The organism is Mesobacillus selenatarsenatis SF-1, from assembly GCF_000813125.1.
Classification (GTDB): domain Bacteria; phylum Bacillota; class Bacilli; order Bacillales; family Cytobacillaceae; genus Mesobacillus; species Mesobacillus selenatarsenatis.
This window is the reverse complement of record NZ_BASE01000136.1, coordinates 1-56,627: the sequence shown is the minus strand read 5'-3', so window position 1 is coordinate 56,627 and position 56,627 is coordinate 1. Positions and strand designations below refer to the sequence as shown.

Genomic DNA, 56,627 nt, shown 5'->3' with positions numbered 1-56,627 from the left:
CTGAATGAAGCTAACTTGAAAAAATTACGCTTAACAGTTGATATGCTTGAGGTCCGCCTCAGGCAGCAAAACATTAAAAAGTTCAGTGATTTGCAATGGGCAACCATTGAATCGAATGGCCAATTAGGATTTATGCTGAAGCCTGAAAAACAATATGCCACTAAAGAGGATATTCAAATGCTTAAATCGCTGATTGAAGGCAGCCAACCGTCGCCGCCGAACATGAACAATAAGTCCACACCAGCAAGCGGTTCGGACGATATTTTTAAGGAAGTAAAGAATCAAGGCCATAGTAAAGGCCATCCAGAAAAGTTGGAATGAGGTGATTGCGGGTGAATGCCAGGCAGAAGTACAGGAAATTTTTTTGGATTCTTAGTCAATGGATATTTTTCGGCGCTCTGATAGGGTTAGTAGTAGGTTCGGTAACAACATTCCTCCTGGAAACAAACGATTATCTCGGAACTGTCCGGGAAAAAAACAGCTGGCTTATAGCTCTCCTCCCAATCGGCGGCATTATCATAGGCTACATATATATGAAATACGGCAAGGTCTATATAAATGATACTTTAAACGATGCAGGTGAACTAAACAACTTAGTAATCGACGCTGTTCACGGAAAGAAACATGTGCTGCGGAGAATGGGGCCGATCGTCTACCTGGGTACCTTTATTACTGTCTTTTTTGGGGGGTCCACGGGGAGGGAAGGAGCTGCTGTCCAAATGGGGGCTAGTGTAGCAGAAGCAGTCAACAAACTCTTCAAGGTAGCCGCAATCGATAAAAAAATGATCATTATGAGCGGTATTAGTGCTGGTTTCGGCGCAGCATTCGGAACACCAATAACCGGTGCTGTGTTTGGGATGGAAATGGCTGTACTCGGTAAGTTGAAATTCGAAGCGCTGGTTCCCTGCCTTGTCGCCAGCTTTGTTGGTCACTACACAACGACAGCAGTCTGGGAACATAAACATGAAGAATTCATTATCACTTCCGTGCCAGAAATTTCGGTTATCACATTTCTAAAAGTCCTCCTTATGTCTCTTATATTCAGCTTGTTGAGCATTTCTTACAGTCAATTAAGGCACTGGATTGAAAATACCACTAATCGGATCTTTAAGAAAAACCATATGAAAAGAGCATTTTTGGGCGGAATTCTCATTGTGATTTTAACTTTAATCGCCGGCTCGCAGGATTACAACGGCCGCAGCCTGGGCATGTTGGAACAAGCTTTTACAGAAGACGTCCCTCCCTTTGCCTTTCTGGCTAAGCTAATTTTCACTGCGATTACCTTAGGGACAGGCTTCGTTGGCGGAGAAGCGATTCCAATTTTTTTCATGGGAGCGACACTAGGCAATGCTTTGCACTCGTTCATAGAATTGCCAATGTCCTTCCTCGCCGCTTTAGGATTGGTCGCTGCTTTCAGCGGTGCCGCCAACACCCCAATAGCAGCGTTCCTGCTGGCCCTGGAAATGTTTCATGGAAAGGGGATAGAATTCTTTTTTGTCGCCTGCCTGGTCAGTTATATCTTTTCAGGACACCATGGATTATGGCCATCCCAGCAAATACATGAGCCAAAAAGCAGACTATACAGCCTCACTAATGGGGATACCATCAAAAATGCTGAAAAGAAAAAAAAACAATAATAATACAAGACGGGACGGGAACAAGCCGATAACTTTCCGCCTCATAATTATGTTTTTCTATTAATGATGCGCTGGTACTCCTGGGCGCCAATCCTCCCATGATTTCACTAGAAAACACAAAGAAGACCAAATCAAGGGTGATTTGGTCTCTTAAACATTAGTTTTATTTCCCTGCAGGGTGTGCATATTCCTGGCGTGCAGCTTCGGCGATCAGCTTGATTACTTCTGTGTTGTCAAGAACACCTTCGAAGCGCTCGGATCCAGTTCCTGTTGCAAATACTGGTACCATGTTTCCTGTATGTCCGCCAGTTGTGCTTTCTTCGCGTACTGCTCTGTCCACTACGCCTACTTTATTGTACTTGGCAATGACAGATCCTATTTCCCAGCCGGTTCTGTATGCAGCGTACACTTTTCCTTCAGCATCTTTAATATTATCTTGGAATTCTGCTACTTCTTCATTAGTCAATTCGATGTTTGCATACTCCTTGAACACACTCTTGACGCTTTCGGCTGTAGCTGTACCGTCTTCGATGACTAGTTTTCCAGCCATGAATTCAGGTGAAACATCGATTGCTTTCAGTCCTTCGATATCCATAGTTTCTGTTGCAGAAACGCCCATCGTTTCGTGGTCGGCTAATACTACAACAAGTGTATCGTTGCGATTTTTAGCCCATTGTACTACATCTTTTACCGTGTTATCGAACTCGATTGTTTCCTTCCAAATTCCCGTGAAGTCAGCGGCGTGGGAAGCGTGGTCAATACGCGCGCCCTCTACCATCAGGAAGAAGCCATCCTTGCCGTTGGAAAGAACATCGATTGCTTTTTTCGTCATTTCATTTAAAGTTGGCTCATTGCTATTAACATCATCTTTATCTGTTTTATAGTTCATATATGACGAATGGAATAGACCCAGCAATTTGTCAGGAGTACCTGCTTTGTTCAGTTCGTCCCGATCCGTAACATATGTGTAGCCCTTTTCCTCAAATTTCTCAACCAAATCTACACCATCATGGCGCTTTGGTTCAAAATATGTTGCGCCTCCGCCAAGAAGGACATCATATTCGTTTTCCAGCATCTGCTTTGCGACCTCAGCTTGTCCGCTCCAGCGGTTCGGCACGCTCGCAGTAAAAGCAGCAGGTGTTGCGTCTGTTACTGTATTGTTGGAAATGACCCCGACTTTCTTGCCGCGAGCCTGGAAAGCGTCCAGCATGCTCTTTACTTCATTTCCGTTTTCATCCACACCAATTGACTCATTATTTGTTTTTGATCCTGTCGCAATCGCTGTACCAGCAGCACCAGAATCTGTAACAGTATTATCTGCAGAATATGTATGCATCAAAGCAACATTCTCCAGTGATTCCATATTAAGACGGCCTTCCTTGCCGTATTCCATCAAACGTGCAACCTCAAGCTGACCGATTCCCATTCCGTCTCCGACCATCACGATGACGTTTTTAGGCGGCTTTTGTGAAACGTTCTCCTTCGATACATCAGCCTTCGCAGCTACCTGGCTGTTATTTTCTGTTAAACTATTGATTCCTGCAAAGCCCCCCGCTGCTAAAGTCCCGGTCAATGTAACCGCTAACAATTTTGTTTTCAATGACATTTCGGTTCCTCCTTCAATAGATGATTGCTCTATTACTCTACTTTTTTCACATTAACGGGTCAATCAGACATGAGTCGCAGGTAATACGGCCCATCCTCCTGGGACGGGACACAGGGACGGTTCTCGTGTCCCGTTGGTGAATAAAATTAAAGAAGTGTTAGTTGACCCATGTCCCCTTTATATGAAAAAGAACTTGTCCCCAACTCCATATACAGGAATGGTGACCAGTCCTTTTTTACCCTTTTTATCCCTGACCGCCATACTCTTCTTACGGCATCGGCTCATTGACAGCCATTTCTAGAGTCTGGATATCTTTCAAGCTTTGTATTTCCTCAAGGTAAAGCCCTTCATTCCCCTTTTATCAGCTTTTCCCGATCCACAAACATCGGAGGCTGCTCTAGCCAGCCTCTTTCAATAATCATCTGGGCCCCGTCTTCGGAATAAGTTAATGCTCTTAGAATAAAACCGCTGTACAAAGCTCCAACATCCCTTCTCATACTCAAGGACAATGCGAACCCGTAAGCAGCTACGCCCAACTGGGATAGGATGCTTACCACGAAGAGCATCAGCTGGTCAGAATAAGGAGGATCGTTCGAATCACTGACGATTGAATCCCAAGTCATCGAATTGGGAACATTGCTTTCCATCAAAACATGATGGGTCTCCCTTAAGATTTTGTCGCATAGCTGGACACCTGAATAAAAATAAGTTTTCAAATCATGATCCTGGGCTACCTGGGCAAAACCTAATAGCGTGGACTTCCCTAGCTCATTATGGAGGGAGGTCAAATAGAGATGATTTACTTCATTCCCCAGAAGCGGGCGTTTTTTTCCGAACCATCCTGTCAGGAAATACTGCTTATCTACGAAATCTACTTTCTTGGGATAGTTCATGTATGGGGGCCGGATGTAAACTCCCTTCCTCTTCATAAGTGTAGTGATTTCACGGTTAAGTTCCGTTGCCTGGCTGTGGAATTTTTCAAAAAGAGCACGGATATCATCCCTGGATGAAGTGGCAATCGCACTAGAGTGGCTAGTCAGTCCGAACTTGCTCATATGCTGCATGTACTCCATGTAAAAAATATCCGAAAAGAGACGTGGAGCAGACAGATTCACATGCTTTTCGACCGGAAATCCCTCCGGCCTGGCGATGCCCTCCTGCTCATAGATCATGCCAATCTCCTTCAGATGAGAGTCCGCTACTTCAATCGTAAATTCAAGAAGTGGTTTGACTTCTAAATCATCGACCCTTTCAAGAAAGTGAGTCAAAATAGAAATGACGACACTGTCGTTAATATATGTATCCCATAAATTCGATATCTCCGCGCAGGTTAAATGAACCTTTTGATTTGATGCGTCCATACATACCCCTCCAGAAAAACAACAAGATGTTATCGGTAGTATTTCCTGTTTCATCCAAATGATGTATTTGAATTCTTGAGGCGCGGAATCTTTGCAAAAACACCGAGGGTAAAACAAACGAGTAAACAAGTTTCAAAAATTCCTATTACCTATAAACTAAACTGAAGATTTATTGAAATCGGGGAGTGAAAAAAATGAATGATGAACTTCAAAGCTTGTTTAATGATTTAATTCAACTCGAGCATGTTTCTTCCACTTTATATCTCGCGATGTCTGCTTATATGGCTAAAAAGAATTTTACAGGTATAGCTCATTGGTTAAGGCTGCAATCTGAGGAAGAGCGTACACATATGCTTACTTTAGTTGATTTTGTTGTGGATCGGGATGGTACTGTCCAAATTAATAGCATGCCTGCACAGCCAAAAGACTTTGGCACTCCGTTAGAGACCTTTCAAAAAGTAATGGCCCATGAACAGTATGTTACGAATACTTACCGTCAGGCCTATAACTATGTGAATTCAGTTGACCCTCAAGCCGCTTTGATCATCCAGGATTTTTTAAGGGAACAAATAGATGAAGAAGCACAGGCCAAAACCATTATTGATCGTCTCAAACTTGCGGAAAATAACCCTTCAGCTCTTTTGCTGATCGACCAGGAATTAGGTGCTAGAACAAATGCCGCAACTCCTCAGGCGGCTGGTTGAATCGGTGACCGATTGAAAGACAAACATAATGTAATATCGTGGTAACTTCGCTGTTTTTTTTATAAGCACCTCACAAAAACCGCAAATTTGGAAAAGAAATCGTCTTCCTCCCTCTCTATAATCTGGTTAGGGGGAGATGAAATTGACATTTATTAAGCAAATGGATTCCTATCGTGTCTATATATATACACGTTTTTGGTCTCAGTTCTTTTTTACATTTATCTTTACGGTTAACTTGCTATATCATGTGAAGGTCGTAGGACTTGATCCGCTGCAGCTGGTCCTGGTTGGGACTGTTCTTGAGGCGGTTGTGTTCCTGTTTGAGATTCCGACTGGGTTTATGGCGGATTTAAAAAGTCGCAGGCTTTCTGTGATTATCGGGTATTTTTTGATTGGGGCTGGGTTCCTCATCGAGGGCAGTTTTCCTTATTTCGCAGCCGTGTTATTGTCTCAAGTCCTTTGGGGAATTGGATACACGTTTACAAGCGGTGCTCATCAAGCCTGGATTGCCGATGAAATCGGAGAAGATCGTGCTTCCCAGGCGTTTGTGAATGGTGCAAAAGCTGGCACACTCGGAGAAGTGATCGCGATTCCTTTAAGTATATTGATCGGTTACTTTTTCATGATCAATCTGCCGATCATCATTGGCGGATTATCGATGGTGGGCTTAGCTGTTTTCCTGCTTCTATTTATGAAAGAAGAGAACTTCAAACCTGCTCAACCTGAAAATATATCAACCTGGTCGACGCTGAAAAGTAATATGAACCAGATGGTCCATTATACAAAGGCTAGCTATATAATGCGGATTCTCTTCCTTATTGCTCTGTTTTTCGGGTTATATAGCGAAGGCTTTGACCGGCTATGGATTTCTCACTTCCTTGAAGAAACCCGTCTCGCATACATGACAGAAGGGAACTTGGTCATCCTAATCGGCAGCATTCAATTTGTCGTTATGCTCCTTTCATATATTGGCCTTCATTTTATCAGCCGGAGTTCTCTCCATCATCAGTTAAACACCATCTATATATCCTTGCTGATCGGATGTGTTCTGATTATCACTTCGCTGACCGGTTTTGCGCTTTCGAATGGAATCATGAGTTTGCTGTGCTTTTACCTGATCATCCAAGGAACAAGGTCTGTCATGGCACCGCTTGAGGATACATGGTTGAATAAAATCATTCCAGATTCCTCGACACGCGCGACATTCTTTTCGGTAAAAGGTCAGGTTGATGCGATTGGTCAAATTAGCGGAGGACCAGCAATAGGATTAATTGCCGCCAATTTTTCGATAAAAATCGCCATGATTGCAAGTGCCCTTCTTTTAACACCAGTGATTTATCTATATCAATTGGTCATAAAAAAATCTCGAGGATGATGTCATTCTCGAGATTTTTCTTTGATTGGGATATGAATTTCCATATAGACTTTTTTAAAATCCCAGTAATGGCAATGCTCGTCATAAAACTCAAAATCAAAGCCCGCTTCATCCACTTCATAGGCTGAGTGCGGAAACCAATCCTCCAGTATGTACCTCCACGTCCCTTTGATTGCCGAAGCGAATTGTCCAACCTCTACCAAAGGCGTCCGGAAAATAGCATAGACAGCCTCGGGGATTTCTGTCGCGGTCACTCCATCCGGTAAGCCTTTTTCATCATCATAGTCTACAGCAAACATATAACTACACCTGTCTTCATCAAGACTGCGGCTCAAATTGATACAATACTCACCATGCTTTTTCGGCGACAGCTCTTTGTATAAGTAAGTTTCAATCGAACCGTCTGTCAAACCTTCCTGCTCCCAGAAGGCTGGCACATTTCTGTCAGAAGGGAAATTCTCAATACTGAAGATTTTCCCGGCCACATTAAAAGCGCTTCGCCGGACAATTTGCGGCTGCAGGACAATGCCACCCGTGTTCTTTTCATGAAGGCTCATCAGATCCAGTTTTTGAGGCAGCGATGTCGGACAATGCTCCTTATACAGACTCGGAGGACTTCCAAAACACTTCTTGAACGCTTTCGTGAAGCCAGCATGTGTTTCAAACCCATAATCCATGGCAATTTCGATGATCTTTTTCCCATTCACTAACTCATACAATGCAAACTGGAGCTTCCTTTTCACGACGTAATCCATTAATGTATAACCCGTCTGCTTCTGAAAAATCCGCGAAAAATGATAAGGAGAATACCCAACCATTCTTGCCAGCTTATCAGCACTAAGCTCCTCTTTTATATGATCCTCTATATAATCAATGATACGTTGAAATAAAAGTAACTGTTGAATCATCCTCACCACTTTACGGTTGATCTTGGTCCTTGTCTTCTCCATTCCAATTTTACAAGACTTTTGGGATATGTGGAATAAAGACGTCAGAACTCTCTCAGTGTCTCATCACAGCATCAAATATGACACACTGTCACATTCGACATTGACATGTGACAGTGTGTCATATATTATAAAACTATAATATGACACGGTGTCATATCTCTAAACTGAGGTGATCACTATGCCAAAGCAAACGTTTTTTAATTTGTCAGAGCAAAAACGGAAAAATCTGCTGGAATCAGCAGAAATGGAGTTTACAAGGGCTCCTTTATTTGAAGCTTCAATAGCAAATATCATTAAAACAGCTGGTATATCTCGAGGCAGCTTTTATCAATATTTCGAGGACAAGGATGATTTATATTTCTATTTATTAGAAGATAAATTAAAAAAGGGCAAAATCTATTTCAGCGGCCTACTGGCCAAACATCAGGGTGACTTAATTGAAGCTGTGATTGAGCTTCAAAATTACTTTTTACTTGCGTTATCAGACGAGGAAGAGAAGCAATTTTTAAAGAATGCCCTGCTCTACACAACACATAGAGTAGAAAGCTCCTTTACAAGTATCTGGGATACCTATTTGGATAACCAGGAATTCAAGAAGGTTGGGAAATTGATTAATAGAGACTACCTGAATTCAACTGCCGAAAAAGAGCTGTTACATATCTTTAAAATGGTCTCTGCACTGGCCTTTAACAACCTGATTGAAAAAACAGTAAAGGGCTTATCTGATGATGAGGCAATGGAATCCTTTAAACTTAGCATGAGCTTACTAAAACAAGGTATCTACAAGCAAAATAACTGATCAGTACGGAGGTGTAGGTTAATGACTGTAATGATATATGGATTAGGATGCAGGTCAACCAAGAAAGCTAGAAAATGGATGGTAAACAACCAGATTCCTTTCGTGGAAAGGGATATGATGGAGGAACCTTTAACGGTTCATGAGCTTCAGGAACTATTACAATTGACCACTGATGGTACCGATGACATTCTCTCTAAGAGATCCCTTCCTTATAGAACCATGAATATAGACTTTGATAACCTTTCTTTGCTTGAATTACTGGAATTGATCCATCAACACCCCCGGTTACTGAAAAGTCCTTTAATCGTGGAAAACAAGAAGCTTCAAGTTGGTTATAACGACGAGGAAATCCGGCAATTCCTTCCGAGAAAAGTTCGTAAGTTTCAGTGGCTGCAATGGAAAATGCAACACTTACGACCGATGGAGAGTTGACTTTTTCAATCACCATTTTGCACAGAGAAGTTTTTAAGCAGAAATGGCAGCCTCCCCTATGTTACACTCCCACCCAATATTGAATGGGCTGTGATACGGAGAGACCCAACCAACCACAAGGAGAAGCCCACAAATGGAAGAATTGACTCAGCAGTACAGAATCAATCCCAAAGAAATGAGAAACGACCTAAAAAGGTTTTCTTTGATTTATAAATTTGCACTGGATGAAATGAATACTAAGATCAATATTTTAAAAGAAGAATTTATTCATATCCACGATTACAATCCAATAGAACATTGTAATTCAAGGCTAAAATCTCCCGAGAGTATCGTAAAAAAAATGATCAGGAAGAACCTTGGCCTATCGATAGAATCCATCAGGGACAATATAAAAGACATTGCGGGCATCCGAATCATTTGTCCATTCATCACGGATGTTTATAAAATAAGCCAGATGATTGAAAAGCAAAGAGATATAGAATTGGTTGAACGGAAGGATTACATCAAACAGCCAAAACCCAACGGTTATCAGAGTCTCCATCTTATTATCAAAATCCCGGTTTTCATGTCCGACCGAGTAGAAATGGTGTTTGTCGAACTGCAGATACGAACCATCGCCATGGATTTCTGGGCGAGTCTAGAGCATAAAATATACTATAAATATGATAAGGAAATACCTGAAAGGATCAAAAAAGATTTGAAGGACGCAGCCATTTCAGCTGCTGAGTTGGATTTGAAAATGGAGAGGATTAATAACGAAGTGGCAGATTTGAAAGTGAAAGACGATTTGGATGCAGACCTTCTTCCTTTCAATGACACTCCTAAAACAAATTTTCAATCATTCCTAAATGGCTTTTTTGTGGATGTTCCCAAAGAGGTAAAAAAATAGAGATATCCTAAAGTGATTAAAGTTAGATTAGAGGGTTTCCCAAGCTTGGCACCCTCATTATTTTTGGATAACTTGTGAGACACAGAGACGTGAAGTGTCTCATTCAGGAACCGAAATAGTCAAACGAGAAGCCTCGTGCCTGCGTGATTCCTTGTCGTAAAAGTTAGTGAGATATGTCTCTGTCTCTATGTCTTTTATTTACTTTTGAAAAAATAGGAATGAAGGATCAGTGCGACAATGTATTCTGGTTTTTCTTCTTGTACTTCTAATACTTGTACATTGCTGATGATATGATTCCGTTTCATTGTGCCGAGCAACACTTCGTCTTGGATTAGTGAAATGGTTGATGTGATCGTTATGGCAGAAGATACAAAAGTAGTTTCAAAGATACTATACTCAATCGCTTCATTTAATTTCAGTGTATTTTTCAGATTTAATTGTGTTTGAGCTTTACCAATGAGTTTTCCATTTTTATAGATTCTCCATTGATCCTGCTGGGTGAACCATTTTTCTCGATACCATTGAACATCGTATAAATCATTGTCTATTTTAATTTCTAATGAAAGGTTCCAGTTAAAACCGAGAAGATCCCCAAAAATATATTTCCATTTCTGCTGAAAGTACCGTTTTATGTATCCTCTTTGAGCGTTCCCTTTAAAAAGAGGTTTCTGAATGGGTAATGATTTTTGGATATTGTAAAATGACCAGCCCTCGATATTATTCGGCTGATAAGCACGCTCTTTTTCTGCGAATCTTTTACTGATCAGATAAATAGCAAGTGAGCCTACTGGTAGCAACATAATTACCGCAAACATCAAAGGCTCGAATGCACCAAACACGATATATCGAGCAAGTACTGTAAGTAATAACAAAACGAAGAATACTAATAGTTCAATCATTAAAAGTCACCTCTAATGTTTTACGATACATTCTTATAAAAGTTTCAACCTTTTAAGACACAGAGCGGTTCTGCCCCCTAATAAATATGACTTTTTTACAGTTGCCGAGACGCCGGAACCACCCTATCTCTCGATACTTGCTAATCGTACCCTTATGTGACCTTCTCCCTTCTCATAAGGGTACCTTTTCGCGCTTATCGTATCCTTATGCGATCACTTCCCTCACCATAAGAGTACTAATCTTACCTTTTCATCACTTTCCTACATCAAAAGAAGGCCCTCCCCATCACTATCGATAAGGAAAGCCTTCTTCTCTTCTATATAAATAGCAAATGAATTATCTAACCAATCCATCCCCAACCATAACATACTTGCGAGTAGTCAATGCTGGCAGTCCCATTGGCCCTCTGGCGTGCAGCTTCTGCGTAGAAATCCCAATCTCTGCCCCAAATCCTAACGCTCCGCCATCTGTGAATCTAGTGGATGCGTTATGGTAGACCGCTGCTGCATCTACTAGCTGCAGGAACTTCCTGGCGTTGTTTTCGTTCTCCGTAATAATAGCTTCTGAATGTTTTGTGCCATACTGGTCGATGTGCTCGATGGCTTCATCGATATCACTAACTACCTTTACGGCGATGTCTAGGCTCAGGTATTCGTCGGCCCAGTCGGGTTCCGTTGCAGGTACTACGTTTGGCAGTGAAGCGGCTGCCAACTCATCACCATGTACAGTAATCCCACTCTCCTGGAATGCTACAGCAAGCTGTTCTTTGTTCTTCTCAAGCCATGCCTGATGGACAACAAGTGTTTCGGCTGCGTTGCAGACTGCCGGACGGTCTGTTTTGGCGTTGATCATGATGTTGACTGCTTTTTCGGTGTCAGCTTCCTCGTCCACATACAGGTGGCAGTTGCCTACTCCCGTTTCTAACACTGGTACAGTGGCGTTTTCGACGACTGCCTTAATCAAAGCTCCGCCTCCGCGTGGAATCAGGACGTCGATGTGCTCTTTCATCGTGAACAGCTGCTGTGTTGCTTCGCGGTCTGCTGTGGCGATGAACTGGATTGCCTCCTTCGGCACCTTTGTGTTTTCAAGTGCCTGATGCATGATGTCGACGATGGCTTTGTTAGAGGACAGTGCGGAGGACCCGCCTTTTAAAATAATAGCGTTTCCTGATTTGAGTGCCAATCCTGCTGCATCGACAGTTACATTCGGGCGTGCCTCGTAAATCATCCCGATAACGCCGAGCGGAACGCGGATTTCTTTTACATTGAGTCCATTTTCCAGCGTCCAATCTGAAAGGACGTCGCCGACTGGATCTGCATGCTCTGCCACTTGGCGCAACCCTTGTGCAAAGTCTGCGATTCGCTCGCGGCTAAGTGCCAGGCGATCCATGAATGCATCCTCGAAGCCCTTTTCCCTTCCGTTCATCAAATCCTTTTCGTTCTCTGCTAAAATTGCTTCATAATTGTTATCCAATGCGTCAGCCAGGATAAGTAGTGCCTCATTTTTTTCTTCAGTTGATAGAATGCTTAGCTTTTTCGCTGCCTTTTTCGCTGCAATCGCTTGTTCCTCTACTGTCGTTGTTTGAGTCATTGTCAATGTCATCAAAACGCCTCCTGTATATTTTTAGACTGATACCGGCATTGCAAAATCACGTGAACATACAAATGTGTCCTGTTCGATCGCTTCTTTTGTTTCACATTCTTCTTCAATAAGTGTCTCTTCCAATTTTCCGCTAGAATAGTTGATTCTTCCGAGTCCGATTTCTTCTCCGTTTTCATCCATCACTCGGACAACCGCTCCCTCGCTGAACCTTCCTTTTACATGAAGGATGTCAGATGGAAGGATATTTTTCCGATCCTCGATAACTGCCTTCTTTGATTCTGGACTGATAATGACTTCACCCTCAGGTCCGGAATGGAAGGCGATCCATTGCTGATTGTTGTCGAGGTTGAAGCCTTCAGGATCCTGGTTGAAATATGTTCCTTTTGCTGATCCGCTCACTGCTTTTACCAGAATGTCCTTGCTGTCGGCCTTCCCTAAAAACGAATCGATACCGGATGCCATCGCAATTTTTACAGCGGAGATTTTCGATTTCATCCCACCGGTACCGACTGCGCTTCCGGAGCCGCCTGCTGCTGCTTCGATTTCAGGAGTGATTTCATGGACCTTATCAAGCAACTTAGCGTCTGGGTTGTTGTTCGGATTATCGTCATACAATCCGTCGATATCGGAAAGAATGATCAGCTGGTCTGCCTCAATCAACGCGGCCACTTTCGCTGACAATGTATCATTGTCGCCAAAACGTAGGCGATCAACCGTCACTGTGTCATTTTCATTGATGATCGGGATGATTCCTCTCTCCAACAAGACGTTCAATGTATTTTTCATGTTGTTGTAGCGATTTTCATTTGCGAAATCGCTTCTCGTGATCAAGATTTGAGAAGCCACATACCCGTGAGATAAAAACAGTTCTGAATAAGATTCCATCAACAGGCCCTGGCCGATTGAGGCGGCTGCCTGCTTTTCAGGCAATGAAGTCGGCCGCTGAATGCAGCCAAGCTTGCGGTACCCAGCAGCCACAGCGCCAGATGAAACTACCGCTGTTTCATAGCCCGCATCCTTCAAGGCAACAATCTGGTTCGCCAGGTTCTCAAGCTTCCGGCGGCTGATTTCCCCGTGCATACTTGTCAGCGAACTGCTGCCAATCTTAATTACAACTCTTTTTATCTTCTTGTCTTGCTCTAACATCCAATACCTCCTTGTAAATCCGTCTGCATTAGAAGGAACTAGCACCTCATTCAAAAAGTGTTCGTATACCGTTCGTCTTTTGCCAACGTTATTAATGGTAACATCCTCAAAATCAGTTTCAAGGGATATCCTGCCATTCGTGAGCATATGGCCGAGATAGTGAATGGAAGCGGTAACATTTTAAAGATAAGGCCCATTATATGAGGCTAATCATGGATGAGGATGTCTCAGGGGGAAATATGGAGGTATATCGGGATTGTCGGGACAAGCAAGAAATTTTCCAAAATAAACCTTACAATACCTTAACATTCAATTTACATAGTCTCTGTATACTGAATTTAATAGGTCGATAGTATCATAATTGGAGGTAATGATTTTGAAGTTTACAACCAGGCTTTCATCTTTCACCCTGGGCACTCGCCTGCTGCTCTTATTTATCTCTCTTTTGATGGTTTCGGTTGTCACCGTGGGTGTCAGCTCGTATATGAAAGCGAGGAATATGGCTGTGGAAACGGTCGAGCACCGCCTTGAAAGAGAAGCACAATTAATAGGATACATAGCCGAGAATTTGAAATTTGTTTATGTCAGTGACGAAGAATACTTCAGGCAGCAGCTGGAAGCTAATGTCCGCTCACAGCAGAATAAGCTTAAGGATGAAGGAATTGCATCTGACTTCTTTTATATTAGTGATGAAAAAGCTGTTCCCTTCAATGTAAGCAAGAAATCAGAGTATAATTTTTCTGCCAACCAGATTAAATCCATCCAACAGTCCAAGAACGGAGTGATCCATTCTGGATTCAATGGACAAGACTATACGATTGCTTTTAATGAAATGAAAGAAATCAACGGAATTTATGTTATCGTGATACCGACCAGTACATATATGGGGCCTGTTAATGAAATGGCCTATTTTACAATCATTGTCATCTTGATCAGTCTATTAGCTTCAACGATTATGATCAGCCTGTTTGTCAAAAAACTGACGAAACCTTTGAACGAGCTTAGAAACACAATGAAAAAGGTACGTGATGGTCATCTGCAAAGTGCTCCTGACATAGATACCTCTATTCCGGAAATCAACTCCTTGCAAAAAAGCTACAACAGCATGATTGAGCAGATGATGAAAATGGTTACGGAACTGACTGCAACGACAAAAGAGTTAGGCAATACAGGCAATGAACTGAAGGATTCATCTCAAAGCTCACTGGCAAGCAGTCAGCAGCTCGTAGCCGCAATCCATCTCGTGAAAACAGGAGCACAACAAACCGCAGCCAGCTCAGAGACAAGTGTTCGAAGTTTTACAGATATGAAAGATATGATTGAAGCCATGGTAAAGAATATGGACAGTGTGTTCAGCAGTTCGGCAACAATGAATGCATCAGCCGTGAATGGCGAAGAAACCCTACGCGAATTAATCACAATGATTCACTCTTTTGAAAGAGATTTCAAACAATTAGCCAATACAGTCTATCAGGTAAAAGAATATTCGCATTCGATCACGAAGCTGGTTGGCATGGTAAAAGCGATTGCCGACCAGACAAAACTGCTTGCGCTCAATGCCTCGATTGAAGCAGCACGCGCCGGGGAAGCTGGTAAAGGCTTTGCTGTTGTCGCTAATGAAGTCGGCAGCCTCGCTGAACAATCTGCGAAAACGGCCGAGGAAATCACCAAGGCCATTGGTAAAATGGAGAAAATTACAGTTGGTGCAACAGCAGAATTTGATGAGATGCATTCGAAAATCAAAACAAATCTTTCAATGGCCAGCAGCTCACAAACTTCCTTCGACGAATTGATGAACGGGATTTCCGTCGTGAGCACCAAGCTCCACTCTATGCAAGGTGAACTGGAAAACCTTGAAAACACGCTCCCGCAATTAGCTGAGGGAGCCGACAGCTTCCTGTCCGTTTCACAGGAAACCCTCGCAAGCGCAGAAGAAATGCTTTTAGCAAGCGAGGTTCAAGTCGAACAAATGGGAGCCACCGATGAAATCGGTATGAAGCTGAATAGCCTCGCTGAGTCATTATCCGGAATTACCAAACAGTTCAGCCTAGAAGGAAAAGCCTGATTCATCGAGTTCAGGCTTTTCTTTATGCGTATGGAATAGTTTACACAATGAAATATTATCTTAAATCAATCGCAACCTGTTAATTCTTCTTAAAAAAGCCTTAATATATCACCTGCATCTTCTTAATATTCTCCATTTATTCTAGTATTAATATTTTTAATCTAAAGGAGGATTCACGAATGCAAAGCAATCTTTCTACAGAAGAACAAGTGAAATTAAAACATTTGAAGTTACAATTAATGAATGCCCAAAACCAAAACGAACGCCATTCCATTCTGAAAGATATTGAACAACTGCTCAACAAAGCGAAGTATCGTAAGAGATTCATGTCAACAATAGTGGATAACGAGATGTAAAAGGGGATAGACAAATGTCTATCCCCTCTTTCTTGCACTTTAATTTATCCGCCGTGCGAACTCTTCCTATGCCTCAATGATTTTAATTTTATCTTCATTATCTTTGCGGAGGTCTTCTACCAGCTTGCTGATTTTCTCATTTTCTTTTTCTGAGAGAACTTGTTGCTCGAGCTGTGGTTTTACCTTCTCAAGATCTTCCGGCTTTTGTTCTTGCATTTCGGCCATCTGTTTATATTGATCATACATGGCCTGGATTTCTTCGTCGGTTGCTTCTAGCTTTCCGATCTTGCCGTCCAGATATTTATTGACCGTCATTTGCTTTTTAAGCTGGGCCTTAAGCTCTTTTTCAGTCATTTCGTTCTTCTTTAGTGTGTCTTCGAACTGTTTTTCATCTTCAAAGTTGGTTTTGATCTTTTCCAACTCTGTATCGACTTCTTTATCTTCAATCGAGATGCCGTCCTTCTCAGCTTTCTGGAGAAGCAGCTCTGCATTGATCATTTGATCCAGAACCGACTTTTCCAGTCCTTCCTTCTGCTTATCGTCCATCTGATCCACCGGCATGCCCTGTTGTTCGTAAGTTGCTTTCAGGACGTCCAGCTCTTTCTCATAATCCTTTTTTGAAATCCCTTTTCCATCTACTGTAGCAACCATATCTTCTTTATTTTCTTTCTCAGTATTCCCTTTTGAGCTATCATTGCTGCATGCGCCAAGCACAAGGACAGCCACGCTCAATAAAAGAATTCCTGTTAAAATGCGCTTTATCATAAAAAAATAATCCCCTTTCACTTAACTTGTCCGTCATATTATCACATTCTTCGGATTAAAAGGGAAGTTTTTAAGGAATTGTTATCAGATTGAAATATAATAAGTAAAAAATCAATATTTATTGGTCGCCCACTAACCTACTTCTTCTTTCCAACAGAATCGTATCACGCCATACCCCATCCATTTTTCCTATACGCTCCCTCCGTCCCATTTCTCTGAAGCCATGCTTTTTATGTAATCTAATACTGCCTGTGTTTTCTGGAAAAATGCTAGATTGTAATGTCCAAAAGCCATTCTGCTCACTTAATTCAATCAAGGATTTTAAAAGCAAGCTGCCAATCCCTTTTCCATTATGTTTTGGACTGACATACACACTGACTTCTCCAACACCCGCATATACACTCCTGGTTGATACAGGACTTAACGCAGCCCAGCCCACAACTTCCTCTTCTATACGCGCGACAATCCTACATTCTGCATTATGACCGGAATCCCATTCTTCCCAGGAGGGAGCTTCTTTTTGGAAAGTTGCATGTCCGGTAGCGATCCCTTCGAGGTAGATTGCTCGTACCGCTTCCCAATCATCTGAGTGCATTTTCTCTATTTTAATAGAACCTTCCATCTTGTCCACCTTGTCTTTCTTGTTAAAAGTAAGAATAAATTGTAAGACTTATAGAATCACTCCAGAAAACTCCCCAGTCAGCACTTCTTTTTTATTCTGATTGGTGCAAATAAAGGTCGCCCTAATGGCCGTTCGATTCTTTTCCTGTTTTTCGTATTTTTCAATTTTTACCTCACAAATGATGGTATCACCTGTAAAAACAGGTCGCAGGAACTCGTAGGTCATATTCCGGGCGAGCACATTGTGGTCTCCGCCTACTTTAGTCGGCAGCGTGGCTGTCAACAACCCCTGGACAACAAGCCTGCCCTGTTCATCCGGCGTTAAATGATGGATTCCCTCGTCACCGGATATCTCTGTAAATATTTCTACATCCCTGACTGTAAAAGTCCGTTCAAACGTTATGATATCTCCAGCATGTAATGGCATTGTCCTCTCCTCCTGTATGTTCAATTCCTTACTTGATTAGATACAACAAAAAAGGCGCAAATCCTCCCAGGATCACGCCGGTTTACTGATCTCTATCATCAGTGAATATTTTGAGTCCCCCGAAGATAAACACGATTGGAATGACCACTAATACTAATCGAAGGACATAGATTTCCAAGATGAGACTCACGACAGCAAAAGGGATGGCAATCATCGAAGCAATCGATACGAACCTTGTATAACGGACAGCTTTGCTTGATATTTCCGGTTCCTCTTTATACATCCAGCGGCTCCCAAACAAGATACTTTCTTCAGGTTCATAATAAGTCCAAATCAACAAGGCATAGATCGGAACCATAATAACCATGGTAAAAAAAATCGTTGCAGCCACAATGCACCTCCCAGAGAATTCAGCGTTGGACCCTATCTAATGTTACGCTTTTACTCTGAAAAGGTTTCATTTTAAGAAGCAACGTCCCCGCTTCATTTCAAATATGCTTTATAAAATCCGGATATTGTATCGATGATCAAAACAATCGTAAACACAATGACGACCCATGCTTTGGATTGCATCCATATGGTTTTTATCAACTCGTACGTATCCTGGTTTAAATTGGCTTGGCTCACCTGGTTCAACTCTTGCATAAAGTTGGGGTTCCAAATGGCCTGGTCTTTAAATAAGTATGCTACAAGTATCAAGGTGACTGCATTCAAAATCAAATTATACAATGCTAGTTTTTTCGTCCATTTTCCGGTGATCAGCTTTAGTCCTTCTTTTAAAATCCCAATCACCGTGATGACATAAATGATGTTGATGAATTGTTCTATGCGCTCTCTATTTAGAAACGGAATAACGTTTACTAGTTCGCCATCATCAAACATCATGACTCCAAATACGTGGTTGGAAGAGTAGAGGAAGACAAGGAATAGGATTGAAAAAACAATTCCAGTGATTGCTTCGCCACGTTTAATCTGTTTTTTCTGATCAGGAACCGGTGGAAGATCTGACAGTGACCATTTTTCACTTTCTTCAGCGATTCCTGCTTTTGGTGCGACCCCTTTATATTGAGCAATCGCAAATCCGACTGTTATCCAAACGAACGCCTGCATGCTGGCGCTGACGACTGACGTAACATATCCGAAAATATGTTCAACTACTGAGCGTGGTTCAATCATGGATTCAATCATGAACACGACACTCATGGCGACCAGTAAAGCAAAGAAGACAATCTTCAGTACAGTTATATAGGGATGAAAGAGTTCTGGTCCGATCAAATACCTTTTTGACCCGCGGTACTTTTCAGCTAAGTCCTTCGGGTTTCCCAGCTCAAGCAGGACACTTTCCACATCCTCTTGGGAAGTAGGACGGCCATTTGTCCTTTCCCCAAGCATATCTTCAATCAAGCCCCTCAATTCCAACGCGATATCGGCTCTTTGAGACTGCGGAAGCCTGTGGGTTACAGCATAAATATACTTTTCAATCATCTCCATGTTCAGTTCCTCCCCCATTAATCAGCCCCTCCATACTTGAGGCCATCTTCTTCCATTCATCCAGCAGCTTTATATAAACGTCTTTTCCAAGAGCACTCAGCAAGTAAAATTTCCGGGGACGCGCTTCATTTGTATCCCATTCACTAATCAGCAATCCCTGCTTTTCCAGCCTTCTAAGCAATGGATATAAAGTTCCTGCCTCCACTTGAACCCCTTTTTCCGCCAGTATTGTTACGAGTGAATATCCATACTGAGGTTTTTCAAGTTGGCTCAATACAGCAATCGTAATCGTACCCCTGCGCAATTCCTGTAGCAATTTATCGACCATTTCATTCACATTGCTCATTGTATCAACTCCTATCTTCAGTATAGTGTATGACGTACAGTATTGTAAATGATACATTATTATTTTTAAAAATATAACCAGTAGATTTTTCTTAATCAAACGTTTGATTAAAAAGGATTGAGACCTTACCAATCCTGACTTTTATAAAAAAAACGCCCAGAGCCCGAAAGCCCTGAACGTTAATATTTATTCGTTGTCTCGCCAGAACAAATCAAATAAAAAAGCCGCTAATAACTGTATAAGTAATAATCCCCAGGAAAAGTATTGGCGGCAATGCACTGATGATCAACCCAAACTTCGCACCCTTTTTGGTGAAAGAAAGAACAGCACCAACTAGCCATATTAAAATAAACACAAGGAATCCAGGGTCAACAAAATAGGCATCAACAAAGTTTTCCCCAATTGCCCCTGCTGCCATGAAAATACTGATTGGTATCGTGATAATCCCCATCATAACTATATGTATGATTCTAAATACCTTAAATCGCAACATTATCCCTCCTCACATAAATTTTACCATAAAAATCCAAAACAATGACAAAGGGACGGATCCGCAGTCACATAATTCTTTACGAATTATGAAACGCTGACCGTCCCTTTTAAGCAATTTATTTTTCCGTTTTAAATGTTACTTCGCCCACACCTAAGTCTGCATCTAAGTCAATTTTCACTTTTGCATCTTCGTAGGCTTCATTTACATACACGCCGTCTCCTTTTGAAATTAAGTTTTCAAAGGATGAGGAGCCTATGCCTTTTTGTGCATGTACTCTTACCCCTGTATCTTTTGGAAGGATCACGGTCATCTTACCTACTCCCGATGAAATACGGACATCAAAGCTTTCTTGCCAATCTCCTCCGAGATCCACGGTTATATCACCAACACCTGCGTTCACTTCAAGATTGGAAAGTTGAATTCCATTCAAGTCCAGATCGGTGTCTGATGCTCCTGCATTTACGATAAGGTCCACCGGAATATCTTCGTTGATTTTCAGGTCCCATTCATTCTTCATCTTCCCGAATTTAAAATGGTCTGGCTGAGCAATCTCCACTTTGCCGACTTTCCCGTTCAGATCATACGAGACTTCAGGTTTCATTTTTTCAGGTTCATAGATCGCTTTACCATTCACCCATTCCTCTGCACCGCCCGCAACATCCATTTTCCCGGCACCAAAATTCAAAACAACCTCAAGCTCTTTTGCTACATCCTTTTCAACAACGATCTCACCATCACTTTCGTTATTAGCCATAATCGTGTTATTACATCCTGATAGTATTAAAACAGCCGATAATGCCGCCAAACCAAAACCGAGCACTTTTTTCATTTTATTTCGCCTCCAATTGATTATAGATTAATCATAAGGCACTTCCCCGCTTCCTTTAACCGGCTGTGGCTTTAACTTATAATCAGTCTTGAGACTTATATATGGAATATAATGGGGCAAGGGGGTGGTTCTTAATAACCCTTCCAAACCCAGCATCATATTAAATAGAAGGTATGAGGGCTTCCTTAACCAAACACATCAAAATGTTTATCTCCTGCCCAAGTGGCTAAATGTAGTTATGCACTTTTGTGAAGAGGAATAATATGAATAAACTACTAATATGAAGGATGGGATAAGAATGGGACGTTTTTTCTTGAATCTGATTGCCACGATGCTCGTGGTGCTGGTTAATGCGCTTGCGAATATCCTTCCGATCAACGGGCAGACGACGGGGGAAATTTCAAATAGACTGGATGTGTTGTTTACTCCCGCTGGATATGTTTTTGGGATATGGGGATTGATTTATTTCTTATTGTTTATTTGGACAATCAGGCAGTTTCCCGCTTCAAGGAGGAATTTGCCGGTTTATCAAAAGGCCACTCCGCTATATGTACTAAGCTCTGTCCTTAATATCGCCTGGATCCTTTTATGGCATTACGAGTTTTTCCTGCTTACGGTAATTGTGATGATTGGTTTGCTGTTGACCCTCATCAGGCTTTATCATCTCATCAAAAATGAAGACCCTTCATTGTGGGATCTTCTTCCATTCTCTGTCTACCTCGGCTGGATCAGCGTCGCCACCATTGCCAATATCAGCTATTACTTGAAGGATATCAGTTGGAATGGATTCGGTCTTTCGGATGTCGCCTGGACACTGATCATGCTCGTGGTCGCCACACTCCTGGCTGTTTATTTTCACCGAAAAAATGAGGATCGTATATATCCGCTCGTATTCGTCTGGGCCTTTATCGGAATCGGCGTGAAAAACGCTGCCTCCCACCCAACAGTCAGCACGACTGCCTATGTCCTGTCCGCAATCATTTTGGTCCTGATTTTTTTCAGGCTGTTTAGGAAGCACTGACTTCGGACAGCTCTTATGTCCAATTGGGGAATCCGAAAGCAATACTTATGGCAATAGCACCAGCACATCGAAAATTGCTGAGGATTTCTTTTTTTCTTTCCTTATCAAGTTTAATTGTTGAAGCCGGATATGCTCGTAAAATCTGGCAGCCCTTGTTCTGTTTGACTTACCAAAATCATTACTGATAAGATAACTTTGACTGATCACATGTGATTATAATGCCATGACTATTGGCGACATAATCAATCGATCAATAAACCGTAATCTCACCAATGCACATCTTCAGTCAACGAAGGTGTTTTTTATTTTTCCAACCGCGGAGGCCTATCTTGAATCCATTCAGCAAGCTACTTATAAAGAAGCAATTGCTTTTCCTATCCCTTTTTGTCCTATTCATTGTGGCGACCATTGTCTTTGTCCATAACAATCATTTCCTGTACGATCGCACGATTGTGAAAGTACTGGAGACAGAAGTCGTTGAAAAGACAGAAGTGATACATCCACTCGATAATATAGACCATCTATACACTCAGCAGTTAACTGCCGAAATAAAAAATGGCGAAGAGAAGGGCAAGCTCATTCATCTGGTGAATGAATTCTCTACTTCCAAAGCGTATGACCATGAATTCGAAGTTGGGGACGAACTATTCGTCGATATTGATTCGACCAGAGCGGATACAGGAGAATTACAGGGTACCATCAAAGACGTGAAACGAGATAAATACCTTATGTATGTGGCATGGGTGTTTGTTCTTGTGTTATTGATTGTCGGCAGGAAGCAAGGGCTGCTGTCTATTGTCAGCCTAGTCATCAATGCCCTTTTGCTTTCCTTTGCTTTGGATGTGTATCTAAATAACGCTAACTGGAGCCTATTAATGATCTGCAGTATCGCTGCAGTTCTTTTTACCGTAATTTCTTTATTGCTCGTGAATGGCTTTAATGAAAAAACTTATGCTGCCATCATCGCAACGCTCCTGGGGACTTTCGCCTCCCTGTTCATCGTCTGGGTGGTCCTATGGGCTACCTCGGAAAAAGGGCTGCGCTACGAAGAACTGCAATTTATAACCCGGCCGTATCATGTGGTGTTTCTCGCAGGATTGTTCCTTGGATCCCTTGGAGCTATCATGGATGTCGCGATTACGATGTCTTCTTCTATGTTCCATATGTTCGAAAAGAACAATAACATACCCGTTAAGGCGCTTATCAAATCGGGTATGGAAATCGGCAAAGACATCATGGGAACGATGACGAATATTCTGTTCTTCGTCTATGTCAGCGGTTCGATCCCAATACTGATCCTTTATTTTAAAAATGGCTCTCCATTGGGCTTTGCTCTTTCCATGAACCTTTCGCTGGAAATGGCCCGGGCATTGGCAGGCGGGATTGGAATCGTTTTGACCATCCCAATCGGCCTCTATGTTACGATTTTTTTCATCAATAGAAAGAGGACAAGATTATGAATGCTTTAGTTGTGTTGGCTGCTATTTTATTCATCTTAATGGGCCTGATTGGAAGAGGCAAAGGCATTCGGTCTTTTTTAGCAATCTTCTTCAATTTCATCGTGATTTTCATCGCCATTATTTTCATGAACGACCCAAATGCAAATCCGATTATTATTACGCTGGTTGCCTGTATTTTCATCAGCGTCATCAACCTGTTCTACATTAACGAAGTGAACAGTACAACAAAGACTGCTTTCATTTCAACTTTGATTTCAACGATTGTTCTGCTTTTGTTTATTTTTATCATTGCGGATCGGGCAAGAATCCAGGGCTTTGGTGAAGAAGAAATCCAGGAGCTTGGCATGTTTTCCCTTCATATTGGCGTCGACTTCGTTAAAATTGCCGTATCGGTCATCATCATGAGCACGATTGGCGCGATCACGGATGCGGCGATTGCGATTTCCTCCCCGATGCGCGAGATTCATTATCATAACCGGGATATCACCAGACAGGATCTATTTAAATCAGGGCTAAGCATCGGCAGAGATATATTAGGAACGAGCACCAATACGTTATTTTTCGCCTTCTTCGGAAGTTATCTCGCCCTGCTGATCTGGTTCAAAGACCTGTCCTATTCAGCAGGAGAAATCATCAATTCGAAAATCTTCAGCGCAGAGATGATCACCATCCTCTGTGCCGGCATTGGCGTAACACTTGTGATCCCGATTACTTCTTGGATCACAGCCTATTTTTTAGTTGCCAGAAAGTGAAGCAAAGGGTGCTCCCTTTGCTTCTTTTTTACAAAATAACTTTAATTCTCCGGCATGATCCAAACGATTTCGCGTATCCTTACAAAAAATGCGGAGTCATGCTCCTTTATCACCACATGGTCTGGCTTTGCATCCATAACTATTCCGCTGACTGAACCACGTGTTGTATCAAGTACCACTCTTTTTCCGATAAGATTATGAAGAGCTGCATATACATACGGCTCAACCACCACCACATTCATTGGTCCGCTTTGTGTTCCCTGTGAATACATTCCATTGCGCATCATCTTGTTCCTTCTCCCTCCAGGCAGGTCACCATTTTTTCATGTTCATTCTATGACCAGCAAGCTCGGCTTGTTCCCTCCGGCCAACAGCTCGGGAGACACTTGGATCTCTTGGGAGATGAAATTGGATCAGCAAATGGAAGCTGTTTTTTGGTTATCAAGCATTGATGGATTGAGATATAATTCCATTAAGAACCCTGTTAGAAAGGAAGTTGGATGATGCCAATCCGTTATGAGCTTGTTCCCGATGATCAGATTAGCCTGGTAAAAGATCTTTGCAATGAGTTGATGATCTATCAAAAATCACTAGCCACTTTTCGCCCGGAGCTCTTTGATGGCATGAGTTTTGAAACCAGAATGGTCCCCTCTGTTAAGAACGCTAAAGCGAATCATATCATTGCCGCGATGGATAGCGATGAGATTGTCGGATACGTGTATAGCAATGTTTCGCCAAAAGAAGTTTATTCAAGTGCTTTTGCTACTTTCTTTGATATGGATTCCGTAAAAGGAAATGATGTCGGCTGCCTTTCGCAGTTTTATATAAAAGAAGGATACCGCAGCATGGGGATTGGGTCGGTACTGTATGACGAATCAAAGAAATGGCTTGATTCCTTTGACGGCATTCATGACCAGTTCATCTATGTATCCAACGGGAATGATGCCGCCCTGAACTTTTACAAAAGTAAGGGCTTTAAAGTAAGCCATCAAATTCTGGATGGATTCATTACCGTTCTTAGAAATACATAAACGAAAGATACCAGTATCCTTATGTGATGACATACAACTGCATAAGGGTATCTTTCTTCGCTTTTCGTACCCTTATGTGATGAAAAACGGCTGCATAAGGGTATCTTTCTTCGGTTTTCGTATCCTTATGTGATGACATACAACTGCATAAGGGTATCTTTCTTCGGTTTTCGTACCCTTATGTGATGAAAAACGGCTGCATAAGGGTATCTTTCTTCGGTTTTCGTACCCTTATGTGATGACAAACGGCTGCATAAGGGTATCTTTCTTCAGTTATCGTACCCTTATGCGGGCTCATACAGCTGCATAAGGGTATCTTTCTTAGATAATCGTACCCTTATGTGGGCCCAAACAGTTACATAAGGGTATCTTTCTTAGATAATCGTACCCTTATGCGATGAAAAACAGCTGTATAATGGTCGCTTATTGTACCTTCGAATAATCCCCAAGTTCCTATTGAAAATTAACTTCATTAATCACGAAAATCAGTTTAATTTCTTTAATAGCAAAATCTTTCTTTTTTCCAATAAAAAACATCTATTAGCAATTACTTCCTCCCTGATATAATACTATCGACAACTTATTAAAGGGGAATGAGAATGACAGTTCAAGAGTTTGAAACGTTGGTGAACAAGCTTGAAAAGCAGGCATCTGCCAACCCTAAGCTTTACAGATTCAAGGTCATTATGCTTACTGGACTTGGTTTTGGTTATGTTGCATTATTTTTGTCATTGTTTTTATTTTTGATGGCCATTTCAATTGTGATGATTGCTGATGGGAATTTTACCTTTGGCAATGTGAAAGTTCTGCTTTTGACAGGAACCTTGTCATTCTTCATTATCAAGGCCCTGATTGTGAAGATGGAAATGCCTGATGGGTATTACCTGCAAAGGGAGGAAGCTCCTAAGTTATTTGAAATGATTGATACTTTGCGCCTTAGATTGAATACACCACAAATCGATGCGATTGTCCTGGATAGTGAATTTAATGCATCAGTCGCACAAATTTCAGCATATGGGATGTTCGGAAAAAAGCGGAACGTTCTGGTAATCGGAATCCCGCTTCTATCAACACTTTCCCAGGAACAATTTACGGCAGTCCTTGCCCATGAGCTTGCTCATATCTCTAATTCTGACACTGCTCTTGGCGCGAAAATATACCGTCTGAGAATGAGCTGGGGACGTCTATTGCATTCATTGGAGGAAAACGAACAATTCGGCACTTTCATTTTCAAAAAGTTCTTCCAGTGGTTTTATCCAAGGTTTGATGCCTATACATTTGCGATGGCCAGGCAGGAAGAATACGATGCAGACCGTTCTGCAGCCTTAACAACATCCTCGCCAGCAATGGGCGAAGCCTTGACTGTGATCTCTGTGGCAGCTCCCTATTACTACCGGGATTTCTACAGCGAGCTGTTTGAAGAATGTGCAAAGACCAACAGTGTCCCTCAGCCATATTCGAATTTTACTGAGAAGTTCCAGTCAATTAGTGATCAAAAAGCAACTGAATATTTCAATGAACAGCTAGCTGAGGAAAGTTATATGACGGATACTCATCCATGTTTAAAGGACAGACTTTCTGCTCTGGGTATAGAAGCCGAATTGCCTAAAAAAGCCCAGGAAACTGCGCTAGATTATTTCTTTGCATTCCCAGGTCGAGTGATCAGTGACTTTAATAAAATGTGGGTCGACTACAATCAGGATAACTGGAGAGAAGAAATTGAAAACTTTAATGAATCAAAGCAGCGATTCGAGGAGTTATCCAACAAACAAGTTGCCAACCTTGAAGAACTGTTGGAAAAAGCCTATTTGACAGTCGAATTCAATAGTCTGGAAGCAGCTATACCGTTGTATGAGGAGATTGCTGAAAAGCATTCTGAAGATCAACGAACCGCGGGGGCACTGTTAACATTGGGAGAGCACTATCTGGAATCTAGGGACACCGCGGACAAAGGAGTACAATTGATCCACCTTGCTATGTCTTATGACTGGGACTTGCGTCTGCCTGCGCTTGACTTATTGTGCGGATACTATTACGAAACCGAACAAACCGAGTTATTTGAAAATACGAGAGATGAACTGGAGAAGTGGGAAGAAAACGTGGAAGCTTCCAATGAGGAGTGCGATTTTATTCAGCCAGCAGACCACTTTATCACTCATGACAAAGAAAGCAGCGAGATACTTGCAGGCATAAACCAGCTTGCACAGTACAGGGAAATTACAAATGCTTATCTCGTACGAAAGCAACTCACTTCGATTCCAGAGCGTAAACAGTATGTATTGGGACTCGACCTGTCACTTCCGAAAAGTACAGATTTAGATGAAGCTGAAGAGGCTTTGTATGAAAAATATATCAATAATCTCGGAGAGTTTGAGGATACTTGTGTCATTATTCTTAATGACAAGAAGGATTTGCGAAAAAGCTTGCTAAGCGTAGGAAATTCTTTGATTTATACTGTATCTGATAAAGAACAAGCATCTTGATTACTGAAGCGGCGAAGTACTTCGCTGCTTTTTTGTGTAGAGGGAACTCCGCACTAACAATAAGGACTTGTCTCCGATTCCCTTTAGCAGTGGAATTGAAGACAAGTTCGTCCCTATCATTGCTTTTCTTTTACAGTAAAAAACACCGGAGCAGAATCAACATTCTTAATCCATTTATACTCATCCCCACTCAAGCCTTCCTTCACCCATACATCGCCCTGGGTATCATTTGGATCCTTCCGAAACCACCCAAGATGATGGCCAGCCACTTGTGGATCTAAATCAAGTTCATTCTTCTTCGGAAAAGTGATTTGTTTTTGCTCCTCTGTTTTAATATTGACTGAAAAGAGTGCCGTGTACATCATGGGGACTGGCCCTTCTGTCCATTCCTTGTTTTCTTTTGCACGGGCAACAATTACTTGTTCCTGTGAGTACCATTCCAAATCAAGGTCTACGAAACCCATTGGTGTGTATTCCTTCTGTTCCTTAAAAATTGGGATGTCAGCAATTTTGGTTTTCTTGTTTTCAACGAAAAACCTTCCTTCACCTGAGATATAGGCCAGCTGGTTTGATGAAGGAGCCCACTTGAACCAGTCTTCGTACCCGAGCATTTTGCCTACTGCCTGGAATTGTTCCCCTTGATTTGACAGGACACATAAAGTTTGGCTATCCATCGACCAGGAAGCCGTAGGAATCAGAATGAAACTGACCCATTTCCCATCCTGGCTCCACTTAAAATAGTCAGCATCAATACCAAACAAGTCTGGTTCATGTGTTTGGATCGTATAGAATTTCTGCATTTTTTCCTTTGCAAGATTCGCATTGACCGGAACCTTATAAAGCGGGATTGGTCCCCATCCGGTAGGACGCAAACTGGATTGAGAGGAAACGATGAATTCTTTGCCATTTGGAAACCATTCGAATCCACTTACTCCCAGTGCAACATTCTCGAAACCTTGCGGGCGGCCATCCTTCACTTTTGTCACGTTCAGTAATCCATGATCACTGTAGGCTAATTGATTTTTTACCGGTGACCATTTGAAGTCAGAGGTCTCAACCCTTACATAAGGCTGGTAGCTTTCTTTTGCCTTCGTATCATAAATGAATAAATCCGATTTTTCTCCTTGTTCATCTCCATCGATATAGGCAAGGAAACGTCCATCATATGACCATTTCGGAGAATACACATACCGCCCCTTTGTAATTTGAGTTTCCTGTTCCCCTGTTTTGATCCATAGCTGATGATCACGGATAAACGCAGCCGTGAGCGGGGCTTCTGCACTTACTGCCATTGATAAAAGAAAATTAATGAGAATTAGCAGTACAATCAATCGAAACTTCAAAAAACATCCCTCCTGGTTGTAGGATGTCCTGATGTTTATTGAAGATTCCTGTTTTGCAGTTTCGGGTTTCTACCCAAGGATGTATCCCCCTGCTTCCCAAGCATCTGAAATAACTGATAAAATATTCGTAAATGTCAGTTCTTTACATGGACGAAAGGAGCTCCATATTGAAAAAGCTAGGTATTATATCACTAGGTGAAGCAATAGTTGACTATATTGCATTAGATTCATCAAATTCAACATATGAACGATTATTAGGGGGAGCTACTGTTAATGTAGCAGTTGGGGTTAGCAGACATGGCATTCCCTCGTCATACTTATGCAAATTGGGAATGGATGAAACAAGTAAATTTGTAGAGGAAGCGTTAACGAAGGAAAATATTGATCTTTCCTTTTGTTCCTATCATTCAGATAAAAGAATCTGCTCGGTTTACATTCACTTGAATCAGCATGGAGAACGCTATTTTCATGCGTACGTTAACGAAACTCCTGATGAGTGGATTACCTCGGAAGAACTTGATAAAAAGCTGTTTAAGAATAGTAAAATCTTTTACTTTGGGTCCGGCACTCTTTTTCATCCAATCGCAAGAAATACAACTGAGCAGGCACTTCAACATGCCAAAGAAGAAAAAATGCTAATAGCCTTTGATGCGAATATCAGGCTGAAACGATGGGAAAGCGAGAATCAGTGCCGAGAAACAATCCTATCTTTTGTTAAACAGGCAGATATCGTAAAAATGACTGAAGATGAATTGCTGTTTTTAACGGAAAATAAAGGTTTGGAACACCTAACAAAAATGGAGATTCCTTTCCTTTTTATCACAAAAGGAAAAGAAGGCGCATACGCCGTTCATAATAATAGGATGAGCCACGTCCCCGGAATTCCGGTTGTAGCAGTGGACACAACAGGTGCCGGCGACGCATTCATGGCTGCCCTCTTATCCTGTTTTCACGACAGAGGGATTCCTAAAAACGAAGCTGAATTGATGGATTATACTGAGTTTGCCAATAAGGCCGGGGCGAGATCAGCCACTAAGTTGGGAGCTTTATAAAAGACAAAGGGACGGTTTTCCCGTCCCAAAACCTACTATTGCTTGGACACCCAGTTTCCTCTTATCGGAACTGGAAAAAATCATCGAAAATTTCCAAGTCGCCAATAAAAATTGATTTTCGCCAATATCCATCGCATTATCGCCAATAAAATTAGATTATCGCCAATAAATCTTGAAAATCGCCAATAAAAATTTGAAATCGCCAATAAACAATGAATGTAGGTAGATTTCTCACCGGAATTAACTTCTTTCAAATTACAGATTTAATTATATTTAAATATATCGGCCACATTTTGCAATATATTGGCGGATTTTCAATTTTATCGACCACTTTTCGCAATATATCGACCAACTCAAGGGTGGAAATTAAAAACCCTGAATCAAAACTGTTCATTTGAATTAAAAATACGTTACCTGACAAATTCTTTTAAAAAATAGTCCGTTAGAATACGAAATTGAAACACTTCAATTCTCTTTCACCCATTTAAATAGAGAAATATAATCAGAAAGATAATTAGTCCAATCATGAAGACTGACCCAAGACTCGCACTATACACTACATAAACTTTTGTGTGGAGGATAACATGAACAATTAGAACTATAAGCAAACAAACGAGCAAAAAGATGAATAATTGTAAATTCTTATTCCTATTCAAAAGATCAGCACCTTATAGTTCCAAATTCGTATGGCAGTTGTTGTCCAAATCCATTTATTCTTTATATATTTTAGATTTACAAGTTTTATTCACGATTTCCTTCTACACCTTCCCTGCCGAAAAAACAAGGGCTGGGCGCAGTATATTTGTACGGCGCAGCAAATGCCCATGTCCTCCAACAAAGGGTAATCTCCAGCACTTAGCATTTATGTATAAATCATCAATTTAATACCATAATGGAGAAGGAGTGCCCAACAGTTATGTAGAAAATACATCAAGAAGATGTGTTTACTATGTTTTTATAATCAGGAGGTAATCATGGGTAGATTAATACATTTCGAAATACATGTAGATAACATGGACCGCGCTAAAAGTTTTTATGGTGAAGTATTTGGATGGGCATTTGAGGATTATAGCGAATTTGCTGGTATGCCTTATTTTGGAGCAGTGACTGGCGGTGAAGATGAGCCTGGAATTAACGGTGCTTTAATGCAAAGACAAGGTCCTCCTCCGGAATCAAACCAGGCTTTAAATGGTTATGCATGTACAATGGGAGTAGAAGATTACGATGCGGCTGAAACAAAAATTCTTGATAATGGCGGCGTAGTGGCATTGCCAAAATATGCTCTGCCTGGCATGGCGTGGCAGGGATATTATAAAGATACAGAAGGAAATATATTCGGCATTCATCAGCCCGATGTAAATGCAAAATAGAGTACTTCCGAAAAGAAAAGGCACTTTATTCGTGACTTTTCTTTTTTCTATATTTTTAGAAGAACCCGCAACACCAATAAAATAAGGGATATCAAATCATTGCGGTTTGATATCCCTTTTTATATCATCCAATTCTAGTGGCTTTGTCCTTTTTCGGCCAAATGAAGTAGCTCGCTGTTATCGCGGTATCAATGGCGAGAACAAATCCCCACGTTTTTAAGACAGCGAAAAGGCTCTCTGTCCTTGCAGGGTCTTTGATCAGGAAAATGATCATCCCGAGCATGCTGCCGCCAATCAGGAATGCTGCGTAATGGCGAAGAAGGTTCTTCCTTTCATTCTGTGAGAATTCCCTTCCCCTCAAACGTTCAGGCTTTTCTCCTTTCCTCAAAATATAATAACGGAAACGTGAATCCGCCCAGCTGATCATACTTTTTCCATAGGCAACCGAAACGCCTATATAAATGGCCGCGATCCCGTGTGCAATGGTAGCCGTTTCTCCGCGGTACAGATCATAACTAGTAAGAGCCAGCAACAGCAGATCAATCACCGGTGTCAAAGCAAAGAAAAAGATGCTGAGCTTGTTTTTCTTAAAAATATACCGGGTTGTCAGTCCAACAATAATAACAACCCAAAACGCAATTTCACAGGCAACAATCATCCAGGCAATAAAATTCAAAGATAATCCTCCTTATTTAACTAGACAGAAATGGCGGTTCTCCTGTCCTCACTCGTCCTGAGATACCAAAACCGCCCCCAGATCCCAAGCTTCATCCAGGTATTTCAGGGTGTTATAACCGGTGATCTGGAGTTTCATGGATTTACCGTCAATGCCTTCTAATCTCATGGATTGCTCTGTGACGAAATGGCGTGGCTGCTCCAATTTTTCATAGTCGATCGGCCCTTTCTGGGGATCATATTCAACACCGTTTTTATCTACCAGCACTCCTTTTGAATCAAAATGGGTCATGTTAGGCTGTTGACCGTTTTCGTCCACAAAATCAATGTGCAGTGATTCATATCCCTGACTTTCCAGATCATCATTGCGTATAATCACCTCGGTAGCCTGACCGGCTTCGATCATATCAATCCAAAGGGTACTGCCTGCATACTCAATCGTCTGCGGGAATGTCTGATTTCCGCTAAGTTCGATGCTTTTATGATCTACAATGGATAGATAGATCGAGTTTAATTGTGCTCTGAAATCTTTGACTTTTTCACCATAAAGCGGGTCAAATTGAGCCTGGAAACCCGTCCAGGCACCGTCCATCTGTAAATCCGTAAAGTGGCCGCCATATCGGTCCACATTCACTTTTTTATCATTCACTTCAAGTGATTTGAATTCGAGAAAATCGATTCGCTTCTCCAGCTTTTCTGTGTTGATGCCAAATTGTAAAAGAGTTGCGGTCGGAGCAACAATCAATTTTTCCAGCCTGATAGCGATCCCCTCGAGTTCTCTTTGTTCATTGATTTCGTATTCATTGGAAGGCTGTTTGGTTACCGGGAACTCGAAGCTCCATTTTCCTGTTTTATAGTCACCGGAAGTAAAACCAGATGACAGGGAAGCATTGTCTGCCAATCTCTGAATTCTATCGATCCTCAATTTGATGACCGCCTGCTCCTCATCAAGCGGCTTTAGGGCGACCTTTCCGTAAAAAACATTCTTCTCTTTTTTGTTCATCTTCGCCTCAACATCAGGAATCGAATAACGCGGATAGGTATCGAGTTTCATAATGCTATATTCGTTCAAGACGGTAAGTCCATCGTCAAAATTCATAAAATATTGCTTGTCTTCCTTCATATCATGAATTTCATAGAAAACAAGCGTCTGTAGATCATCTGCCACCACGCCCTTGATCTTCACCTTCAATCCGTCGCTTTCCGCTTCCAGGTTCAGCCTCTGGCCAAAGCCCTCCTTGAGGAAGGCGCGTAGATGCACGTCATCTTCCGTCCATGCATAATAGACCTTTGGAAACGCACCAGTAATGAAGCCAATCGCCATGATGATGGCCAAAGCACTCGCAAAACCAAGTGCCCATTTTTTGCATACCTTAACCTTACGCTGTCTATGTTCCTTCTGATCTGCCAGTCTCTTTTTGACATTTTCCATTAATTGAGGATCCAAGCTCGGATCATTTTCCCCATCAATTTCATTCAATCTTGTCATTGCGACTTCCTGGAAGCTCGCCAAATCCTCCTGACAATCCCTACAATTGTAAAGATGCATCTCAAACTCAATCTTTGCCGAACGTTCCATCGCTTTTTCCAGGTAATCGATATAATGCTTCTGGAATTGCTCACAGCCATGATAGTTAGAACCATACAATTTTCCTCTTACGGACTGAATCCCTGAGAACAGCAATCCCTTCACTTTTTCTACCGAAACATCGAGAATTTGCCCAGTTTCCTCCAAAGTAAAACCTGTTACATATGTAAGAACCAGTGCTTCCTTTTCCAGTTGATTCATCCCTGCAAACACTTTCGGGTCTGGATTCATTTCCTCTGAGTCTTGCAAACTTGAAAGCTCGCGGATGTTTTGAATAAAAATCGAAGTGACCCACATTTTGAATGATAGATTCCCTTTATATCGAGGCAATTCCTTATGTACCTTTTGAATCGACCTGTAAAAAAGCTCCTCCATCTGCTGCTGATTTTGCACAAAATGCCAGCCAAGTTGATAAAAATATTCCTCATACCCATCAAACCAATCCACGACAGACTGTATGCCATTCTCTTGAATTGCCGTAATCGAAATTGGCTCCATTTTTTCCAGGATCATCATTGACTTCCCCCCTTGGACAAAGGGCCGTTCACCCAACGCCCAGACTTCCAACCGCTCTATTTCTGCGACACCAGAGTCATCTAAACTATAAGAATAATCAGTTATTTCTTACCAGACAAACACATTAAGAGCAGCAGGCCACTGCTTTCTTCAAATCCTTCTCGCGGACCCAGATTTCGCCTTCTCTGATTTCATATTTTATCCCCGCTTCATCCAGACGCTGGGTTTGGTTATCCGTACTGTCTGTCCAGTGGGTATACGATTCAGTCTGATTACAAGCTGTTAGTGTGATCACTATAAAAAAGCTTAAGGCTAATTTTTTATTCAAGACAACCACCTCTAACTTCAACGATACCACAAAATGGTAGACAGAGACATAGGAACTATACGGCTATTCCCTAAAAAAACACACCACTTTCATTGTCATAAAAAGAATCGGCATCTTAAAGCGGAGTGGCTTATCATATAATCCTGTCTGCTTTTACACCATGGTATAGGTGATTCTGCAGTACCAGGCCGTTCATTGGTGGATACCTTGAATGAATGTCATAGCTTATCGTGGAAATACTATCGATATCTCTATGAGCAGGGGGAAACACATGAATATAATGTCTGGTACATATTATTGGCCCGCCACTTTCCCTTCTCCCCCCTCCTATCCACAACTGGAAGTGAATTTGGAATGCGATGTCCTAATCGTTGGAGGAGGTAGTTCAGGTGCGCAGTGTGCTTACTACCTTGCGGATTCTGGATTGAAAGTGGCAGTCATTGAAAAAGGGAAGATTGGCAGCGGCAGCACAAGTTCGAATACGGCACTCATACAGTATTCAGGGGAGAAGATGTTCACTAACCTGGTTAACACCTTTGGAAAAATGTATATTTCAATGCATTTGGAACTCTTGCAGGAAGCCATCAATGAAATAGAAGCAGCATGCAGAACGGTTGACCTCAACTGCGAATTCCAACGAAGAGACTCCCTATATTCTGCAAGCTGCAGTGAAGATGTTGAATCGCTGAGAAAAGAATACGACTTTTTAAAAGAGCAAGGCCTGAAGGTAGACTTTCTCAGCAAAGAAAAAATCGAGGAGAAGTATCCGTTCAGCCGCGAAGCCGCCATCTATTCCTATGGTGATGGCGAGATGAACCCATTCAAGTTCACCCATGCGTTGATAGACTACGCCGCTAAAAAAGGCGTACAAATCTTCGAAAACACCGAGATGAATGGACACCATGTTGATCCGCAAACAGGGCGGGTGATTCTTTCCGCCAAAGGCGGCCTATCCATTTCCGCAGGCAAAGTCATATTTGCATGTGGCTATGAGGGAATCGACTTAAAAAAAGAAAAACAGGTTTCTTTCGTAAGTACGTATACCGTCACGACAAAGCCTGTTGCTGACCTGACGTTCTGGTACAACCAGACGCTTTTATGGGAAACGGCAAGGCCCTATCTATATATGCGGACGACCGCTGATAACCGGATCATCATAGGCGGCCTTGATGACAACACTCCCTATCCTGAAGACCGGGACAGCAAGCTCGTCCATAAACGCGACAAACTGATTGAAGAATTCAACAAGATGTTCCCTTCCATCCAGGTGGAACCTGAATATTATTTAACTGCATTTTACGGCGGGACGACGGACGGCCTCCCGATCATCGGGAAGTATGAAGAATATCCAAACAGCTACTTCCTCATGGGCTTCGGCGACAATGGCACCGTCTACAGCCAGATGCTCTCGAAAATCATCGCTGAAGAAATCAGAACCGGGAACAGTCCCGACCTAGAGCTGTATTTAAACGACAGGCCGCTAGTTGCGAAAAAATAATCCGAAAGACGCCTTTCCAGTATGAGGCGTCTTTCGGATTTCTTCCTTAACCCTTGCATTACAAGATAGCGTATTGTATAGTGAAGATATATCTTGTAATGCAAGGTACTGCTCATCACATCAAATACCTTGCATTACAAGCTACTGAAAGGAGCCCATTCCATGGCTGATACGACGCAAATGCTTAAAGGGATACTTGATGGATGCCTTTTGTCCATCATCAAAGAGGGCGAAATTTATGGGTATGAGTTGGCTGCTAAATTAGAGTCTTACGGCTTTCACTCTTTTAGCGAAGGAACAATTTACCCTCTGCTGCTGCGGATGCAGAAAGAGGGTCTGGTAAGCACAACCTTAAGGAAATCCACTGCCGGACCGAAACGGAAATATTATTCATTGACGGAAAAAGGCGAGCAGGAATTGGAACAATTCATCATCCGATGGACGCAGCTGAGCTCCTCGGTGAACAATGTTTTAAATAAAGGCTGTTTTCGTAATGATTGTTGTTAAATCTAAAGCCGAATTTAAAGTTCAATAAAGCTATTTTGTAGGTCGGTATAAGTTGGCATGCTCTTTTCTCATAACAGGAGTCTACTTAGCCAAGAAGCATAGTTCATTCACTTCTATATTGTAGTCAATAGCAACAAAGTTTGAGAAAAGAGCCTAAATAAAAGGGGGAACTGACAGGATGGTATCAAAACGAGCGGAACAGTTTTTAGTGGAACTGCGTATGTACTTGATCTCAAAAGGGAAAAACGACCAGGAAATCAATGAAATTACCGAAGAGCTTGAGGACCATTTGACAGAGGCGGAAGCGGCTGGCAAAGATGTCAGCCATATCATCGGGGACAGCCCGAAAAATTATATGAAAAGCATCGGGGAATCCATGAAGACCGATTATCGCCAGCTGGCAGGTTTGGTTCCACTGATGATTCTGCTGCTGACAGCTTACCTGAGCATCGGCCCTGCAATTGAAGGAACTTTTTCTGTATCCCAGGGGACCATATGGTTTGCGCTTGTCATCAGCTCCATTAGCATCCTGGTATACGGCTTATTCTTATTCAAAGTAATGCCGAAATTCTTTCAATCTAAATGGAATTATGTTTTATTTACCGTAACCTTTCTGGCTGTAACCGGATTAATGATAGCATTCATGTTTTGGTACAAATCACAGGAATTCGAAGTCGTTTTCGTAGCAACACCAGCGCAAAACAACCTGATCATTGTCCTATGTGCCGTCATTTTCATTGGTGCTGCTCTCTACACCAAAACCTGGTTCACCGTACTGATTCCTTTATTTCTCTCCATGGGCCCTATTGCAACAAGATTCGTACCAGAAGAGGCAAACAATGACCCGCTGTACATCACGATCACCATCCTGGCCTTTTTGCTTGCATCAGCTGTAGCAATCGCCATCTTTATTTTTCAGAGCAAGAAAGATCAAAAAAAGATTTAAAGTCTAAAAAAGGAGCTCAACTATTTGAACTCCTTTTGTTTACTATCAAACCTCGTGATCAGGATAGATCAATTCATTGTCTATAAAGATTCTGCACTCTACCGTTATCGCACCGCCGAGACTCACCTTGATATTCTGGTGTGCACCTTCATTATTTGTGATTACGCCTCTCAAAGTGGCTCGATCAAAGGCAAACCCAAGATTCTGATCTTGTAATTTGCCGTCTACAAATAGCTTTTCCCCATTAAACCAGGTATTCTCCACAATAATATGATGGCCTCTGTATGTAGTTTCAAATACTTTTTTCATTCTCCATCCTCCTATCCCTTGTTAAATATACGGATAGTAGCACTGGAAGTTCCATGTCTATCTGAACTGGAAAAAATCAGCGAAAATTTCCAAGTCGCCAATAAAAATTGATTTTCGCCAATAACCAGCTCATTATCGCCAATAAAATCAAATTATCGCCAATAAATCTTGAAAATCGCCAATATAAATAGATTTTCGCCAATAAATAAAGAAGGCGGGTAGATTTCGGTTAAAATCCATAATCAAAACCGCTCATTTTAAGTAAAATTACGTTGCCTGACGAATTTTTATCAAAAAATACGTTAAAAAATCGAAATTGCCTAGGATTGAGGACCAGACGTAATGAATTAGCGACTATGAACTAATATTTATAATGATTCGAGAGAGACCGTTCTTCTGACCCATCAATTAAGGGACATGAGACTCCCCATGTCCCACACTTACTGCTTAATCAGGCTGTACAACATTATCAATCTCCGACCAATCAAATGTTCCTTCGCGGATTTTTTCACGACGGTCTTTTGTAATGATATCAGTTGGGCGGCCGCCTTTTGGCCAGTCTGTTTCATGTCCTCCCCATACTGAGCGCTCATGGGACAAGATATAGGCTGCGAGATCCGCCGCTTCCTGATCTGTTAAAGTCACTCCGTTTGGCGGCTTACTATTGGGTGTAATCACAACGTGGCAGAAACATGGAAAACAAGAATTCACATGATGTTAACAACAAAAAAGCTCAAATTTTCCTCTGAGCTTTGGGAAGGTTCATACATCGTATCAACTGTTAATCCACTAAATCATACACGATTTCTGAGAGCCGGTGTCTTATCACTAATTGTGTCTTTCGAACCCTCTCATCTAATCCTTGCAAATCTTCCGTCTGAGCATCCCAGGATAACCTTGTTTCGTTTTCAAGCTTGATCACCTCGTTTTCAATCCACGCTTGAGACTGTTGATAAACCATGATGCAAGTCTCTTCATCATGGAACTCTGAAGGCAGGCTATAATGCAGTTTGTACATACGTGTGTGGAAGTCTTCTTCATTTATCTTCGGATTATGCTTTTGAAAAACATCAATAAGAACATTGATAAACTCGCTATCAAATTCTTCTTCCTTCATCTTTTTTTCTATAGTAGATAGTGTAATAATATTCTTCATATCCATCACTCCTTGATTTAACTTTAACATAATTTCCCTTTTTATCTCACGAAAAAGATAGACTGGAGTTCACTTGAAAACGTGCTCTAAATAGCAGCAACTGTCTAACCAATAAAAAGATGTCTCCTCATTCATCAAGAGGAGCCATCTTTATTTCTAAAACGCAGCAGTCCAGCCGCCATCTATGGTAGTAACGGTGCGAATCACAGGGACGTACCTTGTGCTTCTTTTTAAAAGAGATATGAAAAAAGGAAGCATGGGGCTAAAACATCCCCTCTGCTTCCCAGAGATCCTATCCAACAATCAATCTTTCTTTCGGGTAATGGCATTTTGGTTCTAATTTTCCGCGGTTGAACAAGAAGATAAAAGATAGAATTCCTATTCTACCTATGAACATCAAGGATATAATGACAATCTTCCCTGCTGTGCTAAGTTCGGGAGTTATCCCCATGGACAAGCCAGTCGTCCCAAATGCTGAACTTACTTCGAACATGATTTCCATCATCGTGAAGTTTTCTGTTGCATTCAATATGACCACCGCCGCGAAACAGAGCAACATTGCTAAAAAACTAACCACTACAGATTTCCGGATATCTTCCTCATGCAGCTCACGCCCAAACACTTTAATCGCATTATGCCCTTTTGCGAAATTGATGATCAGCAATATGACCACCGCAAAAGTAGTCGTCCTTATCCCTCCGCCAACGGAACTTGGGGATGCTCCGATAAACATTAAAAAGCAAAGAAGCAGTAGGGTTGGATTAGAGAAATCACTCACATTCATCGTAGCAAGCCCGCCATTTCTAGTGGAAGAAGATTGGAACCAGGCATAAAAGAACGACTCATGCCAATTGTAGCTTTTAAAAAAATGATTATATTCAAACAGCAGGATGGCAAATGTACCGAAAAACATAAGCGCAAAGAATGTTAAGGTAGTCAGCTTTGTATATAAGGAAAAATGTGATCGATTGTGTTTTTTCCGGTTCAAAAAGAATTCCTTCACTTCCACTAATACAGGGAAACCAATAGCTCCTAAGGTTAATAGGATAATGTTCACGGATTGCACGAAATAATCATGCGCAAAAGGAATCAACGAACTCCCCGTAATATCAAAACCAGCGTTCGTCGTTGCACTGACCGCCGCAAATAAACCTTGCAGATAAGCTTCTTGCCATGTCGGGAAATAGCCAAGAAAATACGTTCCTAATATGAGAGCCCCAACCACCTCGATCAAAAGGATGATGGCTAAAATTTGTCTCATTAGCTTGACCAGGCCAGACATTTGAGATTGATTTTGGTCAGTCATGATTAACTGTCGATCTTTAAGGCCGATTTTCCTTCGCATCAACATCCAGAAAAACGTACCAAGCGTCATGATGCCGATTCCGCCAAACTGGAGGATGAACATTAAAATGAAAATGCCCGGTGTACTAAAGGTATCTGGAGTCGATACCACCGTTAGGCCTGTCACACTGACCGCACTGACTGCGGTAAACAAAACATCTATAAATGTCCAACTCACCCCAGGTTTGAGCGCAATCGGGAGACTGAGGAGCGACGCCGAGATCAATACAGCAATGACATAAAAAAATACAATGATTTGCGCAGGTTTCAACCAGTTCCTTTTAAAAATTTTCGCCAAGATATACCCCTTCTTACTCTGTCAGATTAGTTTCATTAAACACAAAAAGACCATCCCTAATAAGAATGGTCAATGTAAATATCATCAACCCTTCTCTCTTCACGGCTTACGGAGTTAGCTGTCGGATTAGGGAATGAGAGTATCCCTTTTTAGCTTCATTCGCTAAAATTCACCCCAAGATAAAGTAGCTTTATCAAAATTGGTTCCCCCGCTCAAAAGATTCAGCAAAAAGGTCTTTATTAAAATTGATAAATATAAATTACTCCTATAGCTTGAGAGTGTCAATGATTTTTTAAACACCGTCACTTTCACTTTGCTTCTAATATGTCGTCAAAGAGGGTATTGAAAATGAAAAATCAGCATAAAAAAAGCATTGTTGAATTAACAATGCCTTGGTTTTACTCCGATTTATTTCCTAATTAATCAACCGGAATCTCAATCTTTTGATTGTACTTTTTCACATAATGAATACCCTTGATCAACAAATATTCCGGCATAGAATTGGTATCAAAGACCATCGTCCGCTCGCTTGTAAATCTATCTGTCTTTTTGTCCAATCTTTGGCCTATTGTTGTTTTTAAAGCAGTCACTTTGTCATCACTTTGAATAGAAACACCGTCAAGCAATAGATTCTCGTCTGTCTCAATCGTGATTTCGACTCCTCGCTCAGTAGTAGTAACTTTTTTAACCCAAAGATCCTTTCCTTCGAGGTCATGGTGCGTATCATCATTAAGCGGAATCTGTTCCGCTAGTTTTTGATATCCCACAAACTCATTAAAAGCTAATTCAAGAGAATACAGTTCTTGGGGCAGGCCATCAAATCGCAAATCAAACTTACTACCGGATACACCAGAACCCAGGTTGTCAATGGACTTACCATTAGCTATTAACTTGACTCCTTCAAAGCCGAAATGAATTCTATCGAAATTGTCCACGTCCATTTTTCCTTCTATTACTGTTGAAGTAGGAGTCGCTGTAATTGTCTTGAAAGTGATCGTCCCCTTATCAACCTTTACCTTTTCTTTGATCGACTGTTTTATCTGGGTCTGCATGGCTTTGTTTGGATCATAAGGAAACGTGATGCTCCCCTCCCCATTTTTAATACCTTGCCAAAAGTGCAATGTCAATTTTTTTGAAAATGGACTGACTGGATCAAAATAAGTCGTCCCCTTTATTTCTGTACCGGAATCATTTACTTTTGCCATGCCACCTCCTGCCCGGGCATTAGTAAAGAAACCCGTTATTTTATCAGGATTAAAGACGTCCCCCCACAATTCACCCACACCCTTAGGATTGGAAAGCGTATAATACATAACCAATTGATTGGCATCCGTCATGATTCCGTCTATCGTCAGCACTGTTCCATCAGACAATGTCGTCTTTTTATCAATGATCTGGCCCATGCCTTTATCATTCAAATCCTTCATCGTCCCCGTCATTATCTCCTCAAAACCAAAAATCTTTTTCCCATAGTAGGCAAAGGCATTGTAATTATAACTAATCAGCAAAAAGCATAGAACGCTAACAGCAGCCATCATAATGAAAGGATTCCTGCGCTTGGTCTTCCTTGCAGGTGTTGCGTCAAGAGCGGTTCGCAATCTATTTTCGAAATCAGCTGGGGCGGTCATGACGGCCATCCGCTGCTTCTCCTCATTCAATCGTTCTTCTATCTCTTTCATCGCCTTCACCTCCATCAAAATCTTTCATTTTCCTTAATCCCTGGAAAATCCTCGATTTCACAGTTCCTAATGGAATGTTGGTCAATTCCGCAATCGTTTGATAATCCAAATCGAGAAAATACTTCATCTGAATCGCTTCTTTTTGATGTTCATTTAAAATCGATAACATCTCGGCAATTTCTAATTGCTGCACATTTGAGTCCGTGGAATGCAATTGCTCCTCCTCTTTGGAAGACTCCCAGTTATCGAGCAGCACAACCTTCTTTTGTTTACGAAGGGTTGTTTTACAAAGGTTCACAAGGATGGTTTTGCTCCAGCTATAAAAAGCCTCTTCCTTTTTTAGCTGGCCGATGTTTTCATACAGCCGGACAATCATCTCCTCCAGCACATCCATCGCATCATGCTCATTCCCCATATATGTAAAAGCAAGCCGGTACATGGTATCTTTCTCAGCCATGATCAACTCCATCAACGCATCTTTACTGCCTCTTTTGGCCTTTTTAACTAACCGAACAACAACAACATTCATTCCCTCACCTCGCTCCTATGTAAGAGTCATAACCATCATGAAAAGTTCATTTTTAACTAAATTTCTTATTTATAAGTATGAAAAGTAAGCATTCACTTCAGTTCACAATTCTCCTCGAAAAAAATCACTATTGGCAAAAAGAACTCGATAACAAAAAGACTTGATATTGAGTACCAATCTTGAACACATGAATATTCATATTGTCTTTTAAATGGGGAAATAATACCGTGGAGGTGAAAAGATGGATAAGGATAGAATTCAACTAACTTCTTCTGAAATAGGATCCTTGTGGGGCGAATATGTAAACGGGACAATGATCGATGCAGTTAATAGATATATGTTCACCATTATTGAAGATGAATCGATAAGAGCCGTATTTGCGGATGCTCTTTCGACGTTTGAAAAACAAAAGAATCAATTGGTTACATTTTTAGGAAATGAGGGGTTTCCGGTCCCAGTAGGATTTGGTGAAGCGGATATAAATAAAGGTGCAAAAAGATTGTTCTCGGACACTTTTTGCCTTAATTACCTACATATCATGACCCTCCATGGATTGACTGGACATACCACCGCTTTAGGTGTTTCTGTCAGAAAAGACTTACGGGATTTTTACGATTCATGTGATAACGATGGAAAAAGAATGTACCACCAGACCATTGACCTATTGCTAGAGAAAGGCAGTTTCCAAAGAGATCCTTTGTTTTACCCTGCCAAACACCCTGAATTTATTGTTAGCAAAGATTTTACAGATGGGATTTTCGGAAAAGCCAGGGGTTTATCTGCCACAGAAATTATAAGTATTTCTTTCAATGTAAAAAAGAACATTATGGCTAAAACTTTGTCTATTGCTTTCAGTCAAGTTGCCCACTCAAAGGAAGTTCGGAAGTTTTTAACCGAATCTGAGAAAACAGCTGATCAACAAATACAAACTTTTGCCAAAATCATGCACGAGGATAATCTGCCAGTCCCACCTTCGTGGGAATCAGAAGTCACAACATCAACGGATCCTCCTTTTTCAGACAAGCTGATGATGTATCATACCGGCTTTTTGTTCCAGGCTGCTCAAGTCTATCACGGTACTGGTTTGGCATCTGCCATGCGGACAGACCTTATAGCTACTTATGAAACAATAATCCTGAAAAATTTAATGGTGACAAAGAAATGGTTTGATATTATGGAAAAAAATAACTGGTTAGAACAACCCCCACTAGCTCCCAATCGAAAAGAACTCGCAAACGATAACCAATAGTTATAATGTCCTTCCAAATCATGGAGGGACTTTTTTTATACAGCTACTTTCGTTTATGTATAAAACGATAATAAAACAAAAAGGAAACAATAAGGACCATGGCATAAAACGATACAGAACGATACCAGACATTCTTCAATTCTGTCCGAAAACTCATTCCGCCTTGTTCTGGAGGCAGCACTGAATAAACGGACACTTCAATATAAAACAAGCCAAGGAAAAATAGGAATGCGGGAACAAAGATAATCAATATTAAACGATTGAACTTCATAAAAACCACCATTTCATCGCCGTAATCCTAATGAATTTCTACAAAAAGATATATATTCCTCTTAAAAGAAGCAAAAAGGGAGCTGATTAGATTCCCTTTGCTTCTACTCCCTATCATTTCCTCTTCCTTAAAACCAACACAAATAACAGGATGACTGAGATCAGTAGTAGAAATATATAAATAAACTTAGAGTAAACATCTATATACTCAACAATCTCCTCCCAGGAGGCTCCGACAGATGCACCTAAGTATACGAGAATTGTATTCCAAATCAACGTACCAATTGTTGTGAACAGCAGGAATTTCCTAAATCTCATCCCTGATATGCCAGCAGGAATGGAAATCAGACTGCGAAGCAAAGGAATGACCCGGCAAAATAAAACGGTCCATGCTCCATAGCGATCAAACCAGGAATCCGCTTTGTAAATATCTTTTTTGGTAACCCGAAGAAGATAGCCCCATTGATCAACAATCCTCTCCAACTTTTTCACGCCCAACTGCAGTCCTATACCATATAGCAGTACCGCCCCCAACAGTGAACCCATGGTGGAAGCTAAGATAACGCCAGTAATAGTAAGATTCGTTGAGGCAGTCATAAATCCAGCAAAAGTTAAAATAACTTCGGATGGTATGGGAGGAAAGATGTTTTCCAGTGCAATCAAGAACATAACACCTGTATAGCCGAACTCCTCCATTATTCCAATTAACCATTTTTCCATGTCATTCTCCTTAAGTTTAATATTCATTCAAAAAAAGAAAAAACCTTTACCGTCTTACAGGCAAAGGTTTTTCAGACAAAAAAGACCCTTACCACTAATATGGTAAAGGTCTTGCTAACAACAATGGTTGCCAACAAAGCCGAGAGTCAAGAACTCCGTAATGACGACCTTGCTGTAAAAGCTACTCCCCTTTAGGAGTATTCAATTAATAAGTAAATATTAAAGGCGTCTGGAAAGCTTGTCAACAAATACTTGGAAGCATAAAGGTGTTTTACGAAATGGGCAAAGGAACGTTCCCTTTGCCTGGTCTTTGAAGATGCCTATTGCGCCGTTCTTACTTCAGTTTAGCTAGCTTATTGGTGATTTCCGCTATTTCCTTCTCCACCTCGTAGAGATTCTTCTGCATCCGGTCCCTGCGAGCTGTTAATACATTAAGCTGTTCTTTAAGTTCATCTTTTGTTCCGCTCATCTACTCTAATCCTCCATTGATTAATAAAAGCCCTCTCTTATTATGTTCAGTTATGGAGTTCTGAGTATCTAAATGACCTTGTACTTTTATGGAAAAAAATTCAGTCTCATGACCGGACAGCAAAAAGTATATACGAAACCAAAACACCTACCCATTGGATCGTCGCAAATAAAAAGATGATTTCCGTACTGTAGTTTGGGTCACTTAAAAGCATGACCATCAGAAACGGAACGATAATGATGGATAAAACCCCGGCCACCAACAGGCTTTTCGCTAAGATACTCACTTGATATTCATCGTATTGCTTCGTTCTTTTTAAAAGAATAAAAACTATAATCACAACAGTTAATCCGATGATCAAGTAGCCAATGAATTTCATATTGCCTGTTTTTAAAAAGTCAGACCAACCATTCCAAAAATCCGAGTTCAGTGTCTTGCCATGTGAAAGGATACTTATGAATTCCATATGACCAGCTGTGAAAATAAAAACGAATGAATAGATTGCGGACATAAAACTTCTGAAAAGAATATTAACAGCCGGATGTTTCAGTAAACTCACTTTCGCTCACTCTCCTCAAACTCAAATAATTCCTCAATCGTCATATTGAAAAATTCAGCTAAATCATAGGCCAGCCAAATAGAAGGATCGAATTTACTTTTTTCAATCGCATTGATTGCCTGGCGTGACACATTTACCTTCTCGCCCAGCTGCGCTTGCGTAAGGCCGTATTGCTCCCTTAATTGTTTCACTTTGTTTTTCATGATGGATATCTCTCCCTGTGTAAGGTTAACCTTACATATAAATTACAATTATTCCCTTTACAAGTCAAGTAAACCTTACATTGATTTTCCAAAAAAAATGCTATTCCTTATTCGAATAGCATCACTTTACCTTTTATGCATTCCTCGCATCGTTTCCTTTTCAATCGTTATGTTTTTCAGGAAACCAGATGCTTTAAGCTCTAAATGATAGGAAGGGTCGTCATGATTTCGATAGGTTTTATGCAATCTTGCCACCAAAATCCCGGGTGAAAAACCGCCTTGCACCGTATGCATGACGATTTCTTCTTTACCTGTTTCTAGTTGAAACACGTCACAAACCTCATCAAGGCACTTCACCTCATAAGTGTCTTCCATCCAGCTTGCAAAATCATCTTCATTCGGCTTTTGAGTTATAGTGATTACAGCGACAATCAAAACACCCACCAATAACAGCAGCCACTTCTTTTTCCTCATCCCATTCCCCACCTTACTCGGAATCCAAAATAGAGCTTAATATAATTTATCTTCCCTTTTAGGGAACGTCCTCACGAATCCAATGATACATAAAGCCCCGATTGCTTTTACTACGGTGTTCTCGACAATGGAATTCTCAACCGTAATCCCAATTAAAAGAGCACCAGCCAGCAACAGAATAAAACTAAATATAGCCCTCATGCTATCCCCCCTTTTACTACTTTGAGCATGCTCTAATTACCAAAATAACCCCCACTACTATTAGAATTGATATCACATTTACCAAACAACCACTGCTTGGTGACCCTGTCATCGCCTGTACCCAGCCATTGTTCAAGGCTGCTCCAGGATTTTTCCGCTGTTCCTCGGATTTCAACCGTTCTCTTTTTTCCTCGGACATGTTAACCTCCCTTGACCCTTTTTACAAAATTACAGCTGGCCCAATCATGTGCCCGTAAAACAGGAAGTTCCATTGTTATCCGCACATTATCCTCTTTTATGTGACGATAAAGAGATTTTTCTGCACCATAAATGGCACATTAAATACCCTTCGTATAAAAAAAGCGATAGCAGCTTCAATACAGACAGCTCTATCGCCCAAAGTCTAATCCAGGATTCTCAAGTTAGTTTAAGACTCATGTTACCTCTGTGGTAATCGTTGCTCGTTTCCTTGCTCTTAAAAATCGGACTAGGTTCAATACGATTGTTTTTGTTACGGCATAGGTTGGAACAGCTAGCACCATTCCTAGTACGCCAGCCAGATTTCCGGCAGCCAATAAAATAATGATGATTGTTGCCGGGTGAGTATCCAGCGTTTTGCCTAGGATCAGAGGTGACAGCAAATTTCCTTCAATTTGCTGTGCCACCAGGATAACCACTACGACCAGTAAAGCCTTTGTCGGGGAATCAAAGAGACCAACCAGCACTGCAGGCGCTCCGCCAATAATCGGCCCGACATACGGGATAATGTTTGTGAAGGCGACTATTAACGCGAGAATCAAGGCATAGCGTAAATCAATGATTAAATATCCAATGAAAGCCAGCGTCCCCACCGCCAGGGCAACCGTTACCTGCCCCTGGATGTATGCAGCCAGCGTTTCACCTGTTTCCTTCAGTATTTTAAGCCCCTCATCACGGTAATCTTTCGGAATGAACTTGGAAACAGCAAGCGGAAACCTGTGACCGTCCTTGAACATGTAAAACAATAAAAATGGGACGGTAACAAGGATGATCGCGATATTGGTGACGATGCCCAAAAAGCCTTTGAGTCCATTCGTCAGTTTAGTCGGAATCGTATTTGCATACTCAATTACGCGTTCCTGCACAGTATCAATCATTTCACGCTGCTCATCCCTGAAGCTTTTAAACTCTGAGGACTGAACAACATCGTAAAAATACTCCGTCGTCTTGTCAGCAAAAACAGGAAGGTCATTCGCAAGCTCTGTCGCCTGCTTGGAAACCGCCGGAACTAAATTCCCGATCGCCAGAACAAGAAGGGCACCAAATACCACATAAATGATCAATATTGCGACCACGCGAGGAACTTTCTTGCGAGCCAAAAAATCCACCACTGGGTTCAGCAGGAAATAGAGGAATCCAGTAATCAGGATCGGAAAGAACACCGTTGAGATGAAAATCCCAATCGGCTCAAACATAAATGAAATCTTCGTAGAAACATAAATGATCGCCGTTATAAGCAAAATTTGAATCAGCCAAAATTGCAGTTTAGATTTAGTCAAAGTATGTACCTCTTGCTTTAGGTTATTTTGGTAAAATTATACCAAAATTTCGGATTAAAAGATAATGTTTATGTGGAAACAACAGGACTGTTTATTTCTATTGCGAACCCTTTGGATTTAGTGAGTAGTTCGGACACCTTTTCATCGTTTGATCGCAAACCTGTCCGAAGTTGATCTTTCTTTGGACAGCTTTTCTCCGGATGAAGCCTAACCTGTCCGAAGTTGACCTCTCTTTGGACAGCTTTTCTCCGGATGAAGCCAAACCTGTCTGAAGTTGACCTCTCTTTGGACAGCTTTCCCTTTCTTCCCCTCAAATCTGTCACAATATCAACCATTCTTCTATTTTTCCTATATTTGTTTAGCTATGTTGATATGCATCATCCCACTTTATATACTCTATAATAAAGATACAAAAAAAGTAGAATCAAGTTTAACTCGTTGCTAGTACATAATACTTTATAGCCAAAGGAGTAAATTATGACAATCATAGATAAATTAAATCTGACTAAGTATAGCAATCTGGCTGTACTTAACCATCCAAGCGATTATCATCTGTTCGATGGTTATGAAACGGGAATTTCCAGTAACCATGATGCGATTTTCATTTTTGTCGAAACGATTGAGGATATGGTGGGACACACAAAAGGCATCATAAATGGGCAGCACTTGCAAGAAAAAGGTTACTTATTTTTTGCCTACCCGAAAAAAGGGAACAAGCGATATAATACATATATTCATAGAGATGAGATCTTCCCTGCGTTGAAGGTTGGCGAAGATGGATATGTGGAAAATAGCGATATCAAATTTTCAAGAATGGTCAGCATGGATGACGTTTTTACGGTCGTCGGATTAAAGCGGGAAAAGAAGCCAGCCCCAAAGTCAACAGCTGCTAGCCAGTGTGTGGCTGATTACGAGAACAACGTCCCTGATGTTGAAAAACTACTAACAGATTATCCAAATGAGCAACAATTTTATAAAGCACTCACCCCTGGCTACCAAAAAGATTGGGCTCGATTCATTTTTTCAGCTAAGCAACAAAAAACGCGCGAAAAACGCCAGGAACAAATGGTCGAAGTTTTATCCCAAGGGTATAAATCCATGGATTTATTTCGTCAGAAAAAGAAATAGTGTTTAATAATCGCCGGGGGTTTGTATATGGAAATTAAAGTTGATGACCTAACAGGTTCTGAAGTGGTTTCATTGATCGGGGAGCATTTGCATGGGATGACGCTTCACTCCCCGCCTGAGAGCATTCATGCGTTGGGTCTCGAGGAATTGAGAAAACCTGAGATTACGTTCTGGACGGTCTGGAATGAAGAGCATTTGATGGGCTGCGGTGCATTGAAAGAAATTGATCCACAGCATGGTGAGCTCAAATCGATGAGAACCGCCACCGCCCACCTTCGAAAAGGCGTCGCACAGGCCATGCTAGAGCACATCATCAAGGAAGCTAGAAAGCGCGGCTATACAAGACTAAGCCTCGAAACAGGTTCAATGGAGGCGTTCTTCCCTGCGAGGAAGCTCTATGAAAAATACGGCTTTGTCTATTGCCCTCCATTCGGTGATTATATAGAAGATCAGAACAGTGTATTTATGACGATGGAACTTTAAAGGAAAAGGCGGCTAACCGATAGGTAGCCGCCCTTTTCTCATTAAATTTACGCTGCTGGATTTACTTCTAGTTCCACTTTGATCTTGATGTCTTTGCCTACTAGTACGCCGCCTGTTTCAAGTGGAGCATTCCATGTAAGGCCAAATTCTTCGCGGTTGACTTTTGCTTCTGCTTCGAAACCGTAAACTTCCACGCCCCATGGGTTTGTGCCTTTGCCACCGAATTCCACATCGAATGTGACTGGCTTCGTTACATCCTTAATTGTCAGGTCACCAGTTACTTTGTAATCATCCCCATCACGAGTGATGCTTGTAGATTTGAAATCGATTGTTGGATAATTTTCAACATCAAAGAAGTCTGCTGATTTCAAGTGATTTTCGCGATCTTCGTTACGTGTATCGATGCTTGCTACATCAATTTTAAATGCAATTGAAGCTGTTGTTAAATCTGTTAGGTCTGCTGCTTCAACATCCGCTGAATAAGAACCAAATTGTCCCTTTACCTTTGAAACCATCATGTGTTTCACTTCAAATCCTAATGCTGAGTGTGCCTGGTCTACTACAAATTTAGCCATTCTAAAATCCCCCTGTTATGTTATTATCTCGAATTCGAGATATTATTCTAAAAAAATAAATCTCAAAATCAATTATTTTTAATTCGAGATAAATTTATCATGAAATCGACTTGGCTGTCAACATTATTTTTCCGCAAAATCCCCTATAGCGAAAACAAAGGCAATCACATTGACTTAGAAAAGCCTCATTTCTTCCTATTCGATATCGAATCTGCTGAAGAAGCTATTGAACTAGACTTCGACGCTGATAAAATGATGCGATTGGTAGAAATCGATACTTTACTAAATTTCACTTTTAAGAACCTTAATAAAAAAATGCCAAAAGAAGATGTTCTTCAGATCCTGTTTAATTCTTATGTGCTTGATGACTCTGCAATGGAACTGGAGTATTTGAAATTATAAAAGGCACAGGCTTTCTTTCTTATGAAAGCCTGCCTCATCTTCAAATGGAGGGATAAAACATGGTTAGTGAACAAATTAATAAGTCTCTGGTTCATAGTTTGATTGATATTCTGTGGTCTGAACAACACAAAGATAATGAACAAGTGATTTATCAGTCCTTCAGTTTTATGAAAAAAACGGATGAACTTCCAGAAGGTTTGAAAAGGATATATGAAGATATGAAAGTATACCTGAACATGGAACATTCGTTTTATCACCCATTCAAGATCTTGCATCCATATGAATGGGCTTTGGAACGATTAGAACCGGAATACTTCAGGAAAATGAGGAGTCTGTTTTACAAAGAAGATTTTGGAGAAGACAGGTGGCTTCCGTTCTGAGAACTAACGGCATACCTGCATAAACAAGGTTTCCATAGGAGACCTTGTTTTTTATTAAATTAAGAATTGGGGAAACTGAAATGAACTTAAAGCTAAAGAAAGTGTATTCTGTATCTAAAAAAGGAAAGCCTGAAAAGCCAAGACTTTTCCTTCAACACCTGGTTTGTGAAGCTGCTGGATTTACTTATAAAGAGGAACTCTTCATTAGTATAGATGAAAGTGAGGAAGAGATCGTGCTCCAAAACTTCCCTTTCAATGACAGCAATAAAGTATTTTCTGTTCATGTGGCTTCAAGAAAAAGCAGACTTAGTGGAAAAGAAAGACCGTTGGTTGACACAGCCGGCGATAAATATGCTTTTTTAGATATTAATCAAAAAATAGAGGTCAATGTATATAGAAAAGGAAATAAAGGACAGGTTGTTATTCGTCCTTTGGAGTACCAGCTGTTTAAAAACAATACTACCCCCTCTCCTAAGGATTCGAGGATCTGTGTACTAAGTGTTTGTGCGGGAAGTGGCGTAGGGACAGCAGCCCTGGTGGATACAAATTATTTTTCGGCCGTACAGGAGATTGAATTAGAGGAAGATTCCGCAGAGGTATTGCTACACAACTTCCCAAACTCCACCATATTCAATGGAGACCTGCGTGATTGTAATGAGGTATCTGAGGTAGACATGGCCTTTGTAACGCTTCCATGTACAGAACATAGTAATTTAGGGTATCAAGAGGGGAATATCATGAATGATTTAGTGATTGCAACTTCAAAGATCATCAAGTCATCTAGAGCTTCAGTCCTCTTTTCCGAAAATGTACCTGGATTCTATCAAAGCCAAGCGTGGTTAGACTTAAAAGGGTAGTTGAAAGATGATTATCCCTATTGGGCTCAAAAGGAATTGGAAGCCTGGGATTTTGGCTCTCTGGCTTTAAGAAGGCGTGTTTATGCTGTCGCTTTCGATTCAGAGGAAAGGTTCTTAGAATTCGAATTTCCGAAACCACCTAAATTAAGAAGAAAGAAACTTAAGGATTTTCTAGATCGAAGTGATTTGCAGCATGAATGGAAAAGTGTAGATACATGGATGGAATCATTTAATAGTCGCTCAGCATGGCGTGACAGGTCACTGGAGCTCACATTTTTAGCGAAGGATGCGGAGAAAGCCCAATGCATTCCATCGAGATATACCGCTCAATGTGCCTCTAATAGCCACGTTCTAAGCGACGATAAAACACAATGGAGGTTTTTCTCCCTAGATGAAATCAAAAGGATTATGGGTATTCCTGAATGGTTTTCATTCACTGATAACATTCAGAAAATCCGGAAATATGAAATGTTGGGGCAAAGTATTGATGGGCGAGTGATTAAAGCAATCGCCAATCGAATTGCCTATGCATTTATGAAGGTGAAAATTAATGCAGTTAAAAAAGTAGATAAAATTAAGAATAGCTATTCGGTTGCAAATAGCGGACAATTGGAACTTTTGCTCTCTTAACAGGGAGCTTTTTTTTTTATTTTTTTCCCTTCAAGAAAAACTTATTGTATATATATTTTTTTCCATTAAAATGGATAGTAATAAGATGTTAAGGGAGGGGATTAAAAATGCTATTAGTGACTGTTGGTTTTTTTATCATGTTTCTAATTTTAACTAGTGCTGGTATTTTTATATTTAGAAAAAAAGAAGTTAAATATAACACAGCAATAGGAACATTTTTTGTTGGTATGGGTATATTTTTATTAATTATAGACATAATTTTTATACTTGATTAATAGAAAAAAGGTTGTTATTTCCATTTTGGCTGTGTTAAAGTTAACATGGGAATAATTAGGAGATAGAAAGGGGATGAGGGGGAAATTATTAAGAGTTCCCAAATATAATAGAAACGGAGATAAAAAATGAAAAAGACACAGTACTTTAAAGGTTTAGTTGCAGCTATTGTAACTGCTCTACTCATAGCGTTAATTGGTCCATCGGCTATCAGCGCTAACACTTTAGAACCAAACGATGTTGCCACCGCTTTGAATTTAGATCCTGTTAGTGATAAGGAAACATTAGAATATCTTGAAAATGTTGATATGCGAGTAATTCAAGACAACAAAAATGTAAGAATTGTAGAATCAACTGAAAATGGTAAAACTACTATTGCAGTACTGAATAAGAAGAAGAACACCCTCACTTTTCAAGTTAAAGGCGATAAATCAACGAAGCAAGAAATTGATTTAAACGAACTAGCTGAGTTGGAAGCCTCCCTAGATTCATCAGATGATTTATTTAGCATCGCAGCCTCTACTCTTAAGGAAGATACCTTCTCAAACTATGAATATACAATCACGTTCACTTCCCCTGAATCATGGCAACTTAGAAGACCTAATCCCGATAATGTGTTTAAGTATTATTATAAAAATGTAAAGAAAACTTCCACTAATAAGGATAATCTAGCTGCATTTAAAAAGGCTGTTGACAATCTGAATTACTATGAATGGATGTATTTAGGCTCTTCTGGCGGAGTTGCAATCATGACGGTCGTTACCCTTATAGTTGCGGCTATGAGCGGAGGTGCAGGTATTGCTGCTTTATTGTTTACAGCTGGTGTAACAGGAGCTGCGTACACTTATGCTTTGAAAATGAGTGGAGCCGCAAATAACGCACACTATTACTATTTCCAAGTTAGATAATTTAAAAATTATTGTTAATAAGAGCACCTAAACATGTTCGTATAGAATAAAGTTTAGGTGTTTTTAATAATTCTTCGAATAAAAGACTTTCAAATGGGGGGTAAAAATGCCGAACCTTACTAAAATTGATTTTATTAACGAGATCCAGCAACTTAAGTACGAATCAAGAATTAACGGAAGTGTATACATAGAGATTCTCGCAGGGGATTTGCATAGAAGTATGGGGGATTATCCAGGACAAAATCATAGAATGCCATCTTGCTGTGATGCTATGTACGACTGCATGGACACACCCAAAGGCGACATCATCTTAGAGAAACCTGATAAAGGGCGGGGCGCTAAACTGAAAATAAGATTTCAGGGCCAGGAGGATAGGATCGGACTTTCACTATAAACCCTTCAAGGTTACAGCAAGTTTCCCAGCAAGTTCCTTGTGTACTGTAACATCCCAAATTACGAAGGTTACAAGGAAAATAAAATACATGAATACATACCATTTATAATATTTCTTCGGTCGTAAAGGAGTAAAAAATAGAGCGATAAAAACGGCCGCAAACAGCGAGATTAGGTATATGTTCATTTTCCACAGTTGATCCGCCTCATTAATCTGCAACATTACATCAAGCGCATCCTGCGAGGTAACCTGTTTTTCAACCACCTGCTTATCCAATACCCCTTTTTCAATGGTCATCGTCATCGTTTCCTGATTGAACTGATATTGTACACCTGACAAATTAAAGTTCGTTTGCTTCGTAAAAAGCAGAAGCAAGGTCACCAGCAAAAAATAAGACACTACCGGGAGAAATCGTTGATCAAATTTTATAATTCGGAGCCCTCCTTTTCTATAAGTCTAATGTCTTCTATCCTCCACTTTTCAGTTAAATCGAAAAAGCCCTCACCCCTGACTATGACAAATTGATAATCATCTTCCAGATCCTCTACTGTAAGATAAGTTAGGATGATTTTTCCTTTTTCAATGTTAAATTCACTTAGGTTTAGGACCACACCGGGATTCCATTCAAGGGTACTATTTTTGAAGGTAAAACTGCATGGGCAATTGCCCTCTTTATCACTGGTGCTATAACCTGATAAATTTTGAAGGGCAATTAAGTCTGTTACCTCTTTAAAGTCTCCCGCAGCTTTATAGGCTTCAACAACACCGACCGCATCCAAGAAGTCTTGATATCGAACGGAGGATTGTGATGCAGTTACTTCTTCTTCCATATCAGACAGATTAACTGCTAAACGATCATTATCTCTTTTTAACTCATCAGTTTCTGACGAGCGTTGCTCAATTTCTTTTTCAAGTGTTGCGACTTTCTGTATTAATTCATCTCTGTTTTCCTTGAGCTCAGCTGTAGTTTTCGAGGTCCTTGCGTTATCCAGCAGTGCGATTGCCGTAATCACTATTAAGATGACGAGGGCAGAGGTTTTAAAGTCCTTTTTCATCAATTATACCTCCTGTCAAAACATCTTTTTACCTCAATTCAAAATAATCCATAGTAGATGTCTCTTCAAATCCGCAGGACTTATAAAGGTTGAGGGCATTCGAGTTTTCCGCTGCTACCTGCAGCATGATTTCCTGTGCGTTTGCTTCCTTCAGTTTTTCAATAGCAAGCAAAAGAAGCGCTCTCCCATGCCCCTTGCGACGGTGCTCTGGCAACACACCGAGCCCAAAGATGGCACCAAGTTTCGAGGTAAGCTGCAGATTCACTTTCCCGATGATTTGCCCTTCTTTTTCAACAAGATAAGAAGTCATCCCGCGCTTTTCCTCTACCTCAGGGAGAGGCATGTCATCGGGGGTAATCTCTTCTTCGTCGTTAAAATAAATCGCATTCTGCCGCGCGATTTCCTTCGCGTCCTCGTTCGTAGCTTTCCTGAAGACAATGTCTGCCAGCTGGTCTGGAGTCGTGAACGGAGCATCTTTTTTCAAAAACATCTCATATTCAGAATGCTTGTATTGCGCACCAACTCCGGCAATGAATTGCTGGCCGGATTCTGAGTTGCGGTCACTGAGCAACAGCATGCTGCCTGAATCCCTGCGCTTCCATTCAGCCATCACCAACTCAAACAACCTGGTGAACACACCCAGACGCCGGTACTCAGGATGCACCATCCCATTCACTTCCCACGGACCGCCAAAGCTGCAAATCCCCATATATCCAATCAACAGCTCCCCATCGAAGTACATGAACTCATTTATATCCTGAACACCATTGCCGCTGCCATCGCTGACCCCGAGCTTGTAATCAAGCTCTAGCTTCAGTGCGGTTTGATCACTTTGAAGGCACCGTTCATGAAGTTCATTGATTATTTTATAATCCTCATCATTGATGTTTTCCTTAAGTTTGATCCATGGTTTATCTATTTTTTGCACTGTCAGCACTCTCCAAATCCCTTTTAATTGTTGTATAATTTATTCGCTTAACCAATCGTTCACTCCTTTTTCTTGGACAAAAAGTTTTCAATGGCATGCAGATCCGCTATTAGGTTTGACAGTTATATCGGACAAACAGAAGACAGAATACTGAAAATGCGGCCGTTAGAATCGCTCTATCGGACAATCGGAAGTCAGAAACCCGAATATGTGGCCGTTAGAAGCGCTCTATCGGACAAATGGAAGTCAGAA

The 56,627-nt window shown here is 41.1% G+C and carries 65 protein-coding genes, 2 pseudogenes and 1 riboswitch (1 of these 68 running past the window's edge); of the genes and pseudogenes, 28 read left to right on the top strand and 39 right to left on the bottom strand.

The window, feature by feature from the left end:
* Positions 1-321: the 3' portion of a DUF421 domain-containing protein gene (locus TY49_RS23410; RefSeq protein WP_041968290.1), read on the top strand. Its footprint begins 294 nt before the window's first position; the window shows 321 of its 615 coding nt (coding positions 295-615); the start codon falls outside the window, past its left edge; the stop codon is at positions 319-321.
* Between the two features lie 11 nt (positions 322-332).
* On the top strand, positions 333-1,637 hold the full coding sequence (locus TY49_RS23405) for a chloride channel protein (RefSeq protein WP_041968289.1): 1,305 nt from the start codon (positions 333-335) through the stop codon (positions 1,635-1,637).
* A gap of 163 nt (positions 1,638-1,800) precedes the next feature.
* Here TY49_RS23405 and TY49_RS23400 read toward each other — a convergent pair whose 3' ends face one another.
* Positions 1,801-3,243: an alkaline phosphatase gene (locus TY49_RS23400; RefSeq protein WP_041968288.1), complete on the bottom strand. Its 1,443-nt coding sequence runs from the start codon at positions 3,241-3,243 to the stop codon at positions 1,801-1,803.
* A 347-nt stretch (positions 3,244-3,590) separates the two neighbouring features.
* Positions 3,591-4,604 (bottom strand): DUF3231 family protein, encoded by a 1,014-nt coding sequence (locus tag TY49_RS23395; protein ID WP_041968287.1) that lies wholly within the window; start codon positions 4,602-4,604, stop codon positions 3,591-3,593.
* Positions 4,605-4,798: 194 nt separating this feature from the next.
* Between TY49_RS23395 and TY49_RS23390 the strand changes: the two genes are divergently transcribed.
* The gene (locus TY49_RS23390) at positions 4,799-5,308 is read left to right on the top strand and encodes a ferritin (protein ID WP_041968286.1); all 510 of its coding nucleotides are present in this window, start codon (positions 4,799-4,801) and stop codon (positions 5,306-5,308) included.
* Between the two features lie 142 nt (positions 5,309-5,450).
* Positions 5,451-6,683, top strand: coding sequence for an MFS transporter (locus tag TY49_RS23385; RefSeq protein ID WP_052442280.1), 1,233 nt, complete (start codon positions 5,451-5,453; stop codon positions 6,681-6,683).
* 2 nt (positions 6,684-6,685) lie between these two features.
* Here TY49_RS23385 and TY49_RS23380 read toward each other — a convergent pair whose 3' ends face one another.
* A complete protein-coding gene (locus TY49_RS23380; protein ID WP_041968284.1) occupies positions 6,686-7,591 on the bottom strand; it encodes an AraC family transcriptional regulator in 906 nt (301 codons plus the stop codon).
* Positions 7,592-7,811: 220 nt separating this feature from the next.
* Here TY49_RS23380 and TY49_RS23375 point away from each other — a divergent pair, with 220 nt between their 5' ends.
* The 3 genes from TY49_RS23375 to TY49_RS23365 all read left to right on the top strand — a co-directional run bounded on the left by TY49_RS23375 (position 7,812) and on the right by TY49_RS23365 (position 9,753).
* Positions 7,812-8,432: a TetR/AcrR family transcriptional regulator gene (locus tag TY49_RS23375; RefSeq protein WP_041968283.1), complete on the top strand. Its 621-nt coding sequence runs from the start codon at positions 7,812-7,814 to the stop codon at positions 8,430-8,432.
* A 21-nt stretch (positions 8,433-8,453) separates the two neighbouring features.
* Complete coding sequence (locus TY49_RS23370; RefSeq protein ID WP_041968282.1) at positions 8,454-8,864, top strand: Spx/MgsR family RNA polymerase-binding regulatory protein; 411 nt, start codon at positions 8,454-8,456, stop codon at positions 8,862-8,864.
* Between the two features lie 133 nt (positions 8,865-8,997).
* Complete coding sequence (locus TY49_RS23365) at positions 8,998-9,753, top strand: GTP pyrophosphokinase (protein WP_041968281.1); 756 nt, start codon at positions 8,998-9,000, stop codon at positions 9,751-9,753.
* 194 nt (positions 9,754-9,947) lie between these two features.
* Here the strand turns inward: TY49_RS23365 and TY49_RS23360 are convergent, their stop codons facing one another.
* The 3 genes and pseudogenes from TY49_RS23360 to proB all read right to left on the bottom strand — a co-directional run bounded on the left by TY49_RS23360 (position 9,948) and on the right by proB (position 13,401).
* The gene (locus tag TY49_RS23360; protein WP_041968280.1) at positions 9,948-10,652 is read right to left on the bottom strand and encodes a hypothetical protein; all 705 of its coding nucleotides are present in this window, start codon (positions 10,650-10,652) and stop codon (positions 9,948-9,950) included.
* Positions 10,653-10,989: 337 nt separating this feature from the next.
* Positions 10,990-12,261, bottom strand: a pseudogene (locus tag TY49_RS23355) (glutamate-5-semialdehyde dehydrogenase); the annotation flags it as partial.
* A 15-nt stretch (positions 12,262-12,276) separates the two neighbouring features.
* A complete protein-coding gene (gene proB / locus TY49_RS23350) occupies positions 12,277-13,401 on the bottom strand; it encodes a glutamate 5-kinase (RefSeq protein WP_041968279.1) in 1,125 nt (374 codons plus the stop codon).
* Positions 13,402-13,771: 370 nt separating this feature from the next.
* Here proB and TY49_RS23345 point away from each other — a divergent pair, with 370 nt between their 5' ends.
* Both TY49_RS23345 and TY49_RS24855 read left to right on the top strand, forming a co-directional pair.
* The gene (locus tag TY49_RS23345; RefSeq protein ID WP_041968278.1) at positions 13,772-15,466 is read left to right on the top strand and encodes a methyl-accepting chemotaxis protein; all 1,695 of its coding nucleotides are present in this window, start codon (positions 13,772-13,774) and stop codon (positions 15,464-15,466) included.
* 179 nt (positions 15,467-15,645) lie between these two features.
* A complete protein-coding gene (locus tag TY49_RS24855) occupies positions 15,646-15,822 on the top strand; it encodes a hypothetical protein (protein WP_156972761.1) in 177 nt (58 codons plus the stop codon).
* 66 nt (positions 15,823-15,888) lie between these two features.
* Here TY49_RS24855 and TY49_RS23340 read toward each other — a convergent pair whose 3' ends face one another.
* The 8 genes from TY49_RS23340 to TY49_RS23305 form a co-directional block, all read right to left on the bottom strand.
* Positions 15,889-16,587 carry a SurA N-terminal domain-containing protein gene (locus TY49_RS23340; RefSeq protein WP_041968277.1) on the bottom strand — a complete coding sequence of 233 codons (699 nt, stop codon included), beginning with the start codon at positions 16,585-16,587 and terminating at the stop codon, positions 15,889-15,891.
* Between the two features lie 118 nt (positions 16,588-16,705).
* The gene (locus TY49_RS23335) at positions 16,706-17,209 is read right to left on the bottom strand and encodes a GNAT family N-acetyltransferase (RefSeq protein WP_041968276.1); all 504 of its coding nucleotides are present in this window, start codon (positions 17,207-17,209) and stop codon (positions 16,706-16,708) included.
* A gap of 48 nt (positions 17,210-17,257) precedes the next feature.
* Positions 17,258-17,635 carry a hotdog domain-containing protein gene (locus TY49_RS23330; RefSeq protein ID WP_041968275.1) on the bottom strand — a complete coding sequence of 126 codons (378 nt, stop codon included), beginning with the start codon at positions 17,633-17,635 and terminating at the stop codon, positions 17,258-17,260.
* An 82-nt stretch (positions 17,636-17,717) separates the two neighbouring features.
* The gene (locus TY49_RS23325) at positions 17,718-18,026 is read right to left on the bottom strand and encodes a hypothetical protein (protein ID WP_052442279.1); all 309 of its coding nucleotides are present in this window, start codon (positions 18,024-18,026) and stop codon (positions 17,718-17,720) included.
* 92 nt (positions 18,027-18,118) lie between these two features.
* A complete protein-coding gene (locus tag TY49_RS23320) occupies positions 18,119-19,126 on the bottom strand; it encodes an HAAS signaling domain-containing protein (protein ID WP_041968274.1) in 1,008 nt (335 codons plus the stop codon).
* Positions 19,113-19,472, bottom strand: coding sequence for a PadR family transcriptional regulator (locus TY49_RS23315; protein WP_041968273.1), 360 nt, complete (start codon positions 19,470-19,472; stop codon positions 19,113-19,115). The genes TY49_RS23320 and TY49_RS23315 overlap by 14 nt, the downstream gene beginning before the upstream one ends.
* A 211-nt stretch (positions 19,473-19,683) precedes the next feature.
* Positions 19,684-19,965, bottom strand: a complete 282-nt coding sequence (locus tag TY49_RS23310; RefSeq protein ID WP_156972760.1) for a hypothetical protein — start codon at positions 19,963-19,965, stop codon at positions 19,684-19,686.
* Between the two features lie 115 nt (positions 19,966-20,080).
* Positions 20,081-20,794 (bottom strand): toast rack family protein, encoded by a 714-nt coding sequence (locus TY49_RS23305; protein ID WP_041968271.1) that lies wholly within the window; start codon positions 20,792-20,794, stop codon positions 20,081-20,083.
* 298 nt (positions 20,795-21,092) lie between these two features.
* Here TY49_RS23305 and TY49_RS23300 point away from each other — a divergent pair, with 298 nt between their 5' ends.
* From TY49_RS23300 to TY49_RS23290, 3 genes are all read left to right on the top strand, one after another.
* On the top strand, positions 21,093-21,815 hold the full coding sequence (locus TY49_RS23300; protein ID WP_041968270.1) for a TspO/MBR family protein: 723 nt from the start codon (positions 21,093-21,095) through the stop codon (positions 21,813-21,815).
* Between the two features lie 326 nt (positions 21,816-22,141).
* Positions 22,142-23,275, top strand: coding sequence for a YibE/F family protein (locus tag TY49_RS23295; protein ID WP_232310518.1), 1,134 nt, complete (start codon positions 22,142-22,144; stop codon positions 23,273-23,275).
* Positions 23,272-24,027: a YibE/F family protein gene (locus TY49_RS23290; RefSeq protein ID WP_041968268.1), complete on the top strand. Its 756-nt coding sequence runs from the start codon at positions 23,272-23,274 to the stop codon at positions 24,025-24,027. Before TY49_RS23295 ends, TY49_RS23290 begins: the two co-directional genes overlap by 4 nt.
* Positions 24,028-24,068: 41 nt before the next feature.
* Here the strand turns inward: TY49_RS23290 and TY49_RS23285 are convergent, their stop codons facing one another.
* Positions 24,069-24,314: a YuzF family protein gene (locus TY49_RS23285; RefSeq protein ID WP_041968267.1), complete on the bottom strand. Its 246-nt coding sequence runs from the start codon at positions 24,312-24,314 to the stop codon at positions 24,069-24,071.
* A gap of 213 nt (positions 24,315-24,527) precedes the next feature.
* On the opposite strand from TY49_RS23285, the gene TY49_RS23280 reads away from it, so the two are divergent.
* A complete protein-coding gene (locus tag TY49_RS23280; protein ID WP_232310516.1) occupies positions 24,528-25,058 on the top strand; it encodes a GNAT family N-acetyltransferase in 531 nt (176 codons plus the stop codon).
* A gap of 599 nt (positions 25,059-25,657) precedes the next feature.
* Entirely contained in the window at positions 25,658-27,541 is a 1,884-nt protein-coding gene (locus TY49_RS23275) for a M48 family metallopeptidase (RefSeq protein ID WP_041968265.1), read from the top strand.
* A 116-nt stretch (positions 27,542-27,657) separates the two neighbouring features.
* Here the strand turns inward: TY49_RS23275 and TY49_RS23270 are convergent, their stop codons facing one another.
* Entirely contained in the window at positions 27,658-28,833 is a 1,176-nt protein-coding gene (locus TY49_RS23270; protein WP_439646193.1) for a translocation protein TolB, read from the bottom strand.
* A 218-nt stretch (positions 28,834-29,051) separates the two neighbouring features.
* On the opposite strand from TY49_RS23270, the gene TY49_RS23265 reads away from it, so the two are divergent.
* On the top strand, positions 29,052-29,936 hold the full coding sequence (locus tag TY49_RS23265) for a carbohydrate kinase family protein (protein ID WP_052442278.1): 885 nt from the start codon (positions 29,052-29,054) through the stop codon (positions 29,934-29,936).
* A 974-nt stretch (positions 29,937-30,910) separates the two neighbouring features.
* Positions 30,911-31,306, top strand: coding sequence for a VOC family protein (locus TY49_RS23255; protein ID WP_041968262.1), 396 nt, complete (start codon positions 30,911-30,913; stop codon positions 31,304-31,306).
* Between the two features lie 124 nt (positions 31,307-31,430).
* Here TY49_RS23255 and TY49_RS23250 read toward each other — a convergent pair whose 3' ends face one another.
* The 3 genes from TY49_RS23250 to TY49_RS23240 all read right to left on the bottom strand — a co-directional run bounded on the left by TY49_RS23250 (position 31,431) and on the right by TY49_RS23240 (position 34,413).
* Positions 31,431-31,982 carry a hypothetical protein gene (locus TY49_RS23250; protein WP_041968261.1) on the bottom strand — a complete coding sequence of 184 codons (552 nt, stop codon included), beginning with the start codon at positions 31,980-31,982 and terminating at the stop codon, positions 31,431-31,433.
* A 48-nt stretch (positions 31,983-32,030) separates the two neighbouring features.
* On the bottom strand, positions 32,031-34,085 hold the full coding sequence (locus TY49_RS23245) for a DUF4179 domain-containing protein (protein ID WP_041968260.1): 2,055 nt from the start codon (positions 34,083-34,085) through the stop codon (positions 32,031-32,033).
* Between the two features lie 124 nt (positions 34,086-34,209).
* Positions 34,210-34,413, bottom strand: coding sequence for a hypothetical protein (locus TY49_RS23240; protein ID WP_041968259.1), 204 nt, complete (start codon positions 34,411-34,413; stop codon positions 34,210-34,212).
* A 271-nt stretch (positions 34,414-34,684) separates the two neighbouring features.
* On the opposite strand from TY49_RS23240, the gene TY49_RS23235 reads away from it, so the two are divergent.
* The 3 genes from TY49_RS23235 to TY49_RS23225 all read left to right on the top strand — a co-directional run bounded on the left by TY49_RS23235 (position 34,685) and on the right by TY49_RS23225 (position 37,364).
* On the top strand, positions 34,685-35,911 hold the full coding sequence (locus TY49_RS23235) for an NAD(P)/FAD-dependent oxidoreductase (RefSeq protein WP_041968258.1): 1,227 nt from the start codon (positions 34,685-34,687) through the stop codon (positions 35,909-35,911).
* Positions 35,912-36,073: 162 nt separating this feature from the next.
* Complete coding sequence (locus TY49_RS23230; protein ID WP_041968257.1) at positions 36,074-36,418, top strand: PadR family transcriptional regulator; 345 nt, start codon at positions 36,074-36,076, stop codon at positions 36,416-36,418.
* Positions 36,419-36,596: 178 nt separating this feature from the next.
* Positions 36,597-37,364 carry a DUF1129 family protein gene (locus TY49_RS23225; protein WP_041968256.1) on the top strand — a complete coding sequence of 256 codons (768 nt, stop codon included), beginning with the start codon at positions 36,597-36,599 and terminating at the stop codon, positions 37,362-37,364.
* Positions 37,365-37,409: 45 nt separating this feature from the next.
* Here TY49_RS23225 and TY49_RS23220 read toward each other — a convergent pair whose 3' ends face one another.
* From TY49_RS23220 to TY49_RS23200, 6 genes are all read right to left on the bottom strand, one after another.
* Complete coding sequence (locus TY49_RS23220; RefSeq protein ID WP_041968255.1) at positions 37,410-37,673, bottom strand: hypothetical protein; 264 nt, start codon at positions 37,671-37,673, stop codon at positions 37,410-37,412.
* 447 nt (positions 37,674-38,120) lie between these two features.
* Positions 38,121-38,318 carry a hypothetical protein gene (locus TY49_RS24440; protein WP_198135678.1) on the bottom strand — a complete coding sequence of 66 codons (198 nt, stop codon included), beginning with the start codon at positions 38,316-38,318 and terminating at the stop codon, positions 38,121-38,123.
* Positions 38,319-38,454: 136 nt separating this feature from the next.
* Entirely contained in the window at positions 38,455-38,829 is a 375-nt protein-coding gene (locus TY49_RS23215; protein ID WP_052442277.1) for a hypothetical protein, read from the bottom strand.
* A gap of 292 nt (positions 38,830-39,121) precedes the next feature.
* The gene (locus TY49_RS23210) at positions 39,122-40,471 is read right to left on the bottom strand and encodes a TrkH family potassium uptake protein (RefSeq protein ID WP_041968253.1); all 1,350 of its coding nucleotides are present in this window, start codon (positions 40,469-40,471) and stop codon (positions 39,122-39,124) included.
* A gap of 88 nt (positions 40,472-40,559) precedes the next feature.
* A riboswitch (cyclic di-AMP (ydaO/yuaA leader) is annotated at positions 40,560-40,708 on the bottom strand.
* A 182-nt stretch (positions 40,709-40,890) separates the two neighbouring features.
* A complete protein-coding gene (locus TY49_RS23205; RefSeq protein WP_041968252.1) occupies positions 40,891-42,150 on the bottom strand; it encodes a DUF4179 domain-containing protein in 1,260 nt (419 codons plus the stop codon).
* Complete coding sequence (locus TY49_RS23200; protein ID WP_041968251.1) at positions 42,122-42,679, bottom strand: RNA polymerase sigma factor; 558 nt, start codon at positions 42,677-42,679, stop codon at positions 42,122-42,124. The genes TY49_RS23205 and TY49_RS23200 overlap by 29 nt, the downstream gene beginning before the upstream one ends.
* A gap of 241 nt (positions 42,680-42,920) precedes the next feature.
* Between TY49_RS23200 and TY49_RS23195 the strand changes: the two genes are divergently transcribed.
* On the top strand, positions 42,921-43,928 hold the full coding sequence (locus TY49_RS23195) for a DUF3231 family protein (RefSeq protein WP_041968250.1): 1,008 nt from the start codon (positions 42,921-42,923) through the stop codon (positions 43,926-43,928).
* Positions 43,929-43,971: 43 nt separating this feature from the next.
* On the opposite strand, the gene TY49_RS23190 is transcribed toward TY49_RS23195, so the two are convergent.
* The 10 genes from TY49_RS23190 to TY49_RS23155 all read right to left on the bottom strand — a co-directional run bounded on the left by TY49_RS23190 (position 43,972) and on the right by TY49_RS23155 (position 48,697).
* Positions 43,972-44,199: a hypothetical protein gene (locus tag TY49_RS23190; RefSeq protein WP_041968249.1), complete on the bottom strand. Its 228-nt coding sequence runs from the start codon at positions 44,197-44,199 to the stop codon at positions 43,972-43,974.
* 113 nt (positions 44,200-44,312) lie between these two features.
* Positions 44,313-44,918 (bottom strand): DedA family protein, encoded by a 606-nt coding sequence (locus tag TY49_RS23185; protein WP_041968248.1) that lies wholly within the window; start codon positions 44,916-44,918, stop codon positions 44,313-44,315.
* 334 nt (positions 44,919-45,252) lie between these two features.
* Positions 45,253-45,387 (bottom strand): hypothetical protein, encoded by a 135-nt coding sequence (locus TY49_RS25500; protein WP_269745805.1) that lies wholly within the window; start codon positions 45,385-45,387, stop codon positions 45,253-45,255.
* Positions 45,388-45,493: 106 nt separating this feature from the next.
* Positions 45,494-45,946 (bottom strand): hypothetical protein, encoded by a 453-nt coding sequence (locus TY49_RS23180; RefSeq protein ID WP_041968247.1) that lies wholly within the window; start codon positions 45,944-45,946, stop codon positions 45,494-45,496.
* Positions 45,943-46,149 carry a helix-turn-helix transcriptional regulator gene (locus TY49_RS23175; protein WP_041968246.1) on the bottom strand — a complete coding sequence of 69 codons (207 nt, stop codon included), beginning with the start codon at positions 46,147-46,149 and terminating at the stop codon, positions 45,943-45,945. The genes TY49_RS23180 and TY49_RS23175 overlap by 4 nt, the downstream gene beginning before the upstream one ends.
* 126 nt (positions 46,150-46,275) lie before the next feature.
* Positions 46,276-46,623: a hypothetical protein gene (locus tag TY49_RS23170; RefSeq protein WP_041968245.1), complete on the bottom strand. Its 348-nt coding sequence runs from the start codon at positions 46,621-46,623 to the stop codon at positions 46,276-46,278.
* Positions 46,624-46,659: 36 nt separating this feature from the next.
* Positions 46,660-46,824 carry a hypothetical protein gene (locus TY49_RS24850; RefSeq protein WP_156972759.1) on the bottom strand — a complete coding sequence of 55 codons (165 nt, stop codon included), beginning with the start codon at positions 46,822-46,824 and terminating at the stop codon, positions 46,660-46,662.
* Between the two features lie 16 nt (positions 46,825-46,840).
* A complete protein-coding gene (locus tag TY49_RS23165) occupies positions 46,841-47,023 on the bottom strand; it encodes a hypothetical protein (RefSeq protein ID WP_041968244.1) in 183 nt (60 codons plus the stop codon).
* 235 nt (positions 47,024-47,258) lie between these two features.
* A complete protein-coding gene (locus tag TY49_RS23160; RefSeq protein ID WP_041968243.1) occupies positions 47,259-48,362 on the bottom strand; it encodes an AI-2E family transporter in 1,104 nt (367 codons plus the stop codon).
* Between the two features lie 68 nt (positions 48,363-48,430).
* Entirely contained in the window at positions 48,431-48,697 is a 267-nt protein-coding gene (locus tag TY49_RS23155; RefSeq protein ID WP_041968242.1) for a hypothetical protein, read from the bottom strand.
* Positions 48,698-48,839: 142 nt separating this feature from the next.
* Between TY49_RS23155 and TY49_RS23150 the strand changes: the two genes are divergently transcribed.
* Positions 48,840-49,490, top strand: a complete 651-nt coding sequence (locus TY49_RS23150; RefSeq protein ID WP_041968241.1) for a YdeI/OmpD-associated family protein — start codon at positions 48,840-48,842, stop codon at positions 49,488-49,490.
* 27 nt (positions 49,491-49,517) lie between these two features.
* Positions 49,518-49,973 (top strand): GNAT family N-acetyltransferase, encoded by a 456-nt coding sequence (locus tag TY49_RS23145; RefSeq protein ID WP_041968240.1) that lies wholly within the window; start codon positions 49,518-49,520, stop codon positions 49,971-49,973.
* A 47-nt stretch (positions 49,974-50,020) separates the two neighbouring features.
* Here the strand turns inward: TY49_RS23145 and TY49_RS23140 are convergent, their stop codons facing one another.
* Entirely contained in the window at positions 50,021-50,548 is a 528-nt protein-coding gene (locus tag TY49_RS23140; RefSeq protein WP_041968239.1) for a YceI family protein, read from the bottom strand.
* Between the two features lie 99 nt (positions 50,549-50,647).
* Between TY49_RS23140 and TY49_RS23135 the strand changes: the two genes are divergently transcribed.
* The 6 genes and pseudogenes from TY49_RS23135 to TY49_RS23115 all read left to right on the top strand — a co-directional run bounded on the left by TY49_RS23135 (position 50,648) and on the right by TY49_RS23115 (position 54,392).
* Positions 50,648-50,950 (top strand): hypothetical protein, encoded by a 303-nt coding sequence (locus tag TY49_RS23135; protein ID WP_041968238.1) that lies wholly within the window; start codon positions 50,648-50,650, stop codon positions 50,948-50,950.
* Positions 50,951-51,009: 59 nt separating this feature from the next.
* Positions 51,010-51,330 carry a hypothetical protein gene (locus TY49_RS23130; protein ID WP_041968237.1) on the top strand — a complete coding sequence of 107 codons (321 nt, stop codon included), beginning with the start codon at positions 51,010-51,012 and terminating at the stop codon, positions 51,328-51,330.
* 80 nt (positions 51,331-51,410) lie between these two features.
* A pseudogene (locus tag TY49_RS24435) lies at positions 51,411-52,817 on the top strand (DNA cytosine methyltransferase).
* A 107-nt stretch (positions 52,818-52,924) separates the two neighbouring features.
* On the top strand, positions 52,925-53,092 hold the full coding sequence (locus TY49_RS24845) for a hypothetical protein (RefSeq protein WP_156972758.1): 168 nt from the start codon (positions 52,925-52,927) through the stop codon (positions 53,090-53,092).
* 126 nt (positions 53,093-53,218) lie between these two features.
* A complete protein-coding gene (locus TY49_RS23120) occupies positions 53,219-53,998 on the top strand; it encodes a geobacillin-26 family protein (RefSeq protein ID WP_041968236.1) in 780 nt (259 codons plus the stop codon).
* 106 nt (positions 53,999-54,104) lie between these two features.
* Complete coding sequence (locus TY49_RS23115) at positions 54,105-54,392, top strand: hypothetical protein (protein ID WP_041968235.1); 288 nt, start codon at positions 54,105-54,107, stop codon at positions 54,390-54,392.
* Here TY49_RS23115 and TY49_RS23110 read toward each other — a convergent pair.
* The 3 genes from TY49_RS23110 to TY49_RS23100 are packed head-to-tail and all read right to left on the bottom strand — an operon-like array spanning position 54,387 to position 56,375.
* Positions 54,387-54,767 carry a hypothetical protein gene (locus TY49_RS23110; RefSeq protein ID WP_156972757.1) on the bottom strand — a complete coding sequence of 127 codons (381 nt, stop codon included), beginning with the start codon at positions 54,765-54,767 and terminating at the stop codon, positions 54,387-54,389. The two genes, TY49_RS23115 and TY49_RS23110, sit on opposite strands and share 6 nt — an antisense overlap.
* Positions 54,768-54,817: 50 nt before the next feature.
* Complete coding sequence (locus TY49_RS23105; RefSeq protein ID WP_041968233.1) at positions 54,818-55,447, bottom strand: hypothetical protein; 630 nt, start codon at positions 55,445-55,447, stop codon at positions 54,818-54,820.
* Between the two features lie 28 nt (positions 55,448-55,475).
* Positions 55,476-56,375 carry a GNAT family N-acetyltransferase gene (locus tag TY49_RS23100; RefSeq protein WP_041968232.1) on the bottom strand — a complete coding sequence of 300 codons (900 nt, stop codon included), beginning with the start codon at positions 56,373-56,375 and terminating at the stop codon, positions 55,476-55,478.
* Positions 56,376-56,627 lie beyond the last annotated feature (252 nt).

Bases quoted from the DNA above. Each gene is read 5' to 3' on its own strand.
- TY49_RS23400 (WP_041968288.1), bottom strand. From the start codon at position 3,243: ATGTCATTGAAAACAAAATTGTTAGCGGTTACATTGACCGGGACTTTA.
- TY49_RS23395 (WP_041968287.1), bottom strand. From the start codon at position 4,604: ATGGACGCATCAAATCAAAAGGTTCATTTAACCTGCGCGGAGATATCG.
- TY49_RS23390 (WP_041968286.1), top strand. From the start codon at position 4,799: ATGAATGATGAACTTCAAAGCTTGTTTAATGATTTAATTCAACTCGAG.
- TY49_RS23380 (WP_041968284.1), bottom strand. From the start codon at position 7,591: ATGATTCAACAGTTACTTTTATTTCAACGTATCATTGATTATATAGAG.
- TY49_RS23375 (WP_041968283.1), top strand. From the start codon at position 7,812: ATGCCAAAGCAAACGTTTTTTAATTTGTCAGAGCAAAAACGGAAAAAT.
- TY49_RS23370 (WP_041968282.1), top strand. From the start codon at position 8,454: ATGACTGTAATGATATATGGATTAGGATGCAGGTCAACCAAGAAAGCT.
- TY49_RS23365 (WP_041968281.1), top strand. From the start codon at position 8,998: ATGGAAGAATTGACTCAGCAGTACAGAATCAATCCCAAAGAAATGAGA.
- TY49_RS23360 (WP_041968280.1), bottom strand. From the start codon at position 10,652: ATGATTGAACTATTAGTATTCTTCGTTTTGTTATTACTTACAGTACTT.
- proB (WP_041968279.1), bottom strand. From the start codon at position 13,401: ATGTTAGAGCAAGACAAGAAGATAAAAAGAGTTGTAATTAAGATTGGC.
- TY49_RS23345 (WP_041968278.1), top strand. From the start codon at position 13,772: ATGATTTTGAAGTTTACAACCAGGCTTTCATCTTTCACCCTGGGCACT.
- TY49_RS24855 (WP_156972761.1), top strand. From the start codon at position 15,646: ATGCAAAGCAATCTTTCTACAGAAGAACAAGTGAAATTAAAACATTTG.
- TY49_RS23340 (WP_041968277.1), bottom strand. From the start codon at position 16,587: ATGATAAAGCGCATTTTAACAGGAATTCTTTTATTGAGCGTGGCTGTC.
- TY49_RS23335 (WP_041968276.1), bottom strand. From the start codon at position 17,209: ATGGAAGGTTCTATTAAAATAGAGAAAATGCACTCAGATGATTGGGAA.
- TY49_RS23330 (WP_041968275.1), bottom strand. From the start codon at position 17,635: ATGCCATTACATGCTGGAGATATCATAACGTTTGAACGGACTTTTACA.
- TY49_RS23320 (WP_041968274.1), bottom strand. From the start codon at position 19,126: ATGGAGATGATTGAAAAGTATATTTATGCTGTAACCCACAGGCTTCCG.
- TY49_RS23315 (WP_041968273.1), bottom strand. From the start codon at position 19,472: ATGAGCAATGTGAATGAAATGGTCGATAAATTGCTACAGGAATTGCGC.
- TY49_RS23310 (WP_156972760.1), bottom strand. From the start codon at position 19,965: ATGTTGCGATTTAAGGTATTTAGAATCATACATATAGTTATGATGGGG.
- TY49_RS23305 (WP_041968271.1), bottom strand. From the start codon at position 20,794: ATGAAAAAAGTGCTCGGTTTTGGTTTGGCGGCATTATCGGCTGTTTTA.
- TY49_RS23300 (WP_041968270.1), top strand. From the start codon at position 21,093: ATGGGACGTTTTTTCTTGAATCTGATTGCCACGATGCTCGTGGTGCTG.
- TY49_RS23290 (WP_041968268.1), top strand. From the start codon at position 23,272: ATGAATGCTTTAGTTGTGTTGGCTGCTATTTTATTCATCTTAATGGGC.
- TY49_RS23285 (WP_041968267.1), bottom strand. From the start codon at position 24,314: ATGATGCGCAATGGAATGTATTCACAGGGAACACAAAGCGGACCAATG.
- TY49_RS23280 (WP_232310516.1), top strand. From the start codon at position 24,528: ATGATGCCAATCCGTTATGAGCTTGTTCCCGATGATCAGATTAGCCTG.
- TY49_RS23275 (WP_041968265.1), top strand. From the start codon at position 25,658: ATGACAGTTCAAGAGTTTGAAACGTTGGTGAACAAGCTTGAAAAGCAG.
- TY49_RS23270 (WP_439646193.1), bottom strand. From the start codon at position 28,833: ATGGCAGTAAGTGCAGAAGCCCCGCTCACGGCTGCGTTTATCCGTGAT.
- TY49_RS23255 (WP_041968262.1), top strand. From the start codon at position 30,911: ATGGGTAGATTAATACATTTCGAAATACATGTAGATAACATGGACCGC.
- TY49_RS23245 (WP_041968260.1), bottom strand. From the start codon at position 34,085: ATGATGATCCTGGAAAAAATGGAGCCAATTTCGATTACGGCAATTCAA.
- TY49_RS23235 (WP_041968258.1), top strand. From the start codon at position 34,685: ATGAATATAATGTCTGGTACATATTATTGGCCCGCCACTTTCCCTTCT.
- TY49_RS23230 (WP_041968257.1), top strand. From the start codon at position 36,074: ATGGCTGATACGACGCAAATGCTTAAAGGGATACTTGATGGATGCCTT.
- TY49_RS23225 (WP_041968256.1), top strand. From the start codon at position 36,597: ATGGTATCAAAACGAGCGGAACAGTTTTTAGTGGAACTGCGTATGTAC.
- TY49_RS23220 (WP_041968255.1), bottom strand. From the start codon at position 37,673: ATGAAAAAAGTATTTGAAACTACATACAGAGGCCATCATATTATTGTG.
- TY49_RS23215 (WP_052442277.1), bottom strand. From the start codon at position 38,829: ATGAAGAATATTATTACACTATCTACTATAGAAAAAAAGATGAAGGAA.
- TY49_RS23205 (WP_041968252.1), bottom strand. From the start codon at position 42,150: ATGAAAGAGATAGAAGAACGATTGAATGAGGAGAAGCAGCGGATGGCC.
- TY49_RS23200 (WP_041968251.1), bottom strand. From the start codon at position 42,679: ATGAATGTTGTTGTTGTTCGGTTAGTTAAAAAGGCCAAAAGAGGCAGT.
- TY49_RS23195 (WP_041968250.1), top strand. From the start codon at position 42,921: ATGGATAAGGATAGAATTCAACTAACTTCTTCTGAAATAGGATCCTTG.
- TY49_RS23190 (WP_041968249.1), bottom strand. From the start codon at position 44,199: ATGAAGTTCAATCGTTTAATATTGATTATCTTTGTTCCCGCATTCCTA.
- TY49_RS23185 (WP_041968248.1), bottom strand. From the start codon at position 44,918: ATGGAAAAATGGTTAATTGGAATAATGGAGGAGTTCGGCTATACAGGT.
- TY49_RS25500 (WP_269745805.1), bottom strand. From the start codon at position 45,387: ATGAGCGGAACAAAAGATGAACTTAAAGAACAGCTTAATGTATTAACA.
- TY49_RS23175 (WP_041968246.1), bottom strand. From the start codon at position 46,149: ATGAAAAACAAAGTGAAACAATTAAGGGAGCAATACGGCCTTACGCAA.
- TY49_RS23170 (WP_041968245.1), bottom strand. From the start codon at position 46,623: ATGAGGAAAAAGAAGTGGCTGCTGTTATTGGTGGGTGTTTTGATTGTC.
- TY49_RS24850 (WP_156972759.1), bottom strand. From the start codon at position 46,824: ATGAGGGCTATATTTAGTTTTATTCTGTTGCTGGCTGGTGCTCTTTTA.
- TY49_RS23165 (WP_041968244.1), bottom strand. From the start codon at position 47,023: ATGTCCGAGGAAAAAAGAGAACGGTTGAAATCCGAGGAACAGCGGAAA.
- TY49_RS23155 (WP_041968242.1), bottom strand. From the start codon at position 48,697: ATGGTTGATATTGTGACAGATTTGAGGGGAAGAAAGGGAAAGCTGTCC.
- TY49_RS23150 (WP_041968241.1), top strand. From the start codon at position 48,840: ATGACAATCATAGATAAATTAAATCTGACTAAGTATAGCAATCTGGCT.
- TY49_RS23145 (WP_041968240.1), top strand. From the start codon at position 49,518: ATGGAAATTAAAGTTGATGACCTAACAGGTTCTGAAGTGGTTTCATTG.
- TY49_RS23140 (WP_041968239.1), bottom strand. From the start codon at position 50,548: ATGGCTAAATTTGTAGTAGACCAGGCACACTCAGCATTAGGATTTGAA.
- TY49_RS23135 (WP_041968238.1), top strand. From the start codon at position 50,648: ATGAAATCGACTTGGCTGTCAACATTATTTTTCCGCAAAATCCCCTAT.
- TY49_RS23130 (WP_041968237.1), top strand. From the start codon at position 51,010: ATGGTTAGTGAACAAATTAATAAGTCTCTGGTTCATAGTTTGATTGAT.
- TY49_RS24845 (WP_156972758.1), top strand. From the start codon at position 52,925: ATGCTATTAGTGACTGTTGGTTTTTTTATCATGTTTCTAATTTTAACT.
- TY49_RS23120 (WP_041968236.1), top strand. From the start codon at position 53,219: ATGAAAAAGACACAGTACTTTAAAGGTTTAGTTGCAGCTATTGTAACT.
- TY49_RS23115 (WP_041968235.1), top strand. From the start codon at position 54,105: ATGCCGAACCTTACTAAAATTGATTTTATTAACGAGATCCAGCAACTT.
- TY49_RS23105 (WP_041968233.1), bottom strand. From the start codon at position 55,447: ATGAAAAAGGACTTTAAAACCTCTGCCCTCGTCATCTTAATAGTGATT.